We start from the raw sequence: 57,671 nt of genomic DNA, 5'->3' as shown, positions 1-57,671 counted from the left end.
TGGCGCTCCCCGCGTCGGGGCGACTCACGCCCAGCAGGCATTCCAGCGTCGTGGTCTTCCCCGCTCCGTTCGCACCCAGCAGCCCGAACGTCTCGCCGATGGCCACGTCGAAGCCGATCCCGTCCACCGCAGGCACGCCTCCGTACGTTTTCACCAGATCACGTACGTGTACAACGTCGTTCATACGTCCTCCTATCTTTCGGTCGCCGAAGATACTAGAAGACGCGCCAACTCTGGTGGCAAAGTGGAGGGTTTGTTCAGGCGAGTTTTTTCATGCGCTCGAGCAGCTCGATCATCTCGAAGGCGTTGCGCTCCGCCGCATCGAGCGACGTCAGCAAACGATCGCATACCGACAGGATGTCATCGTCGGGATCGGGATGGTCCAGCACGTGTCCGATGTCGGCGGTCGCATCGCGGTCAAGCGCGTCGAGCAGCCGCAGGATGGCGGCCAGCGAATAGTTCGCGGCACGCAGCGCGCGGATGATGGCCAGGCGGTCGAGGTCGGCGGCGCTGTACACGCGATAGCCGTTCTGCTTGCGCTTGACCTGCAACAGGCCGTTCATCTCCCAATTGCGCAGCGCATCGATGGTGGTGTCCAGCTGGTCAGCCGCCTCCTTGCGCGTCAGCATAAGCCGTTCGGCGCGTGCGGAACCGTCAGAGCGCGAGAGCAGATCGCGCACGTGGCGCAGGGCATCCTCGGCGGCACAACGCTCGCGCCGCAGGTGGTCGATACGCTGCCGAGCCAGCGAGATCGCCTCGTCGTAGCGCTGGCTCGCCATCGTTTCGACGATGGCGAGCACCTCCCGGCGCAGACCGTTCTGCACCAGCTCGACGTTGAGCGCAGCGCGCACGAGCCGCACCTGCAGCAGATGCAGGTCCGTGAACACGCGATAGCCGTTCGCAAGGCGCTCGGGCGCGGTGATGAACCCGATGCGCTCGTAGAGGCGCACCGTGTTCGGGTGGATGCCGACGGCGCTCGCGATGCGCGAGGTGGTGTAAGTGCGAGGCTGGTCCATGCGCCGAGTATAGCCGACGAGCGCCGCTCGCGGACGCTCGAAATCGGGGATTCCGGCTCGCGCACCTCGCACGGTATACTGAACGAACCGCGTTTTCGCGCTCGTTTCGAGGAGGCACCCATGACGCACCAGCCCGCCCACCGCATCACCCGCCGATCATTCTGCACGCTGTCCGCGGTGGCGCTTGCCTCGCTCGCACTGCCCACCCGAAGCGCGTTCGCTGACGAAGCGATGCCGGCCGCCGCAGACGCGCCCATCGTCATAGTGCACACGAACGACGTGCATTGCGCCGTGGACGACAACCTGGGATACGCGAAGCTCGTCGACTACGTCGAAACCATGCGCTCGACCTACGGAGCGGACAGCGTAACGCTGGTGGACGCAGGCGACGCCGTGCAGGGCAAGGCCATGGGCACGCTGACCGACGGCGAGTACCTCGTCGACATCATGAACGAGTGCGGCTACGACTTCGCCATACCCGGAAACCACGAGTTCGACTACGGGATGACCCAGTTCAACACGCTAGTCGCCCGCGCGAACGCGAAGTATCTGTCCTGCAACTTCACCGACCTGCGCACGGGCAACCTCATGTTCGACGCGTACGCCATGCGCGAATACGACACGGGCGCCGACACTAAAAAGGTCGCGTTCCTGGGCATCTGCACGCCCGAGTCGCTGACGAAGTCCTCCCCCGCCCACTTCCAGGAAGGCGGAACCTACCGTTACGGCTTTTGCGAGGACGACTCCGGCGCGAAGCTGTACGACGCCGTGCAGCGCGCCGTCGACCAAGCGCGCGCCGACGGTGCCGACTACGTGGTGGCGCTGGCGCACCTGGGCCAAGGCGGCGTGACCCCGCGCTGGACCAGCGCGGCCGTGGCGGCGAACACGAGCGGCATCGACGTGATCATCGACGGCCATTCGCACGAGCTGTACGTTCAGACCCCGCTCAACAAGAACGGCCAACCGGTGCTGGTCACGCAGACGGGCACCCAGCTGGTGGGCATCGGCCAGGTGGTCATCAACCCCGCGACCGGAACCATCGCCGCCTACGCGTCGGACGGCACCGAAACCGTCACCGCATCCACGACGAACGGCACCGCCAGCATCATCAAGGCTTGGGACGGCGTCGATGCCGACACGGCCGCCTACATCGCAGGGCTGCAAGCGGATCTCGCGAAGATCACCGGGCGCGTCATCGGGCGCTCGGACGTGCGCTTGGTCGCCCTCGAGGACGACGACTACACCTGGGCCGTTCGCGCGCACGAGACGAACCTCGGCGACTTCGTGGCCGATGCGTACCTCGCGCTGGCATGGCATGGCGGCATCATGGCCGATATCGGACTCGTGAACGGCGGCGGCATCCGCGCGAACATCGAGCCGGGCGACGTGACGTACGGCAACCTCATCGACGTGCAACCGTTCAACAACCAGCTGGCCTACGTGGACACCCTCGGCCAGAACATCCTCGACGCCCTCGAAGTGGGCGCGTCGAAGCTGCCCGAGCCCAGCGGAGGATTGCAGCATGCGGCGGGCCTCACGTACACCGTGCGCACGGACATTCCGTCGTCGGTGCAGATGCCGGGCGGCAAATTCGGCGGCGTGGCGGGCGAGTACCGCGTCCGCAACGTGCTGGTGAACGGCGAGCCCCTCGACGTGAACCGGCGCTACAAGCTGGTGTCGCACACGTTCCTGCTGGTGGACGGTGGCGACGGCCTCACCATGTTCATGAACGACGAAGCCGTGCTGCTCGATTTGGACAACAAGGCGCTCATCGAGTACATCCAGTACGATTTGAAGGGAACGATCGGCGGCGAATACGCCGATCCGGACGGCCAAGGGCGCATCGTGATCAAGGGCGGGTCCGACCCCGAGCCTACGCCGCTACCCACGCCCGAGCCGACCGACGAGCCCGTCGAGGAGCCCGCCGCCCCCGGCGGCAAGCCGCTGGCGAGCACCGGCGATCCCTTCGGCGTCGCAGTCGTTGGAGCCGCCGCGGTCGCCACAGTCGCAGGAGCCGTTGCCGTAAGCGCCGGCGCAAGCGCGCGCCGCTAGCCGCTCAGGATGACAGACGGGAGCGAAGCGACCCGTCTATGCGTCCGCAGGACGCATAATGCGCGCCCCGGTTGGCGTAGTAAGACAGCGAGGGCCGCTGCGGTGCCTCGCATTCGTGGGATCGCGGAGGCGAAGCGCGCCCCGCAGGAAGTCCCCGTAGGGGATACTGTGGTACGCGAGCTTCCGGGATCGCGCGAAGACGGGGTGCCGCAGCGGACCGCAGCGTCGAGCTGTTCCGGCGGCTGGCAAGCCGCCGGAACCAAGTTACGCCATCAGCTTGGTCACCGCGTTCGCATACGCTACCGGATCCTCGATGGGCAGGCCCTCAACCAGCAGCGCCTGGTTGTACAGCAGCTCGGCGTACAGCTTCACCTTGTCGGCGTCGCCGGCTTCCTGCGCGGCGCGCAGCACGTCGAACACCGCGTGCTTCGCGTTCACTTCCAGCACGCGCTCGGACTTAATGCCCTCGCCGCCGTCGGGCATCTGTGCCATGATGCGCTCCATCTCCAGCGACACCGGACCGGCCGCGGTGATGCAAGCGGGAGCATCGGTCAGGCGTGACGACACCGCCACCTTCATCACCGAGTCGCCCAGCGCGTCCTTCATAGCGGCGAACAGGGCCTCGTTGTCCTTCGTCGTCTCCTCGGCTTCCTTCTTCTCCTCTTCGGAGGCCAGGTCGAGGTCGCCCGACGCCACGTTCTTCAGCTCGAACGGCTCCGGCGCATCCTCGCCGTCGGCCGCGGGCGCACCGTACGTCATCATCGACTGGAAGCAGAACTCGTCCACGTCCTTCGTGCACAGCAGCACGTCGTAGCCCTTCCCCAGCACCGTCTTCACGATGGGCATCTTGGCCAGGCGCTCGACGCTCTCGCCGGCGGCGTAATAGATGGCCTTCTGGTCGGCCGGCGCGGCCTCCAGGTACTCGTCCAGCGTGACCAGCTTCTCCTGCTTGGCCGAGTAGAACAGCAGCAGGTCGGCCAGCTGGTCCTTCAGCATGCCGTAGCTGTTGTAGATGCCGAACTCCAGGCCGCGACCGAAGTTCTCGAAGAACTTCTCGTACTCCTCGCGATCGTTGTCGCGCATCTTCTTCAGCTCGGACGTGATCTTCTTCTCGATCTTCTTCGCGATGGCGCGCAGCTGGCTGTTGTGCTGCAGCGTCTCGCGGCTGATGTTCAGCTGCAGGTCCTGGCTGTCCACCACGCCGCGCACGAAGTTGAAGTGGTCGGGCAGCAGCTCCTCGCACTTCTCCATGATCAGGACGTTGGAGCTGTACAGCGCCAGGCCCTTCTTGAAGTCCTTGCTGTACAGGTCGTACGGCGCGCGGCCGGGGATGAACAGCAGCGCGTCGTAGCTGAGCGCGCCCTCGGCGTGGATGCTGAACGTGCGCGCCGGGTCGGTGAAGTCGTGGAAGTCGGTCTTGTAGAACTCGTTGTACTCCTCGTCGGTGACCTCGGACTTGCTGCGCTTCCAGATGGGGATCATCGAGTTGATGGTCTCGACCTCGGTGTAATCCTCGTACTCGGGTTTGTAGTCGTCGCCGGCGTCCTCGGGCTTGGGCAGCTCGCGCGTCTTCGACACTTCCATCTGCACGGGGTAGCGCACGTAGTTGCTGTAGCGCTTGATGAGGTTCCGCAAGCCGAACTCGCTGAGGAACGTGTCGTAGTTGTCGTCGTCGGTGTTGTCCTTCAGCGTGAGGATGACGTCGGTGCCGTGGCCCTCGCGCTGGGCCTCCTCGATGGTGTAGCCCTCCACGCCGTCGCTTTCCCAGGCCCAGGCCTCGTCGCTGCCGTACGCCTTCGACACGACGCGCACCTTCGACGCCACCATGAACGCGGAGTAGAAGCCCACGCCGAACTGGCCGATGATGTCCACGTCGTCGCCCTGGGCGTCGGCGTTGTCGGCCTTGAACTCCATGCTGTCGGAGTGCGCGATGGTGCCCAGATTGCGGTCGAGCTCGTCCTTCGTCATGCCCAGGCCGCTGTCCGACACGGTGACGGTGCGCGCGTCCTTGTCGAACGCCACGCGGATGCCCAGCTCGTCCTTGCTCAGCTGGATGTCCTTGTCGGTGAGGCTGCGGAAGTACAGCTTGTCCACCGCGTCCGACGCGTTCGAGATGAGCTCGCGCAGGAAGATCTCGCGGTTCGTGTAGATGGAGTTGATCATGAGGTCGAGCAGCTTCTTGCTCTCGGTTTTGAACTTGCGCATAGTTGGCGTCGCTCTCCTTTTCGTACCTGCCGGTCTGCCCGTTTAGCAGTCTCGGACTTCGAGTGCTAAACGGGATTTTAGTACGACGCGGTACGATGTCAAGCGGAACGCACCCCGATTGCAGAACACGCGCACAGGCGACCGGCAACGCGCCGCCGGATGCCGCACGCGGCAGCGGCCGACATGCACGGGTGCCGGATGCCGTACGCGGCAGCGGCCGCCGCATGTGCGCCGGCCGAGCACGCGACCCCGGCCGCCGCGCGCGGGCCGACGCGCGCACCCCCGGCTCCCGTTCTACAGCAGATCGTCCTCGGCGTGGCACAGATTACACGCTATGCACGATTCTTCGACACTGCCATTTCTTTCGACCTGGGCTTTCTCTCTTTTCTTCCGATAACAAGCCTCAATAATCGTGCATACCGCGCAATCTCTGCCAACCGGCTTCCCATCTTGCTATCGACCACGTATCATGAGCCAATGGAGCCAACCCTATGTCATACATCCGCACTTGAATACTGGAGATCGGTTCGCATCGGCCAGCGAAGTTTTCGCGCCATCGAAGATACCCGACCGCTTCTCGACGAACCTCCCCGAAAAGGATCGCTTGCCGAACCGGGGCCATGGTGGCTCGAACGTCCTTTGCACGTGCTCGTACCGCACAACTCCGTTCGTCGAGCTTCGAACGAGGCCGTCAGTCATGTGGAAGGCGGAACGTTGCCGCCACGCTCGACCCTCGACTCTATGAACGGCTTCCGCGTATGCTCCCCGGAGTTGTGTTTCGTGCAAATGGCCACGTTATGGAATCTTCCGAAGCTTATCGAACTGGGCTTCGAGCTATGCGGAGCCTACGACCTCTCCGACAACTCCTACCGAACGTGCGCGCCGCTGACCAGCGTCGAAAAGCTTACCGCGTATGCAAACAGCCTCGACAAGACGCACGGCAAAAGGAAGGCGATCAAGGCGCTTCGCTATGTGGCGAACGGATCGGCCTCATCGCGCGAGACGATCCTGACGATGCTTCTCACGCTGCCGTACCGAATGGGAGGTTACGGCCTGAAGCAGCCGCTGCTCAACCATCGCATCGACTTGGGCAGGCGGGAACGGCGCATTGCCGGCAAGAACTACCTCGTGTGCGATTTGTACTGGCCTGAAGCGAAACTCGACGTCGAATACGACGGCGGAAACCACGAGGATCCAGAGCAGATGCTGAAGGACTCGATGAGACGAGATGCCCTGGTGTCGATGGGAATCACCGTGCTGACCGTCACGAAATGGCAACTCGAAAACGGCGGAAGCATGAACGCGATCGCGCACACCGTTGCCGAACACACCGGAAAGCGCCTTCGCTACGTCGATCCCGATTTCACGCGCGCCAACCGACAGCTTCGCCGCGATCTGCTCGGGTTCTGAATGCGATCGAAAGCCGGCAGCGAACCCGCTTCATCCTTGGCAGTCGAAGCGAGGTCGTCCGCTGCTAAACCGGGATCGACATGCACCGCCGCACGCCGCTTCCCCTGTCGGGCGGCTGGCGATCGGGCGGGACGAGCGCCTGGCCGATGGCCGAGGAGGGCTTCCGAGCCGCCGGCGAGCTTTCGCGGGACGGGCCGATCCGGGCTATGCCAATCCTGGTTTAACGGCGGACCGAGCCGTAGCTGGCAGAGATTGCACGCTATGCACGATTTTTTCATCGTTAGTTTTTTACGACCTGGGCTTTCTTCCCGACCGCATTAAAAATGCGGCTTAGAATCGTGCATAGCGTGCAATCTCTGCCAGCCGGCGCCCTGCGAAGCCGACCGGCATCCTGCAGCACCCCGCGAAACCGGCCGGCAGTCTGCAGCACCCTGCAGCGCCCTGCGAAGCCGGCCGGCGCCCTGCAGCACCCTGCAGCGCCCTGCGAAGCCGGCCGGCGCCCTGCAGCGCCCTACGAAGCCAGACGTCTCCCCTACACTCCCTGCAGGCAGGTGTCCATCGCGTAGCGCAGCACGTCGGAGCGGTTGACGGTGCCCACGATCGCGCCGTCGCGCACCACTGGCACCTTCTTCAAACGGCGCGTGGCCAGCAGGTTGCACACCTCTTCCAGCGACGATCCGGCCTCGATTGCCACCAGCTTGTCGGTGGCAATCGCGCTCACCGGAAGCTCGATGAGCTCGCGCAGGCGCTCGTCGAACGTCTGGCTGTTGGCAGCTTCTACCAGCGAATACGATCCCGTGATCAGCGGATGCTTGTCGGCGAGGTAGCGCATCACATCGCCGTCGGACACGAAGCCCGCCGGATGCCCCTGCTCGTCCACCAGCGGCAACCCGCCGACCCTCAAATCCACGAACGCGCGCATCGCCTCGCGCACCGGCGTGGCGGCCGGCAGCGTGTAGGGGTCGGCCTCCATGATGGACGCCAGCACCGACTGCACCGGAGACTGCGCCGCGCGTTCCACGGCCTGCACGGCCGCACGCTTCCGCGCCGCGCGAGCATACGCCAGCGACAAAGCGAACCCAACGACGCCGATGGCCGCGGCCACCACCATCGCAAGCGCGAACCCGTCCGCGGTCGCCTGCGCCGCAGAAGCGCCCCCGGCCGCAGCGCCCGCTTGCCCCGACGACATGATGCCGATATACAACGATGGCCCGATGCATGCAGCGATCTGCACGAACGTGGTCATGAGCGCCACGCCGAACGGGTTCTGCTGAGGCGGCAGCGCCCGCAGGCCTGCCGTCTGCGAGGGCGAGAAGATGAAGCCCACCGCCACGTACATCACCAGCATGGCCGCGAACACCGCCGGCACGGACAGCTGCGGCGCAACCGCCACCAACGCGATGAAGCCGATGGCAATGCCGCCGAAGCCCAGAGGCAGCAAAGGCCATTCGCCTCGTTTGTCCATGATGCGGCCACCCAGCAGCGTGGCGCCCGCGTTCGCCAGCACGGGAACGAGGATCACCAGACCAGCGGCGAAGGCGGTCATGCCCGCCGCGCCTTCGAAGTACAGCGGCAACAGCACGCTCATCGAGAACATGCTCATCATCGCGATGGTCACCAGAATGAGCGCCGGCCAGAACGCGCGATTCTTCATCGGCGCCAAATCGATGAGCGGATGCGCGCATCGCAGCTGGCGCACCACGAACACTGCAACCATGGCCGCCGCCAGCACGAGGGCGGCAGCAGCCAGAACACCGTCGGTGGTCAGCTGCGTCAAACCGAACGACAACACGGTCAGCGCCACGGCGGAAAGGAGCACCGACAGCACGTCGAGATGCGCTTCGTGCGTTTCGAGGTTCTTCATGTAGAAGAAGCCGAGCACGGCCAGCACCGCCATCGCCACGATGGGCACGACGAAAATGCTGTGCCATCCGAACGCCGTCACCAGCGCGCCGCACACCACCGGGGCGAACGCGGGGCCGAACGTGATCATGCAGCCGCCGACGGACAGGTACGTGCCCAGCTTGTTCTTCGGCGTGACCACGAGGATGGTGTTCATCATAAGCGGGATGAAGATGCCCGTGCCCACCGCCTGCACGAGGCGCGCGACCAGCAGCAGCTCGAAGCTGGGAGCGACGAGCCCCATCGCGGAGCCGACGATGCTCAAGCCGGCCGCGCCGAAGAACAGCGTGCGCACATGGAAGCGCCGATAGAGAAACGCCATGCACGTGACCACGACGGTGGCCACGATCATATAGCCGGTGACCAGCCACTGAGCCGTCACGGAGTCGACGCCGTACTCCGCCATGATGGACACGAGCGCCATGTTGACGAGGTTCTCGTTGAACCCCGCAATGAACGCGCTGCCGTACAAGACGGACAGCAGCAGCACAAGAGGTTTCCCTTGCATAAAGGAATCGTCCTTTCGTCTTCGGTTGTCTTGATTGGCCCCATCGAACCTACCAGCGCAGAAGGCGCCTTTCGGGGAAACGAGACACGCCGGGCGCGCTGGAGCGCGCCGTGGCATCTTCGATTCTAGCGAATCTCAAGCATTCTCGTAAGTGTTGTTTTCATGATCGCGCAAGCAAGCGAGCCGAAGCGGCTGCAGACAAAGAGCCGGCAGCACCCGTCACTCGGCCAGCTCGCAGCGAACGCTCTTCATCCCAGACCAGTATCGCGAGCAGGAGCGCTTGCCGCCCATCTTGACCGAGAACAACGCCGAATCCGCTTTCTGATACAGGTCGTCGAACGAGAAGCCCTCCTGCGGAACCAGCACGTAACCGGCCGACGCTGAGAACAGGAACGTTCGACCGTCCTCAACGCGTTCGACCTCCATGGCACGCAGCGCAGAGGCGATCCTATCCTCCAGCGCTCCCTCGTCCACGTCCTCGCACCACACCAGGAACTCGTCCCCACCCATACGGCAGACGACGTCGCCAGGGAACGACTCCTTCAGAGCCTCGGCCACATGCACGATAACCTGATCGCCGTACGCGTGCCCGAACACGTCGTTGGCCAGCTTGAAGGAGTCCAGATCCAACATGATCAGCGCACACGAAGCATCGCCCAGCTCGCCCGCCTCGACCGCGCGTAGGCGCTCCTCTATCTTCGGGATGGCCGCCTGGCGGTTATGCAACCCGGTCAACGCATCGGTCTTCGCCATCTTGAGCAGCTGGAAGCTCTGTTCTCGCAGCTGCCGCAACGCCTCGGAGTTCGCTTTGTTCTGCAAGGATTCGTTTCTGCGATCGGTCATGTCAAGGTAGTATCCCACCGCGCGGACGGGTCGATCCCGCTCATCGCGCACCGTCTCGCACGCGACCTCTATCCACACAGGCGCCCCGTCCTCGAACGTGAACGGAATCTCGAACACCGAGCGCTGTCGATCGCGAGCAGTGCGCACGCCCCGAAACGAGTCCCTGAACGCCTGCTGGTAGTCGGGCGGCACGAAGCGGAACCGCATAGTCTCGGGGTCGAACCCGTCCACGACCAGCATGTCGTCCTCGAAGCGGCTCAGACCTGCGAATATACGCTCCATAAGCTCGCTGCGCGAGAGCACCAAGCGATTGCTGTTGATGTCCCAGTCCCAGCTTTGGACGCCGGCTTGATCCAGAACCCCCTCCAGCTTTCGCTTGGTGAGCCACAGCTCCTGTTGCTGGTTCTTCATGGTAGTCACATCGGTGACCAGGCACAACGCTATACGTTCAGAGGACTCGAGGCCCACGCGGCGTGCCTCGACGTGCATCCAGACGTTCTCGTGCCCGGGAAAGCGCGGTCGATCCACAATCGCCAAGCTCTCGCCTCGATCGATCTTGTCGACGATCTCGTCGACCAGGCGCCCGCCCCCGTCTCCGCTCGGAAGGTACAGCTGGCCGCGAATGATATCCTCGTACTGCTCGGGCGAGAGCCCGTACTTCTTCGACGCACCGCACGCCACCACGTTCACGCGGACGTCCTCTTTGTCGGACCATGACAGCAGCACGATGTCGCTCGAGGTGTGCTCGATCAGCATGCTCATCATGTCGCGCAGTTCCACGGTTTCCGTCACGTCCACTACGACGCCCTGCAGAAACGAGGTGTCATCGTATTCCAAGAAACGGCTCTGGTCGATCACCCAGCGCCAGCCGTCCTTGGCTCTCATGCGGTACTCCAACGGATCCGACCCCGCAGTGCCCTCCCTGAGCGCGGTCACGCCTTTGGCCACGCTGTCGCGGTCGTCGGGGTGCACCATGAGCATGTACTTGTCGTCGAACAGCTCCTTTATCTCTTCGCGCGTGTAGCCGAACATGTCCAGAAAGCGGTCGCTCATGTACAGGAAATCGCACCCGGGAGCGTCGAGGCAGCGATGATAGCCGCCGGGCATATCTTCATTCAGGAATGCAAGCTCTTCGTTTTGGCTGATCAACAATTTGTTTCGCTCGGCAAGCTGCTGTTGCACCGCCATGACTTCGGTGATGTCGGTGCAAGCGCTCACGATGGCAAGCCTGCCGTCTTCCGCTTCGACCACCCGGCCTTTGTCGAGCGTCCAGAACCACGTCCCGTCCTTGCGAGCCATGCGGTACGTGGTAGTGTACTCGAGCCCCACGTAATACTCGGGCCCGATGTCGAGCGCAACCGAGGCCAGATCGTCCGGATGTATGGTGTTTCCCACGCGCCAATCGATGCCCGCAGCCAGTTCCTCGTACGTGTCGTAACCCAGAAGCTCCACCATAGCAGCGTTGGCGAAGTACAGCGGGAACTCCGGCTCGCAGTATCCTCCGATCATTCCCCCAGGCGAAAGCTCTGCAGAAAGCGCCAGGGCGGTTCGCCGGTTCTCTTCCCCCAATGCTACGAGCAGCGGATCGCGCGGGGAAGCATCCGTGGCAGCCGATAACGCTCGACGAGAGGACTCCAGCTGACGCGCCTGCTGCCGCTCGCGAGTCACGTCCCTCAGCGAACCCAGATACAGGTAGTGGCCTTCGTGCTCGCGCAGGAACAGCAGATGGACGAGCAGGTGAGCGGTCGACCCGTCCGGGCGCATACGACGCACTACGACGACCGCGCCATTCGGGACGTTCTCGCGAGCTTGCTCGAACGCTTCCATGACCTCGTCCCAATCCGACTCGAACGCTCGACGCGCGAACGTGGAACGCAGCTCGTGCAGGTCAACGGCGTTAACCCCGTTCAGCTGACAGTACTGCTCGTTGGCGCTCAGAAGCTCCACTTCGCCGTCGTACAGATCGTACAGCACCAAGGGACCCAGGATATCGTCGAGCATGGCATCGCTAAGCACCCTGCTCTCTATCAGGTCGCGAATACGGAACCTCTCGATGGAGTCCGCATGGATGCCGCGGAAATCAACCTTCGTCCGATTCGCAATCAAAGGCTCGAACTCCGCCTTCGGCATGGGCTTGTAGAAAAAGTATCCTTGCCCGTACAGGCACCCCATCTTCACCAGCAATTGCCGTTGGGATTCGGTTTCCACCCCCTCCGCGATCACGCGGATGTCCAGCAAGTTCGCCATACCGATGATGGCTTCCAGAATGCTACGGGCTTTGCGGCTTTGCGCGTCTATCGCGTCCAGCAGCTTCATGTCCAGTTTCAAGACGTCGACGTTCACGTCCTTCAGCATGCCAAGCGACGAATACCCGCTGCCAAAATCGTCCATATGAACGGAGATGCCCAGGTCATGGAAACCCTCGACGATGTCCACGATCAGCTCGCAATCCTCGACGTACGCGCTTTCGGTGATTTCGACGGCGAGCAGACGAGGGGGGATATCATACTTTTCGAGCAATCCCTCGAACGTGCCCAAAACATCGAGCGCATACAAGTCGCGGCGCGACACGTTCACGGAAATGGGCACGGGCGCCTGGCCGGCGTCCATCCACGCGCGCAGAGCGCGGAACACTTCCTCCCAAATATGCAGATCGAGCGCGGTTATCAGCCCATTTCGCTCCAGCATGGGGATAAACTGGATCGGCGGGATGAGCCCGCGCTCAGGGTGCATCCAGCGAACCAGAGCCTCGAGGCCCACGATCTTGCCCGTGTCGAGGTTGCATTTCGGCTGAGCGTAGAACGTGATCTCGCCCTTCTCCAAAGCCTGCTGCACTTCGAGCAAAAGCGAATGGTCGTCCTTGATCTCTCTGAGCATACCATCGTCGTACCATCGGAAACGCTGAGCGTAATTCCCCTTGACCGAGGCCAAAGCCAGCAACGCGCGATCGTACATGATGCCGACGGGCAGGGACCGATCGTCAATGCGGAACAGCCCGAACGCGGGAAGAAAGCCCATGCCTTTGCCGTGATGAAGCGCGCTTTGGGTAATGCGGGCTCGCAGAGTCTCGATCATGCCCTCGTCGCAAGGCAGCAGCATGCAGAAGTCGTCGCCGCTCAGATAGCCTGAAACGCCGCCGCTCTCGACTGCAGCCTCGCCGAGCAGCCTCCCCACCTCTTCCAGAAACAAATCTCCGGCCTCTTCGCCGTACCATTCGTTGAACAGCTTGAAATGTTCGATGTCAACGGCCATCAGGCAATACGAGCGCTCCGGATATGCTTGGATCGCAGTGGAGACCGCCGAGAAAAACGCTTCGCGCGTATACAGGCCCGTCAGGGCATCGAACGGCTTCGGATCGGCCGCGCCCAAATCAGGCCGATCGATGACACGGCTCAGGAAAATGTGGCACGCGCCCGAGCCAGGCCAGTCTATGTCGCTCACCTCTGTCTCTATCCAGCTCCGGATGCGCTGGTTGTAGACCCGGCCCTTGCTGGCATGGTCAAGCATCAGCGGGCAATCCGGGCAAGAGGCGGGCTCGCCGCGCAAGGCCTGATAGCAAAGCATGCCCGTTTTCAAATGGGGAAACGCAACCTCCATCTTCTTGTTGAAGTAGACGACGCGGCATTCGCTGTCTATCACGTAGGCAAGGGTTTCGACTTCACCGAACATCGCCTCCATGAGCATACCACTTTCATCCGGGAAGATCGCACGGGCAAGCACCGACGACAATTCCTAGCCGTTAGGGAAAAGTAACTTCAATTGTACGACAAGTTTACGTATAGATAACAGTTTCGTCAGAGAATATCTCAACGAACGACTGCGCCATCAGACAACGCGTCCTACAGCCGCGCACCCGTCCTCGCGAACGCCTCGTCGGTCAGCGTCGACCCTTCCACGCCGCACACCGCTCCGGCCACGCGGTTCGCCAACGCCAGCGCGTCTTCCCATGAGCGTCCAGCCGCGCGCGCTGCGGTCAGCGCGCCCAGATGCGCATCGCCCGCGCCGACGGTGTCCACCACATCCACAAGCCCGGCAGAAACCACCGCATGCCGCCCATCGACGAACAGATGCGCGCCGTCCTTGCCCGCCGTGATCACCACCGCGTTGCCGCACTTCTCGGCGATGGCGGCGCCCGCCTCTTCAACCGTGGCGCGCCCGGTATACGCAAGCGCCTCTTGGTCGTTCAGATGCCATACCGGATGCAACGCGTTGATGCGGGCCGTCTTCTGCGCGCCTACGCCGCAGACGCGCGGGCCGGGCGCATAATACAGCTCTATAGAGGGATGATCCTCGAAGAACGAGATGATGGCGTCGCCGCCCGGCCCTTCCACCTCGTAGCCGCTCGCGAACCCGCAACCGAAGCGCGCGGCCTCGACACGGTCGAACCATGCGCGCACGAAATGACGCTCGATGCCCGGCAGCGTGACCATCGTGCGCTCGCCGCCCGGCTCCACGAAGCACATGCAGCCGCCGCTGTCGCGATCATCGAACCGCGGCGCCTCGAGCCCGCGCTCGCGCAGCTCGCGTTCCACGAACCCTGCGAAGATGCCGCACCCCACCGGCGCGAACAGCTCGTACGGAGCACCCAGCTGCCGCAGCACGTTCGCCGCGTTGAACGCGCAACCGCCCACGACGGCGCGCGACTCCTCCACCACGATCCCCTCGCCCGATCGGGGCAGGCGCGGAACCTGGCACAACATGTCCACCATGATGGCTCCGACGGCCAGCACGGCCTTTCCTTCGCCCATCGTCATCTCCTTCTCATTCGGCTTGCGCACCATCATCGCCCGAAAAACACGGAAATCGAAGCTGAGGCGTGTTTTTCGGGCGATGATGCGTTGCGGGGAACGAAAACGCGAACGGCCGCGGCAAATACGCCGCGGCCGTCCCTTCAATCAACGAATGCGTCCTTACACTTCCAGGTTCTTGAACGCCTCGGGCACTTCCTTGTATCCCTTGGATTTCACCGCGCCGATGATCAGGCCGATGACCAGCCAGGTGATGCCCACGGCATACGTGGCCCACTCGAAGCCGGTGAACACGTAGCCCAAAATGGCTATGCCGATGAACGGGCAGATGAGGTACATCAGGATGTCCTTGAACGACGCGCGCTTCTTCTCCTTCACGAAGAAGAACCAGAACACGGCGAAGTTCAGCAGGATGAACGACGACAGGGCGCCGAAGTTCACGAAGCCCGCCAGCGTGCCCATGTAGTCCTGCAGCGGAAGCGCCAGGCACAGCGTGATCGCGCCCAAGAAGATGGAGGCGAACCACGGCGTCTGGAACTTCGGATGCACCTTGCCGAACACGCGCGGGATCACGCCGTCGCGGCCCATGCTGTACAGCAGGCGCGAGGATGCCATCTGCGCGTTGATGATGTTGGCGATGCCCACCGCGACGATGTTGACCAGCAACATGATCTTGTAGAACACCGGCCCGCCCACCAGGTAGACGGAATCGAAGAAGCCCATGTCGGGATCGGTGGCCGCCCAATCGGGCTGCACGATGGCGGCGATGTAGGTCTGCGCCACGAACACGACGATGATGATGGACAGTGCGATGATGATGCCCTTGCCGATGTTCTTCTCAGGCTCGTGCGTTTCCTCGGCCAGCGTGGACATGCCGTCGAAGCCCAGGAAGGAAAGCGCCGCGATGGAGATGCCCGCCGCCACGAAGTGCGCGTCCACCTGACCCGGCTGGTAGATCGGGTCGAGGACGAAGCCGCCCGCGCCGCCGCCGCCCAACACGAAGTTGGTGCCAAGAGCGATGAACGCGACCACGGCCACGATCTCGACGATGAAGATGACCCAGTCAACGCCGCGGCTCATCTGAATGCCGCGAATGTTGACGAACGTGTTGAACGCGATGAACGCCACAGCCCACAGCCATGCCGGGCTACCCGGCACCAGCGCCACGCCCCAGTTCATCACCATGACGATGAGCAAGGAGGGAACCAGCACGTAGTCGAGCAGGATCAGCCAGCCCGCCATGAAGCCCACGTGCGGGTTGATGCCGCGCTGCACGTAGGAGTACACCGAACCCGCGATGGGAAACCGCTTGCTCATGCGCATGTAGCTCATAGCCGTGAACAGAATGGCCACGAAGCCGATGATGTACACCAGCGGCGTCATGCCGTGGCTGTTCTGCTGGATGGTGCCGAAAATGGACTGCGGCGCGATAATCACCATGAACAGGACGCCGTACAATACCACGTCCCATAGTCCCATACCTCTTCGCAGTTCCTGCTTGTAGCCGAACTGCTCGATGTTCTCTCCGGACGCCTTCGCCGGAGAACCGTCTTGCTGAGCCATCGTGTGTCCCCTTGTTCGAACCTATACCGTCTGCATCGCTATGCTGCTTTATCGCAGCAAAGCGATCTAGCGATATTATCGCGCGTCGAGGACGAGAGCGCCATCATTAGTTCGAGGAGGGCAACACTTTTTTCCCGACCTTTCCGGTTCGGCAAAACAAAAAGCCGGCAACGACGGCCGAAGCCGCGTCGCCGGCCCTTCACGGCAAGCCCTTAGCCTTCGTACGATTCTTTGAGAGCCTTGAACGCGGGCATGCTGCGCTCGATGACCTCGCGCGAGACGCAGTAGCTCACGCGCACCCAGCCGCCGACGCCGAAGCTGTCGGATGGAACCAGTAGCAGCTCATGAGCCTTCGCGCGATCGCTGAACGCCTGCGCGTCGTCCTCGAGCGCGCGCACCCACAGGTAGAACGCGCCCTGCGGTTCCACGAACTCGTATCCCAACTCGCCGAGGCCCGTCGTCAGCAGCTCGCGGTTGGCCGCGTAGGCCGCCACGTCGGAAGGCTCATCGATGCAGCGCGCGATAACGCGCTGGAACAGCACCGGCGCGCAGATGAAGCCCAGCGCGCGGCCCGCGCCGGCCACCGCCGTGGACACTTCGCGCGCGTCGTCCATCAGGTCGGACACGTACAGATACCCGATGCGCTCGCCCGGCAGCGACAGCGACTTCGAGTACGAGTAGCACACGATGGTGCGCGGCCACACGCACGGCACGTAGGGAACCTCGGCGCCGTACGTGATCTCGCGGTACGGCTCGTCGCTGATAACGTACAGCTTGCGGCCGAGCTCTTCTTCCTTGCGGGCAAGCAGCGCGGCGAACGCCTCCAGGTTCTCGCGCGAGTACACGGCGCCCACCGGGTTGTTCGGCGAGTTGAGGATGATGGCGGCCGTCTTCGGCCCGATGGCCTGCGCAAGCGCGTCGATATCCAGCTGGAAGTCGGGCACATGCGCCGGCACCTCCACGCACGCGCATCCCGCCGTGCCGATCCACACCTTGTACTCGGGAAAGAACGGGGCGATGATGATGACCTCGTCGCCAGGCTCGGTGACGGCCGAGATGGAGATGGCCAAGCCTGCGGCGGCACCTGCCGTGAGGTACACCTGCTCGGGCTGGGCGGGCACGTCGTAGCGACGGCGAATATGGTCGGCCACGGCCTGGCGCACGCGCGGATCGCCCGCTGCCGGCGTGTAGCCGTGCAAAGCGCTGGGCTCCTCGTCCATGAGCTCGAGCACCGCCTGCTTCACGGCATCGGGCGCGGGAACGCTAGGGTTGCCGATGCTGAAGTCGAACACGTTCTCGGCGCCGATTTCCGCCTTGCGCACCATGCCGTACGCGAACAACTCGCGAATCGCGCTCGGCTCGGCTCCCAAGCCGTACATTCTCTCGTTCACCATATGCACCACGTCCTCGTCTTGTCGCCCGGCTCCGCCGTTGATTTCGATGAGGAACAGGGTAGCACAACCGCTCGCGCTCGTGGATCGCCCGCAGGGAAACGGCAATTGATGACGATTTGGTGACATATCCCCTTCGGAAAAAGAAACCTCGGATAATGAACAACGTTCATATTTGACCATACGGACCAGGGAGGATCCTTATGAAGAAACTGATCAACACCGCGCTCGTATACCTTATCGCCGGCGCGGCGGCAGGCGTGTTCTTCCGCGAGTTCACGAACTTCGCGCAGTTCACCGGGCAGACCACGCTGGGACTTATGCACCCGCACCTGCTGGTGCTCGGGTTCGCGGTATTCCTGATCGCCACGCTGTTCGCTTTGCAGGACGACTTCACCGGCGACAAGCTGTTCAAGCCGTTCTACATCGTGTACAACGTTGGCCTGGTCGTCACCGTGTGCATGATGCTGGTGCGCGGCGTCGTGGAAGTCACCGGAGCACCGCTTGCGATGCCCGATGCCGCCATCTCGGGCATCGCCGGCATCGGCCACATCCTCATCGGCGTGGGCCTCGTGCTGCTCACCGTGATGTTCAAGCGCGTGGTGAACCGCAAGCTGGCAACGCGCGCCTAAGAGCGCGCCCCCTGCGACCGTCACGAAGCCCTCCGACACCCGGAGGGCTTCGTCGTTTTTGGATGAGGCAGGGGGAACGGGGCTGACGGCTCATTACGGGAGGAACCGGCCCGAATCGAACGCAGCCGGAGCTTGACGGCTCCACCGGGTCGGACGCCCAGCCGGCTTTTGGTTCGGTACGGCCGGGACCCGACGGATCGCCGACCACCCCCTGGCTCCAACGGGTCGCCGTCGACCGCCCGTCCCCTGTCTCATTCTCCGCCCGCTTGGCAACAGTTTTCCATTACCGATAGGATCATGGACAAAAACCGCCTCGATTCAGTAATCTTTTCCGAGGATAGATCGAAGGGCAAGCCTCTCACCTGGCATTATAAAAAACGCCGTTCCGGGCTTGCGGAATTTGGGGTCAAAAACTACTGAATGGAGGCACTTTTTGTCCATGATGGTTTTGCTTATTGAATTTCAGGAGCGCGCTGCGAAGGCAGGCGGGATCGCCGCAAGCAACCGCAACAAGAACGGGACAGAAGATCGGCGAGAAAATGGTTGATGAACCTCGGTTAAACGCACGTCGCTCTTTTAACCGGCCTCTTCCAGCTTGCGCATAAGTTCGGCGCGGTTGTGGACATCGCACTTCTCGTAAATATGGCGCACATGGGTTTTCACCGTTGCCGGCGAGATGACGAACTTCTCCTGGATGTACTTCGAGCCGTGCCCCGTCACCCACAGAGCGAACACCTCCTTCTCGCGCGGCGATAGCTGATACGCTTTCGCCAGCGCTTCGATGCGCGCCCCAACGTCCGTGGCGACAGGAACAAGGCTCGCATCCGCCGGCTCAACCGCAGAGCCCGCAGCCCCCGAGCCAGACGAAACCGACTCGTCGGCATGCGAACGCCCGTCCCCACCGGAAAGTCGCTCCAACTCGGCCGGCGTCGGGCTCTCAAATGCGAACGTGGTATCGCGGTCGGCGAACGCGAAACCCGTCGACGCCACCAACACGAACACGGCCACAACCGCAAACAGCAGCATATCGTCGATCAACGCGAACGCAGCCACCTCGCCGACTACTATTCCCACATGCACGGCCAAACGGCCCACCGCGAACACCAGCAGCGCAGCAAAATGGGTCGTGCGCGCGATCTCGACCAGCAGCGCCCAGGTGAGCACTTCGAACAACACCGAGCTGAGCGATGCCATGAAGAACACCATCGTCATGTTGTCGTGCCCCACCAGCGCGATCAACACGAACGCCAACGCCCATACCGACATGGCAATACGGTACAGCACGCCAAGGTTGAGGCTCGTGCGCGACACCAAAGCGCCGTACACGAAGAACACGAACGCTGCCAGCGCAATGGTGCCCGCCATAAGCGCAGGATTCGAGAACACGCTCGGCGCAACCGAGCCGAAATATACCCGCAACCCGCCATACGCGAACAACGCCGCGATCAGCCCCGCCAGCACGCGCCACGACAACGCCGTACGAACCAGATCGCGTATCTCGCCCCGCGCGCGACGGCGCGTTTCGGCATCCGGCACGCGCTCGGCCTTCCAATCACGCAGGCTGGCCGTTGCGGCAACCGCCGCAGCCAAGGGCAACAGCGACACCGCCACCGGTGCCAGCGTCGGACCAAGCAGCATGATCGCCCCGTGCAGCAAGGCCGCACCCAGAAACGTCATGGATGTGAACAGCACAGCGCGCCGGGCATCGAGATCGCGGTATATCACGCCCCATGCCAAGACGATGGGCGTGCAGGCGAATCCCGTGGCAAACGCACCCACGCCCATGACCGCAGGCAAAGCAGAAAACGCGGGAAGCGCGTACAGGCAGGTTCCGACAAGCGCCGTCACGCCGCACGCCAGCAGCACAGACCGAACGCGCCCGGCCGCCCACCCCATCACCGAGCGCCAATTTAACGCGCACGCCGCAAACATCACCATGGCGGTGGCCGACGACACGATGTGCACCATCGAGATAGCCCGTCCGTCTCCTCCCACGATATCAAGAGAATTGAACGACAAGAACACCCAGGCGTAGTAGAAACTCAGACCGACGTAGCGCAAAGTGAACCCGCGATCCGTCGACGAGAACGTAGCCTTCACCGACCCTCCTCCCTCCAGGCGACCACTTGCCCCTCGCACGTCCATGAAAACTTCCGTCATTGTACCGGACTTTTTCACCCGGAGCGCGAACGCACGCCAGCATCAACCCTTTGGGACGATATCAACCCACCTCCTTCGGAATCAACCCTTTGGGTCGGCGGCAAACCACGCGCTGCGACGTATCGTCATGCCAGCGTCACATGAGGGATGACGCGAGAACACTTCGAACAGGGAGGACGACATGACCATGTCACGCAATGAACGAGGGCTGTCCCGCCGCGCGTTTCTAGGCTTGGGCGCCACAGCCGCCATGGCCGCCGGAGCCGCAGGGCTGGCCGGCTGCTCGCCGCAAGCCAGCAGCGACGCGGCAAGCGCAGGCGCATCGGACGCCGGCGCCGCCGGCGGACCGAGCTTCCTGACCGGGCCGAGTCCCATTGCCGAAAGCGACATCAAAGAGACCGTCGAAGCCGACATCGTCATCGTGGGCGCCGGACTCTCCGGCATCAGCGCGGCTCGCGCAGCCGTGGAAAGCGGCGCGAAGAACATCGTCGTCGTGGAGAAGGCCACCACGTGGCAGTACCGCTCGAACCAGGTGGGCTGCATCGGCGGCAAAATCCAAGAGGACCTGGGCATCCACATCGACAAGAACGCCGCAGTCGGCCAGATCATGAAAGAGTGCGGCTACCGCCCCAACCAGCGCATCCTGAACCTGTGGGCCGACAACTCCGGCGAGGCGTTCGATTGGTTCCTGGCCGCCAGCGAGGGTCAGTACGTGGTGGAGGCGGAATCCGACACCTACGACGGCAAGTCCATGAGCGTCCGCAAAATGCACTGGCCGCATCCCGCCGAGGCCAACATCGCCGACGATTTCTACCCCATCTTCGACGACTGCCAGATCTGCCTGCCCGACAACGGCCCCTACATCCAGAACATGGTGGACATTTGCGAAAAGGCCGGCGTGCAGTTCCTGTACTCCACGTTCGCCCGCCAGCTGGTGCGCCCGGACAACGCAGGGCGCGTGGAAGGCGTCATCGTCGAAGACGAGAACGGCGATTACAAGAAGATCACCGCTAGCAAGGCCGTGCTTCTGGCTACGGGCGACTACGCCTCGAACGCCGAGATGATGAGCTACTACGTGCCGTGGTCCGACCGCTTCATGAGCATTTTCCCGAACGTCGACGCCAAGGGCGAGAAGACGAACACGGGCGACGGCCAGCAGATGGGCATGTGGATCGGCGCGAAGATGGAGGATGGCCCGCACGCTCCCATGACGCACCACTTGGGCGGGCCTCTGGGCATGGATGCGTTCCTGCTGGTGGACATCAACGGCGAGCGCTTCATGAACGAGGACGTGGGAGGCCAGCCGTTCCAGAACCAGCTTTCGCGCCTGCCGAAGAAGACGGCCTGGCAGATCTTCGACAGCAAGTGGAAAGACCAGATCAAGTACATGGACACCGGCCACGGCAACGTGAACTGGTACGTGGAGTCGGGCGCCGACGTGCCCAACGGCTCGTACGGCAAAAACGCCTACATCTCCGACGAGGATAACGAAGACGGCAACACGCCGGGCTTCCTGAGCTACTTCGAGGGCGAGAAGGCCTTGGGCGTGACGGCGAACTCCATCGCCGAGCTGGCCAAGCTCATGGAGGTTGACGAAGCCGCGCTCACCGCCACCATCGAGCGCTATAACGAGCTGGCGGCCGCCGGCAACGACGAGGACTTCGGCAAGCGCGCCGACCGTCTGTTCCCCGTAGAGGAAGGTCCGTTCTACGCCTACCCGCTCACCGACACGGTGATCCTCGTGAACATGGGCGGCCTGCAAACCGACGTGGACTTCAACGTGATGGACACCGAGGACGAGGTCATCGAGGGCCTGTACGCCGTGGGCAACGCCCAAGGCGGCCGCTTCCTCGTCGACTACCCGCTGCCCGCCCCTGGCATCAGCCACGGCATGGCGCTGACGCACGGCATGCTGGTCGGCCGCATCCTGGCGCAGCTGTAAACCGAACAACCCCGTCCACACTCGCCGACCTCCCCTCCCCCTTGGCGAGCTGGAAAACGAGAACCGCCCGACCGGCTCCAACCGATCGGGCGGTTCCCTCTTCTCGCAGGAAACGGGAGCGCGGCAGGGGGAACGGGGCTGACAGCCCATTACGGTAGGAACCGGCCCGAATCGGACGCAGCCGGAGCTTGACGGTTTCGCCGGATCGAACGCGGCCGGAGCGCAACGGCTCCGCCGGATCGGACGCCCCGCCGGCTTTTGGTTCGGTACGGCCGAGACCCGACGGATCGCCGACCGGCCGCCCCCCCCCCGCCTCCGACGAGTCACCGTCGCCCGCCCGCCCCCTGGCTCCAACGAGTCACCGGCCGCCCCCCCTGTCCCCAACGGGTCGCCGACCGACCGCCCGTCCCCTGCCTCATGCTCCTTCCGCTTGGCGACAGTTTTCCATTACCGATAGCGTCATGGACAAAAATCGCCTCGGTTCAGTAATCTTTCCTGAGGATAGATTGAAGGACAAGCCTTTCACCTGGCATTATGAAAAACGCCGTTCCGGGCTTGCGGAATTCGGGATCAAAAACTACTGAATGGAAGCACTTTTTGTCCATGATGGTTTTGCTTATTGAATTTCAGGAACGCGCTGCGAAGGCAGGCGAGACCGCCGCAAGCAACCGCAACAAGAACGGAACAGAAGATCGGCGAGAAAAAATGGCTGCTGCCTCATCCTGCTTTCAAAAACAGCCATCAACCCCGCCCCCTGCCTCATTATGTGCCGATTGGTAGATTTTGGCAGATTCTGGTAGATCCTCGGTAGATTTTGGACGATTGCAAAGCTTCACGCAGCGCTGCCGCAATAGCGCCGCGCAAGACCAAGGCCGCTCGGGGAGGGAGGCGAGCGGCCTTGGGCGGTACGGTACAGGAGGCCTCGCGCGGCGCAGCCGCGCGAGGGTGCCGGGCGGCAACGCCGCCCGGCACCCTGCGGCGCGCGCGGTGCGCGCCGCAGGGCTTCGCGCTACTTGCCTTCTGCCGCCTTGCGACCGGCCAGGCGACCGAACGACATGGCCATCGAGTGGCTGGCGCCGGCCACCGTCACGGGATAGTCCACCAGGAAGCGGCCGCCCATGGTGTTCCCCGCCACGAACAGGCCGGGCACCGGGTTCTTCTCGGCATCGAGCGCGCGGCAGTCGACGTCGCAATCGATGCCGCCGATCAGCACCAACATGCCCGAGTCGCCGAACGGCACCGCGTAGAACGGCGGGTTCTCCACGGGGAACAGGCGCGTGGACACCTTGGAGAAGTCCGCGTCCTTGCCCGCGTGCGCCAGCTCGTTGTAGCGCTCCACCGTCTCCACCAGCGCGTCAGCCGGGATGTTCACGGCCTTCGCCAACTCATCGATGGAATCGGCCGGGATGATGGAGCCTTGCTCGATCTCGCCCTGGAAGTACGTGTCGGAGGCGTAGCCCGCAGCGAAGTGGTTGATGGCGTGCTCGTACTCGGCTTCCTGCTCGGGCGGGATGTAGTGCGTCACGCCGCCGAAGCACTGGGGCATCGCCGACAGCTGCTCTTTCCACTTGCTGTCGAAGATCTGGTACGACACGCCGCCCTTCTGACGCTTGATGGCGTTCTGCAGCTCCTGCGCTCCCACGTCCTCGTTGGCGAAGCGCTTGCCGTCCTGGTTCACCATGAGGAACGGGTCGATGCCGACGGAGTTCGTTCCCAGGCTGTGCGTCATCGGAGCGTAGGGGCCGTCCTCCATGACCGCGCCGGCCCACATGGCCATCTTGTGGCCGTCGCCCGTGTTCACCGGCTTTCCGCTCTTGTCCATGGTGCTGAAGAAGCAGCCGTACTTCGTGGCCTGGGGAGCGTAGTACGTCAGCATCTCGGTGTCGCTGGACATGTCGCCGCACGACAGCACGACGCCCTTCTTCGCGTTGACGCGCACGATGTTGCCGTCTTCGTCGGACGCGTACACGCCCACCACCTTGTCGCCTTCCTTGATGAGCTGCTCGCCCTTCAGGTTGAAACGCGCCTCGGCACCGGCCTTCTGCGCGGCCTCCAGCGTGCCGTGCATGGCCCAGCCGTGGTCGGGCAGCAGGTGCACCATGCCGGGGAAGCACGGGTAGTTCTCCTCGCGCCAATTGTAGTTCTCGTTCACCGGGAAGCGCTCAGGGAACACGTAGGGCTTCTCGGGGTCGGTGGGCACGTCGTGGTCGCTGGTCAGCAGCTCGTGCTCGGCAGTGCCGATGTACCAGTCCAAGTCCGGGCCGGAGTTCGCGATCCAATAGTTCAGCAGCTGCGCATTGGGGCGGTTGCCCATGACCTTCATCAGCTCGTTGACCACTTCCTGCGTCTCAGGCTGCTCGATGCCCAGCTGCTTGTGGATCTCGCTGCCGAACGTGCCGAACTCGCCCGAGCGGTAGCCCACGTCGGAACCTTTATCGAAGCCGAACGTCTTCGCGCCCGACTCCGCGGCTTCGCGCAGCGCGCACACGCCCGCCAGGCCGAGGCCCACCACGCACACATCGACGTCGACGGTTTCGGTTACCTTCGACTCGTCGACGGGCGCCGGCGGGTTCATGAACGACGGCACGAACTCGGTGGGGTTGCCGCCCGTCGCTGCGCCGCCCGAACCTGCCGCGCCGCCCTCGGCCGCGCCTGCGTCTGCGCCCGCATCGCTTTTCGCAGCCGGCGCGCATCCCGCGAGGCCGGCCGCCCCGGCCACCGCAGCTGTCGCGCCCAAGCCGAGAAACGTGCGACGGGTGAGTTTCTGCTCTCTCATAATGATCCCCTTCCCTCTTCCTTTGACGAAATGGACGACCGCCGAAAGGCCGCCAACCACGCCTCCAGCATACGAAGCGGCAGGCAAACGGGCATCACCCAGAGCCGCCAAGACCCGGTTTTCTGTCACCCGAAACGGCCAAAATGAGCAGCGCGGCGCTTCGCGACGGGTATCATGTAGGGCAGGGCGCGGCATCCGCACGGGAAGCGGATGGCTCGGGGCATGGAGGGGAGATCGAACATGGCTACGCGCGCAGCATGCTACGCAGGATATGCGTTTCTCCTGCTTGCCAATATCCTCAGCTACCATGCGACCACCGCGTTCGCCAGCGTGCCCTCATTCGACGACGGCACATACATGCCGGTGCTCGGCGCTACGCACGCAGCAGCGTTCGCAGCCGTCGCCCTGCGGTACCGCAACGTCGCGCACGAGCCCCTTGGCTCGAAGGCGGCCGGTTTCGCCGCCGTAGCGCTGTGCATAGGATTCGCGCTGGTGCCGGGATCATGCAGCGCAGGCGTGCAGCCCGGGTTCGTGGCGGGCACGGTGCTCATCGGCGTCGGCCAGGCGGTGCTCAGCTTGCTGTGGCTGTCGGCGCTGCCGATGTTTTCCTACCGCACCAGCTACCTGTTCCTGCTGGGCAGCCATGCGGCCGCCACCGCGCTGTGCGCGATCGTGCTGCAATACCCGCAGGAATGGTACATCCCCATCACCCTGGCATCGCTGCTGGCGGCATGCGCCTGCGCCACCCGGCTGCGCGTCGCACGGCCCATCGAGCGCACCTTCTCCAGCCAGATAGCCGACGTCGCGCCGCTTGTGGGCAAAGGCGTGCTCGCCGTAGGATTGTTCGCCCTGCTCAGCGGGTTCGTCACCAGCCTATCGGGGCAACCCGACATCGATCCCGATCTCATGCAGTACCTCGTGCTGGGGATTTCCGCCTGCGTGCTGGTCATCATGTCGGTGCCCGCGCTGCTGTTTCGCCAGCCGTTCAAGCTGGAAGGCAGCTACCGCGTGGCGCTGCCGCTTTCCGCGCTGGGCCTGCTGGTGCTGCCAGGGCTGACGGAAGCCGTCCCTCCCGCTATTGCCGGCACACTGGCCACCACGGGCTACATGATGTGCGGCATCGTGCTGGCCTGCACCATCGCCGAAGTGGGAAAGGCTGCGCGCATACCCGTCATGCCGCTGTACGCTGCAAGCGACACGGTTTCGCTGCTGTGCCTGCTGGCGGGAACGGAAGCGGGTGCGCTGACCCGCGTGTACCTTCCGGGGACGAACGCCGGGTTCGCCCTCATCGGGTTGGGAACGCTGTACCTGGTCATGCTGGGTGCTTCCTGGCTCCTTGGCCGCGAGCGCATCCCGCGCCGCAGCGATCCGCAGCCTTCACCGCCGCCCGAGCAAGACGCGCGACCGTCCGGCGGCGCCGCCTCGGAACCCGCCGACGCAACCCGGCTTGCCTCCGCGCCGATCCAGATCGTCGCCGCGCCCGAACCCGATCTCGTCGCCGCCGCCTACGGGCTGAGCGATCTGGAAACCACCGTCTTCAAACAGCTTCTAGAGGGTCGCACCATCGCGCGCATCGCGCAGGATCTCTACCTCTCGCCGAGCGCCGTGAAATACCATACGCAGAAGATCTACCGAGCCTTCGACGTGCATACCCGTGCGGAACTGGCGGCCTTCATGCGCCAGCCTCGCTTGGCCGACGTCGCGCCCGCGCACTCCACGGACGCATTGTCGCCCGAAAACCGCGCTTTTGCACCCGAAACCGAGGCTTTCGGGCGACAATGCGCCGTCGGAGACGACCAACCGGCATCAGCGCCCCTCGCGGTCACCCGCGCGAACCCGTGCGAGCGCTTAGCCCTCCAACACGGCCTGACCGACCGCGAGCGTCAAACGCTCGAGCTGCTGGCCCTCGGGGAAACGGTGGCCGCCATCGCGCGCGCTCTCGACGTCTCGGAGAACACCGTGAAGACGTATACGAAGCGCGTGTACCGAAAGCTCGACGTCCACTCCAAGCAGGACATCATCGACCTGTGCCGCGAGGGGTAGCCGACAGCGCACGATGCCCGTCGTCAAGCCCTACCCCCCCTCGGCGGGCTGAAACGAGAATCGCCCGACCGGCTCCAACCGATCGAGCGATTCGCTTCTTCTCGCAGAAAACGGAGCGAGCCATCGGCCCCGTTCACCTGTCTCATTCTGCCTCGTTCCCTACTGCTTCACCACCAGCACGTCGCAGCGGAGGTTGCGGATGAGGAACGTGGACACGCTGCCCACGAACACGTACTTGATGTTCGACAGCCCGCGCTCGCCGCACACCACGAGGTTCGGCTCGAACGGCTCGATCAGCTCGTGCTCCAGCGTGTCGGCGATGCGCCCCGCATGCACAGACACCTCCACGGAAGGAATGTCCGGGTTCTGGCGCGCCGCAGCCAACACGTCGGCCAGGTCGGCTTCGATGCGCTTTTTGCCCTCGGCGCACAGCGCTTCGAAATCGACGCCCGAAGCCTCGTAGGGAACCGAATCGATCACGTGGCCGAACATGAGCTTCGCGTGGTTGTCCGCAGCGAGCGTCACCGCGCGCTGCGCGACCGCTTCCTGCGTCGACGCGCCGTCGAGCGCGGCGAAGATACGAGCGTATTCCTGCGCCATGGTCGTTCCTTTCCCTCGATTGCATCTGGGGTCATTGTACCCCAAGCAGCACCTCCGCGCGCCGCCGAACGCTACGACGTAACCAGCAAGATGACGCCGACGCACAACAACAGCACGTACGTGAGCTTGAGGAACCTTTCCTGGCTGATCTTCTTCTGCAGCTTGCTGCCCAGAAACGTGGCCAGCACGGCCAACGGCACGCAGAACACGATGATCTGGACGACGTCGCCCGTGAAGTGCCCCTGCTGAAACGCGATGCCTGCGTAAATAAGGTTGAGCACGGTCCACACGGCGGAAAGCGTGATGCGGAACTGCTGCTGATCGCGCAGCTTCTGCACCGCGTAGATGACCAGCAGCGCGCCGCCCGACACGAACATGCCTTGGATCAGGCCGGCCAGAGCGAGAATGATCCACAGCGCCCATTCCGGCATGAACTTCTGCTGGGGCACCGCCAGGTTCTTGATACCGATGATCACAATGATCACGCCGTAGATCTTCAACAGGATATGCAGGGGCACCAGGGTATCCAGCCAAATGCCCAGCACCATGAACACGATCATCACGCCCAGGATCTTGCCAAGCTCGCGCCAATTCACGCTCTTGATGTTGAGCGCCGTCAGCAAGCCGCAGGCGAAAAAGCCCATCGCGTTGAGGATGGACACCGTAGATTCCAGGCCCAGCAGCGTCGTGCCCACCGGCATGGCGAAGATGTTCCCTGCGAATCCCGTGATGGCCTGGACCGTGTATGCGAAAAAGAACGCGGCCAGGAAAAGCGCTTTTTCCATATATGCTACAATCCTTATCTATGTGACCAGCCTACAAGTGTAGCACGGGGCGCACATCATAAGACGACGCACACGCCAGAGGACGGAATTGCATGGCGGGATTCACCATCACCATCGCAGGAGACTCGGCGCTCAACTTGGAATTCGCCCATGCGATATCCGCGGAGACGAGCGCCAAGATCCGCATGGCCGCAGACAACCTTACCGCAGATCCCATTCGGGGCATCACCGAGCTGGTGCCCACGTTCTGCTCGCTTATGGTGTATTACAACCCCCTGGTCATCACGTTCGACGAGCTGTCCACGAAGCTGCGCTCCAAGCTGCGCGACGTGGGCGAGGCCGACCTCAGCATCCGCAAGATCGTGCCCATCCCCGTGTGCTACGGGGGCGAGTTCGGCCCCGACCTGGCGAACGTGGCGCAACTGGCAGGCCTTTCCGAAGACGAAGTGATCGCCATCCACACCGAGCGCGACTACCTCATCGACATGCTGGGCTTCCTTCCCGGCTTCGCCTACCTGGGCGGCCTCGACGAGCGCCTGCACACGCCGCGCCTGGCCGTGCCGCGCACGCGCATCGAGCCGGGCAGCGTCGGGATAGGCGGCGCGCAGACGGGCATCTACCCGCTGGCCTCCCCCGGCGGCTGGCAGATCATCGGGCGCACGCCGCTCAAACCCTACGATCCCGATCGTGAGGAACCCATCCTGTACGCAGCGGGCGAGTACCTGCGCTTCGTGCCCATCACGCCCGACGAGTACACCGCCATCGAAGCGCAGCTGGCCGCGGGCACGTATTCGTACGGCATCTTCGTGGAAGGCGAGTAGCATGGGTCTGGTCGTCAAAAAACCCGGTGTGATCACCACCATCCAGGACGTGGGGCGCTTCGGCTATCAGGGCAGCGGCTTCTCCACGAACGGCGTGATGGATCATCGCGCGTTCGCCATCGCGAACCTCCTGGTGGAGAACGACCCCGGCGCACCCGTGCTGGAATTCGCGCTGGCGGGACCCACGGTGCGCTTCACCACGAACACCTGCTTCGCCATCACGGGCGGCGACTTCGCGCCGACGCTGGACGGCGAACCCGTGCCCATGTACGCGGCCGTCATGGTGCGGCGCGGCTCCATCCTGCGCTTCAAGGCGTCGCGCACCGGCTGCTACGGTTACTTGGCCATCGCGGGCAACAGCGTGCGCGTGCCCGAAGTGATGGGCAGTCGCTCGACGAACCTCAAGTGCGAGTTCGGCGGATGGAAGGGTCGCACGCTCATCGTCGGCGACTACCTGCCGTTTTCCACGAAGAGCGTGGACTTTCTGCCCAACCTAGGGTCGCACCGCATCGACGGCGACAACGAGTTCTACGGCTTCGACCGCGACGAAATCACCGTGCGCGTGGTGCCCGGGCCTCAGCAGGACATGTTCACCGACAAAGGCCTGGCCACGTTCTACGGGCAGGCGTACACCACCACCACGAAATGCGACCGCATGGGGTACCGCCTGGACGGACCGGAAATCGAGACGAAGCACGGGTCCGACATCATCTCCGACGGCGTGGCGTTCGGCGCCGTGCAGGTGCCGTCGCACGGACGGCCCATCATCATGCTGGCCGACCGGCAAACCACCGGCGGTTACGCGAAAATCGGCACCATCGCCAGCGTGGACATCCCGAAGCTGGTGCAACGCCCGCCGGGCGGCAAGATCCGCTTCGAGTCCATCGGCGTGCAGGAGGCCCAAGCGCTGCTGCGCGAAGAGGCGCACCTGTTCGAAATGCTGGCGTTGAAAGTGAGGCGGCCCAGCGCCGACGGCATATCGCCCCGGCGCACGGCGCGGCGCCTGACCCCCATCCTGGAGGAACAGGCACGCAAGTCGCAGGCCGACATGTTGTGGATCGACCGAGCCGATCGCTCCCAGCGCGTCGGCAACCGCAACGCCCTGGGAACCGTCCCGCCAAAGAAACAACCGCCCGACGCAACCGACACCACCGAACGCGCAACGACGTAGACGAAGAAGAAGTAGGTAGGGGTTCGCCGAAGCCGGCCGTCACAGAACCCCGTCACAAACGTAGGAGAACCGCCATGGATACGAAAGCCATCGAAGAACTCATCGCCATCATGGACAAGGCCGAGCTCACGGCCTTGCGCGTGGATGACGGCGAAACGAAAATCGAATTGGAGCGCAACCACGGCCCGCTCTCGTCTACCGCGCTGCCGCTCATGGCCGATCGCGTGAGCGCGCTGTTGGCCGGCAAGACCGAAAGCCACGAGGCAGCCGCCGTCGAGGACGCCGACGAAAGCTCCATCCTCGTGCGCAGCCCCATGGTGGGCATGTTCTACATCTCGCCCAGCCCCGACGAAGATCCCTTCGTGAAGGTGGGCCAGGAAGTGCTGTCCGGCCAGACGCTGGCCATCGTCGAGGCCATGAAGATGATGAACGAGATCACCACGCCCGCCCCCGGCATCGTCGTGGAGGTGCTGGCAGCCAACGGCACGCAGGTCGAATACGACCAGCCGCTGTTCCGCGTGGCCACCGCCGCCGGCGAAACGCACTAGGGCGGCGCGCGCCATGTTCGACAAGATACTCATCGCCAACCGCGGCGAGATCGCCGTCCGCATCATCCGCGCCTGCCGCGCCATGGACATCAAGACGGTGGCCGTGTACTCCACGGCCGACAAGCATTCGCTGCACGTGTACCTGGCCGACGAGAGCGTGTGCATCGGCCCGCCCGCCGCGCGCGACTCGTACCTGAACATCGCCGCCATCCTGTCCGCCGCGAAGGGCACCGGCGCGCAGGCCATCCATCCCGGCTACGGCTTCCTGTCGGAGAACTCGACGTTCGCGAAGCTGTGCCGCGAGAACGACATCGTGTTCATCGGCCCCGCGCCCGAGGTCCTGGACCGCATGGGCAACAAGAGCCAGGCCCGCAAGACCATGATGGAGGCGGGCGTGCCCGTGGTTCCCGGCACGAAGGAGCCCGTGCACCATCCGGAGGAAGCGCTGGCGATGGCACGCGAGATCGGCTGGCCCATCATGATCAAGGCGTCGTCGGGCGGTGGCGGCAAGGGCATGCGCATCAGCCACGACGAGCACGACTTCTCCGAGCAGTTCTCCATCGCCCAGCGCGAGAGCGTGGGCGCGTTCGGCGACAACACCATGTACCTGGAGCGCTGCGTGCTGAACCCGCGCCACGTGGAGGTGCAGATCATCGCCGATACGTACGGCACCGTGGTGGCCCTGGGCGAGCGCGATTGCTCGGTGCAGCGCAACCACCAGAAGATGATCGAGGAAAGCCCCTCGCCCGTGATGACGGGGCGCGTGCGCGACGAGATGCTGGAAGCCGCCGTGCGCGCGGCGCAGGCCGTGGGCTACACGTCGGCGGGCACCATCGAGTTTCTGCTGGACGATAAGCTGAACTACTACTTCATGGAGATGAACACGCGCATCCAGGTGGAACACCCCGTCACCGAGATGGTCACGGGCACCGATCTCGTGGAAGAGATGATCCGCGTGGCGGCGGGCGACCCGTTGACGTTCACGCAGGACGACATCACGTACCGCGGCCACGCCATCGAGTGCCGCGTGAACGCCGAGCAGCCCGAGCGCGGGTTCCTGCCGTCGCCCGGCACCATCTCGCAGATGCACCTGCCCGGTGGCAACGGCGTGCGCGTGGACACCGCAGCCTACGATGGCTACGAGATCACGCCGTATTACGACTCCATGATCGCCAAGGTGATCGTGCATGGACGCGACCGCACCGAGGCTATCGCGAAGATGCGCACCGCGCTGGAGGAGATGGTGGTGGTGGGCGTGAAGACGAACCTCGACTTTCAGTACGCCATCATGGAGAACGAGACGTTCGCCGCCGGCCTCGCCGACACCAGCTTCATCGAGCGGTTCATGAAGGGCGAAGTGTAGGGGTTTCTGGCGGATCCGCTCGGGGCATGCCCAGTCGCTCAGACAGTCCTGGCTCGCACAAACAGCCCACTGGGCTGTTTGGCTCGCTGCGGCGACGCGAAGCTAGATCGCTTGGTGGGCATGCCCCGAGCGGATCCTTCGTACGTCTTACGTCGCCCTTCATGGACCGGCGGGGGGCTTGCGGGCGGCGAGGGCGGCGTCGGACGTAGGCTCGAAAAGCCCTTTTTGTGCGGGTTGCGAGGTTCGCCGTTTTGAGAGAGAAAGAGATGGGCTACCTGGTTGTCATCCTGAGCGGAGCCCGAGCCCCGCAGGTTGTCATCCTGAGCGGAGCGCCGCCAGGCGCGGAGTCGAAGGATCCCGTGCGGCGCCAGCAAAAGGCGCCGCCGTCCTCAACCCCCTCGAACCCGCGATCGGCCACCCGGTTCGGCAACGGAAAAGCATCGGCCGCACCCCGCCTTGGCAGAGATCGCACGCTATGCACGATTTTTTCGGATAACCAGCCCGTCATCTCGGAGAAATCGCTGGTCGGCTTCTGCGATTCGCGCGCAAAATCGTGCATAGCGTGCGATCTCTGCCAAGGCACGGAACACGTGACTCGGACACGCCATGACGGTCGTAAAGACGCTGCGCGAAAGCAGCTCTCGACGTGCCATAATAAGGGCGACACCGAGGAAAGGGGTTCTCTTATGATGGATGCTCAAGTTCCCGTCAAGCCCGAGGGCGTGGCTGACGACGTTTGGGCGCAGATGCTTTCCGCTTCTCCGGTTGAGGCGCGGCATCTCATTCGCTCGGGGGAGTTCACGGCGCCGACGAGCGGGCTGTGTCCCGGGTACGCGCAGGCGAACCTCATCGTGCTGCCGAAGGAGCAGGCCTACGACTTCCTGCTGTTCGCGCAGCGCAATCCCAAGCCGTGCCCGCTGCTGGAAGTGACCGAGGTGGGCGCACGCGAGGCTGCCATCTGCGCAACCGACTGCGACATCGCCACCGACTTCCCGCGCTACCGCATCTACGAGCACGGCAAGCTGGTGGCCGAAGTGGAGAATGTCGAGGACTACTGGCGCGACGACCTCGTATCGTTCGTCATCGGCTGCTCGTTCTCGTTCGAGTCCGAGCTCATCGAGGCCGGCATCGAGATCCGCCACAACACCATGGGCTGCAACGTGCCCATGTACCTGACGGGCGTGCCGTGCACCCCGGCGGGCTCCATGAGCGGCAACATGGTGATGTCGATGCGCCCCATCCCCTACGACCAGGTAGTGAAGGCGGTGCAGATCTCCGGTGCCATCCCGAAGGTGCACGGCGCGCCCATCCATATCGGAAACCCGGACGCCATCGGCGTGCGCGACATCATGCATCCCGAGTTCGGCGACCCTGTGGAAATCCGCGACGGCGAAGTTCCCGTGTTTTGGGCCTGCGGCGTCACGCCTCAGTCCATCGTCATGAACAGCAAGCCGCCGTTCGCCATCACCCACGCCCCCGGCTGCATGCTCATCACCGACACCAAGAACATCAACCTGAAAGAATAGACAACGTTCATGCCCCGAACGAGTGTTTCACGTGAAACACTCGCGCCCAACGCCCCGCGCTCTTCACCTGGCGCGGGGCGTTGCTTTACAATAGGCTGAAACCACGCAGGAAAGAAGGCTGCCTATGCACCGCATCGACTTGAACAGCGACCTGGGCGAGAGCTTCGGGCGCTACACGCTGGGGCTCGACGACCAGATCATCCCGCTTGTGTCCAGCGCGAACATCGCGTGCGGGCAGCATGCGGGCGACCCGGTGGTCATGCGCAAGACGGTGGGCATGGCGAAGGACGCCGGCATCGCCATCGGCGCGCACCCGGGCTATCCCGATCTGCAGGGCTTCGGGCGCCGCGACATGCACCTGTCGCCCGACGAGGCGTACTCGTACATGCTGTACCAGATCGGCGCGCTGCAGGCGTTCTGCTCGGCACAGGGCGTGCAGCTCGCGCACGTGAAACCGCACGGCCAACTGTACAACCACGCCGCCGTCGATCCCGAGTTGGCAGCCGCGCTGGCGCAGGCCGTCCGCGACGTGGACCCCAAGCTAGTGCTGGTGGGCCTGGCCAACAGCGCGCTTGTGGACGAAGGCCGCAAGCTGGGGCTGGTCACGGCCGAGGAGTTCTTCGCCGACCGCAACTACACCGACGAGGGCCGCCTGGTCAGCCGCAACGACCCCGCCGCGCTCATCCGCGACGAAGAACACGCCATCGAGCGCGTCAAGAACGCCATCCGCGAAGGCGCCGTGCTGTCCGTCACGGGCAAGCTGGTGGATCTCCATCCCGACACGCTGTGCGTGCACGGCGACTCCCCCACCGCGCTGGCCTTCGTCAGCCGCATCCGCCAGGAGCTGGAACAAGACGACATCGCCATCAAAGCAGTGGGGGCTGAATAAAGGGGCACGCCCTTCGAAGCGGGAACCCCGTTTCCGATATCCGCATGCGTCCATATGGGTCCCTATATGCCCCTATGTGTCCGTATGTGTCCGTATGTGTCCGTATGTGTCCGTATGTGTCCGTAAGTCTCTGCATTAAATCGATGGTTCCGCGCACGGGAGGGAGGGATGCGCGGGACCGAGCGAATGAGGGGGCCTGCCGGCAAACGGCGGCCTCGGGATAGTCGATTGCGGCGGCATCGCGCCGCAAGGCGCTACTTGGCAGCCAACGCCTTGCCGATCATGCGGGCGAAGGTCACCGAACGGCCGCAGCAGTTGCCCGTGGACATGTTCGGGTACGTGTGCGCATGGTACGAGCCCGAGTCGTCTCGCAGTCCGAATCCCAGATGACCACCGTGTGGTGCGGCTGCGTGAGCGCCGCGTTCAGGATGTAGTCGTACGGGCCGGACTCGTTGGCGAAGCGCTCGCCGTTGAGGTTCACCTTGAGCCACGGGTTCGAGCCCATCCAGAACAGCGAGCCGGTGGTCTGCGCGCCACAGAACTCGTCGGGTTTCACGGCAACGCGATCGAACACCATGGCCGTGTGCACCTCGTCCATGCGCGCGCCCGCCCACAAACACGACTTGATGCCGTCGTGAAAACCCACGTCAGCCACATCTACGCGAAGCTGGACGTCCATTCGCACCAAGAGCTGATCGACCTGGTGGAACGCCAAGGATAGCGCCAAGCGCGCGGAGGCCGCCGCATGCGCGACGGCCTCCCTTCATGCCGGAACGGTTGCGAAGCCTACTGCGCCTACTCCGCGTCGGACGCCTCTGCCGCCTCCATCGCTTCGTCGATGCAGCGCAGCGCGTTGAGGCAGCGCGGGTAGCCGATGTAGGGCACGCACTGCGACACCACCTTGATGAGGAACGTGCGGTCGTTGCCCACGCGCAGGTTCGCCCGCACATGGCTGACCGCCTGCGGCTCGCACCCGCCCTGCGCGATGAGCAGGCAGAACGTGATCATCTCGCGTTGCGCGTCATCGAGCCCCGTGCGCGTGTAGTAATCGCCGAAGCAGTTCTCGGCCAGCCAGCGGTTGATATGGCGCGTTTCCTCGGAACCCGACTGGTAGAAGTCGGCCATATCCTCGCCGAACAGGTCCACCTGCTTCCGTACGCCCGCCTCCAAACGCGTGCCCTCCGTCGTGGTGGCCTGGCCCTCAAGCGGCAGCGACACCAGGCGGTGCTCCAGCAGCTCGTTCACCGCGTACAGAAACGGCAACATGCGGCCCATGCCCACGTACGGCGTGGACTGGTACACCAACTCCTTCATTTCCACCGGCGTGACGCCCACGTTGAAGGCGCCCTTCGCCATGGCCTTGAACAGGTCGATGGCCTGCGCGCCGATGAGCGCGGCCAGGATGGCCATCATCCGCGTGCGGTCGTCCAGATCGTCGCTGGCCGGCACTTCGCCGAAGGCGAAGTTGTCCATGCGTTCGACGAACTCGGGATCGGTGCACGCAAGCGGCGAATCGAACCCGGGGAACAAACGGTTGCGGTAAGCCTGCGCGCGCTCTCTGTTTTCAGTAGTCATATCCGTCTCCTTCTCACGTGCTTGTTGTCTCGAGGCCATAGTACCTTCTGAAACCGCTTCCGTGAAAAATGTCACAGAAAATGATACATTTGAAACTTCGGAAGACGACGGCGAAGCTCCGCGACGCTTTGCCGCGTCGGCCGGCCGGCGAAGCTCCGCAGCGCCTTGTCACGCCGGTCCGTCAGCGAAAACAACCCGTGTAGCAAAATCCGACCTCCTGCGGCAATAATCGATCGGTTTGGTAATCCTGGAAGGACCCGAACCGCCGTTTCGACGGCCGGCCGATATCGTCTTCGCACGTTTGCCCAGTTCGGAAAGTTAGCGCACGAAGAAAGCGGTAAAAGAGGATTACCAAACCGCTTTATTTTTACCCCGCGGAACCGATTTTAGGCTCATCGACCTTGTGGGAACGAAACGGCCCAGCGCCCAGCAGCATGCGCTGCTCCGCACCTCGCCCGCGCGCTCCGACAGCGCTCTTCGCGCTCGCCCCCACCCCACATCCCTCGAAAACACGCGTGCCCGCCGAAACCGGCGGGCACGCGAACGCACTCGATAGAAGCAGGACCAACCGCGGTTAGGCGCCGACCAGCGTCTGCAGCGACGCGAGGAAGCTGGACATGTTGCGCCAGCACATGAACAGCGTGATCACGATGATCACCACGCCCGCGCAGTTCGCGAAGATGTGGTTTCGCCACTTGCCCAGGTCCTTGCCGTTCGCGCAGTACAGCACGAAGAACGCCATGATGGGCAGCAGGATGGCGTTCGCCGCCTGAGCCACAAGGATCAGCTCGGTGGGGCTCTTGCCCAGCGCCACAGCCATCACGCAGCCGCACACCAGCACGATGATCCAGATGAGCTTGAAACGCAGATCCTTCGTCGTCTTCTTCCAGCCCAGCACGCCGTTCACGGCATAAGCGGCCGAGAACGAAGCGGTGATGGCGCTGGAGAAGCCGGCGCACAGCAGACCGAGGCCGATCATCCACGTGGCCCACGAGCCAAGAAGCGGCTGCAGCGCCAGCGCCATGTCCTTGCCGTTCGTCACCACGGTGTCGGTGCCGTAAATGTTGGCGGCGGCGCAGATGAGGATGGCCATGGAGATGATGCCGCCCAGACCGATGCTCAGCACCGTGTCGAAGCGGGCGTCGGACACCTGCTCGGGATCCTTGAAACGCTCGGAGGCGCCGGAGGCGTGCAGGAACAGGTTGTACGGCACGATGGTGGTACCGATGAGGCCCACCGCCGTGAGGATGCCCTTCGATCCCTCTTCGGGCAGCGTCGGCACGAACAGCCCCGTGGCAATGGCGCCCCAATCAGGGCTGGAGGCGATGGCCGTGACGAAGAACACCACGCCCATGAACACGACGATGGCCGTGAGGATAACCTCGACCACCTTATACGAGCCAATCCACATGGCGACGAACGCCAGAATACCCAGAACGATGACGATAGGGATCATCGGCACGTCGGGAAGCACAGCCTGGATGCCCAGGATGCCGCCCGTGATGTTGCCCGTCTCGTACGCGATGTTGCCCACGAAGATGGCGATGAGAACAATCACGATCGCAATCCACATAAGCGCCTTGTTGGGAATACGATCGCGGATGTTTTCACCCAGACCCTTGCCCGAAACGATGCCGACGCGCGACGCCATCTCCTGGAAGATGATGGTGGCCACCGTGGCGAACAGCAGCGCCCACAGCATGGTGTAGCCGTAGCTCGCGCCTGAAACCGTGCAGGTGGTGACGGTGCCTGGCCCGATGAAGCCTGCGGCGACCAGTGCGCCGGGCCCGACGTTCTTGAATTTCTGAACGATAGAGCTGCTCATACCCTCTCCTTTCGAATCTCTCTCGGACGGACGATTTCCTCTCGTCCTCCCATGATCCCCATTGCGCGTTTCGTCCTCGTTGCGAACGCGCTTGCTTCCATTGCCGACACGCAGGTGCGTCGAACAGATGGATGTACTTTAGCAGAATAAAGGCCGCGCGTATATGCCGAGGTTACGGAGCGGGCGCCGCTTTCGGCGACCGCAAAGCACCGTCGGCAAGGCCGCACCGGTTGCGGCCGTCGCGCTTGGCGGCGTACAGGGCTTCGTCGGCGCGGCCGTAGAGATCGTCGAACGTATCACCTGCATGCGCCAGCACAACGCCGACGCTGATCGTGGCGCGGCAGTCCGTTCCCGGATACTCATGGCGCTCTACCGCTCGCCGCAGCCGGTCGCACTTCCCCAGCACGACGTCCGTCGAGCCGACGCGGTCGAGGTACACCATGAACTCGTCGCCGCCCAAACGCCCCACCACGTCGCCGATGCGGAAGTTCTCTCGCAGGATGCGGGCGATATCGGCCAGCACGAGATCGCCCACGAGATGACCGTGCGTATCGTTCACGTCCTTGAAGCAATCGACGTCCACGACCAGCAAGGCGCCACGCTCGCCTCCCGCAAGCGCATCCAGCTGCTGCCCGATGCGCAGACGAGTAGTCTCGGAATTCAGCAAGCCCGTGAGGCTATCGCGTTCGGCGCGCGCCACGAGCTGGTCTTTCTCCCGCCGTTCTTCGTCGATGACCTCGATTTTGCCCACCGTATGCGCCACGCGCCCCGACGCGTCCTCCACCGGATCCACCGTCACGCGCAACCAATGCTCGATGCCGTCCGTATCGGGCATCCGCACTTCTTCGACGCGATGCTCTTTGCCGCCGAGGAGTTCGGCGAACGAACGCTTGCGCTCCTCGTCAAACACCGCCGGGGCGTCGCACTCGAAGGCGAACGGCTCGCTGAGCCCTTGTTGGCCTTTCCCAGGCATCGAGATGATCAGCCTTTTCGTGCGGCAATCGAACTCGAAGAAGCTGTCGTCGCACAGCGCGTACAACCGCAGGCGCTTCTTGAGGTCGAACGCGGTCTTCGCGTTGCTTCGCGCGCGCAACCCGAGAATTATCAGCACGAACAGAACCACGATCAAGCACGTTGCCGACGCCACCGCAAGCGCGATGGCCGGATTCGCATGCACGAGCTCGCCCAGATCAACCGGCCGCTCGCGCAATACGTTGCCGTTGATGACCGCCTGGCGCTCGACCTCGGTGAGCGACCCTACCGCGCGATCCACGATGCCCAGCAGCGTCGTGTCGTCCGAACGCACCACCCCCAGGCTCACGCGGCGCGGCTCGTACGTCTGGGGCGCAATGCGCACGTCGCGAAATTCCGGCGTGTTCAGGAAATACTGCGTCATGTACTCGTCCACGTACGTGTAATCCGCCTCGCCCTTGAACACCGCGCGCAAACAAGAGGCAATTGAGGGAAACTGTATCGCATCGCCCAAAAAACCGCCATCGTAGCTGCTAGAGGAGGAAATCGCCAGCCGCTTGCCCGAAATGGCGCCATCGGCAACGCTCTTGTTCGCCACGAGCACGTACGAAGCGCTCACATACGGCTGCGTCAGCGCGAGGTTTCGCTCGTTGGCCGTGGAATAGTCGCGATCGATGCCCGCGACCATGTCGATAGAGCCCGCCGCCTGCAAAGTGTCGAGAGCCTCCACCGTCTCGGCGGCAACGTATTCGAATCTCAGTCCCGTCTTCTGCGCCACGGTCTCAAGTATATCCACCGCAATGCCCTTGACCTGGCCGTCTTCTTGATATTGGTACGGCGGTTGATCGCTCAGCACGCCCACCCGCACCGGAGCAGCGCCTTCGACGAACGACTTCTCGACATCCGTTAGCAAGAACACGGGAGACGCAACGGAGAAATGCCTATCGCGCAAGCGCGCCCTGAAAAGAGGATCCACCTGGTCGATGCGGTCGAGCGCGTCGTCGAGCTCGCCGGCCAATGCACGATTATCGAGCGCTACGGCGAAATACAAAGGATGAGTTGTCATATGAACGACAGTGCGCAACCCCGTAGTATCCGACATATCGGCTGCAAGCTCCACATCGACCCGACCGTTCAGCACGGCGTCGCGCGCCTCGCCGGCATCGGCGAATCCCACCGTTTCGTAAGGGATTTCGTTCTGCGCGCAGAACGCTTCGAGGTCGCTCGCGAGAGGAGAGCCTTCGATCACCGCCACACGCAGCGGGTGATCGGAAGTCGCCTCGTCAAGAGGGTCATCGGACACTTCGGCAGCGGTTCTGAGCACCACGTTCAAGGCAGCAAAGCTGTCGCGCGTGAAGGCGAGCGACTCTCGACCCTCCTGCGTCGCCATCAAGCCGACGGCAACATCGGCATCACCCGCACCCAACAAGTCTCGCAGGGTCTTATAGGCAGCCGGACCCGAGCCTTCCACCGGAACGAACTCGTACGACCATCCCGTATACTGCGCCAAACGTTCGAAATACTCGTAGGTGTACCCCACAAACGCCCCCGACTCGTCTGCCGGCGACATCGGCTCCTGCTGCACGTACGCGACGCGAATGACGCGAGCAGAATCGGAAGGCGCTTCGTCGGCGTACGCCCGTGCAGGATCGAAAACGGAAGGAAGAGCGCCGAAAACCAGCAGCAGAAGAAAGGTCGCGAGCGAAAACACGGCAAGAACGGCCCGCCAAGGGCCGCATTCAGATCGCGTTTCCTCTTCTTGCCCCAATCCCCCGCTCGCTTCCCCTCGTAAATGCTGTCATTATACTCCCCTTGACTCGATCCTGTCTCACATTCCCTCCTCACCCGAGCGTTCGATGAGGTCGATCACCTCGTCGCGCGAGTGCACGTCAAGCTTCTGGTAGATGGACTTGATGTGGTACTTCACCGTGTTCTCCGATACTACCAGCTTCTCGGAAATCGCGCGCGCGGTGCGCCCTTGCCCCAGATGCACGAGGATCTCCGACTCGCGCGGCGTAAGCCCGTGCGCCTCCGCCACATGCGCGCAGCGCGCCTCCAGCGCGTCGCCCTGCTGCTCGGCGGCGGGCGCCCCTTCCTCGGCCACGGCGTCGAAGCCGCGCAGGGTCTTGTCTTTGAACAGAAACAGCGACACCATCGCCAGCAGATAGATGGCAACCAGCGCCACCGCCGTCAGCGCGATGTCGCCCTGCCCTAGCGTATGCGCATTCAACATGCCAACGAGGGCGCCGGCCATCTGCGCGGCGTTCGTGCACACAAGCGTGCACGAGAACAGCAACGCTGCCGGCAGTTTCGTGTCGTGCACCGTATGCGCCACCATGCACCACAGGATGATCCCGGCCACCAGCGTTCCCAACTGGGCGCACGCGTTCGCCAAGCCACCTGCGCCGTTCCAGATGAGCGGCAGCAGCAAAAAGCCCGCCGCCGACAGCGGAAGCGCCATACGGTACACCGACCCCAAACCAGGCTGGCTCTTCACCAGCAAGGCGGGCAACAACAGGGCAGCGATCACGGCAGCCTGCGTGATAAGCGCCGTGAACTGGAACGTCCCCAGCGGGATGGCCTCGGACATCGAAAGCTGCAGCATGAGACCGCTCATGAACGCCAGGATTGACGTGCCAAGCACCGGACGCCACAGCACCGACAACGCGCCCTTGAACACCGGCGCGGAGAACTCCTCGTCGATGGGCTCGCGCGCGGCGAGGCACTGGCGGCAGAACGCCACGGAAGCGAAGAACAGCAGCGCGCCCGCCGGCAGCATGAGCGCCGCTGGCAGCAGCGTGACAACGAAGTACACGATCAGGCTGAGCCCGCTACTCAAGAGCACGAACAGGTACACGCGCCGCAAATCGAACGTACCCGAGAAACGCGCCCACAACAGGTTGATCAGCGCATCGCCCGCACCGAAGCACAAACCGCCCGCCACCAGCCACGGAACCAGCTCGTTCAGCGGCACGAACTCTGCGAACCGAAAAGCCATGCGCGTGACGATGAACCCTGTCGCGGCAACGCCCGCGCACACAAGGACGACCGCCGTCGAGAACCCGCGCCCCGACCGGCGCGCCAACGCGATCATCGCCGCGTACACCACCATGCGCGCCGCGATCACCGCCACCAGGAACAGCGACTGCACGATGGCGCCCGACTCTCCCAACGAGGTGAGCACCGTCGGAGATTCGAACGACATGTAGCCGAACGTCAAATACAACGCATACCCGCTCATGAACACGACGTCGCGCGCTCTCATGCCCGTGAACAGATCCTTCAAACAGCTCATCGGCCCCTACCCTCCGTCTGCTTCCTCGCCAGTATATCCCATCGAAAAGGATTCGTCCCCGGCTCATGGTTCGAGCCCCAACACAGCCCCCGCCACGGCAAACGCGTACGCATACACCGTTCCATCAGGCATCCTATCCGATACCCTACCCGTATCAGGTGGGCTTCTCACCGGCCTAAACGCAAAAAACCACCCGCCCGCAGGTGTGGCGGGCAGGCTCGCGGGCGCGTATGGTTGGCAGCGCAGGGGAGGATTCCATACCGGAAATCCTCGCGATGAAGCGGGCAGCGGAAAACCAACCCGCTTCTCATCGAAAGGAGAGAGGGACATGAAAGAAACCAGACTGAGTCGTCGCGCATTCCTGGGCTTGGGAGCCACCGCAGCCGTCGCCGCTGGAGCCGCCGGCTTGGCCGGCTGCGCTCCGCAGCAGAGCGCCGGCACCGCATCCGCCGAGGGCGACGGCAGCCCGAACGGCGGCAGCGCGTCGAGCGTCTCCCCCACCAAATACACCCCCGACTTCCTCACGCCCCCGCCGGTCCCCACCGACGTCAAGGAGGAGAAGGACTGCGACGTGCTGGTCATCGGCATGGGCATCGCCGGCACCGCCGCGGCGAAGGAAGCCGCCGAAGCCGGCAAGAAGGTCATCGTGCTGGAAAAGCAGCCGGAAGACAGCTACTCGGTCATCTCCATGGCCGGCGACTTCGGCGTCGTGGGATCCCAAATCCAGAAGGACCTGGGCATCGAGTGGGCTCCGAAAGAGGACATCTTCAACGAGTTCGTCAAGGAGACGGGCGGTCGCTGCGACACCTGGATGATGAACTACTGGTACGACCACTCGGGCGAGGATTTCGACTGGTTCATCGAGGGCGCCGACTACGAAGTGCTGGAATCCACCGCGGCCAACCGCAAGACGGACAAGCCGAACTTCATCCGCCCGAAGTGCTTCCCGCCGCTGGAAACCTACAACTACAAGGAAGAAGTCTACCCCTACTTCCACGGCACCATCACCACGAACCCGAACATGCAGTGGGCGTGCGAAGCAGCGTTCAACGCAGCCGTGGCCGGCGGCGCCGAGCTGATCTACAATGCCGAGGGCGAGCAGCTGATCGTGGAGAACGACAAGGTTGTGGGCGCGTACGCGAAGACGCCCGACGGCTATCTTAAGGTGAACGCCAAGGCCGTGGTGCTGTGCTGCGGCGACTACGGCGCGAACCCCGAGATGCGCCACTACTACGCGCCGTGGACCGAGGAGTTCATGGGCGGCGTCGATGACGGCCGCGGCCAGCTCATGGGCATCTGGGCCGGCGGCTGGATGGAGCTGGGCCCCCACGCGCCGATGACCCACCACATGGGCGGATCGCTTGGCGTCGACAGCTTCCTGCAGCTGAACATGGAGGGCAAGCGCTTCATGAACGAGGACGTGCCCGGCCAGAACATCGCCGCCGAGCACACGCGCCAGCCCGTCGCGAAGGACCCCGAGCTGGCGAAGGCCGGCGTGAAGGCGTGGCAGATCTTCGACAGCAAGTGGCCCGAGCAGATCATCCACATGCCCGACGGTCACGGCTACACCACCTACTTCGTGCCGGATGACCAGGCCGCCGAGTACGAGACCGTGCTCTCGGGCTTCGGCTTGGGCTACACGACGCAGGCCATGGTGGACGAGCGCACCGACGTCATCGCGAACTCCCTGGAGGAGCTGGCCGAGAAGACCGGTCTGCCCCTGGAAACGATGAAGGCCGAGATCGAGCGCTACAATGAGCTGTGCCACAAGGGCATCGACGAGGACTTCGGCAAGATGTCAAAGCGCATGTTCCCGGTGGAGAACCCGCCGTACTACGCGTGCAAGTTCGGCAACGCGGGCATGCTGGTCATGTTCGGCGGCCTGGAGTGCGACCACGAGCTGCGCGTCACCAAGGACGGCACGAACGATCCCATCCCCGGCCTGTACGTGGCGGGCAACACGATGGGCCGCCGCCTGCTGGTGGATTACCCCGTCGTGGTGGCCGGCATCAGTCTGGGCAGCGCGCTCACCTTCGGCCGCCTGGCCGGCAAGAACGCCGCCGCGGCAGTGTAGGCAACCCCTACGCGAGGCGTTTCCCTCCTCCCTTCCAGACGCCTCGAGAAGAAGCGCCCTCCCCTTCCCGGGAGGGCGCTTCTGTGTCTGCAGAAAGGCGGGTGTGTCAAGGGGACGGGTCATTTGACACACCCGCCTTACCGCTACTGTGTCGTGTCAGTGTGTCAAATGACCCGTCCCCTTGACAAAATGCCCCGTCCCCTTGACACAGTCACACGTCCATACTGCTATGACATCTTCCAGAAGTCCTGAACCAATGCTTGGCGGTTCGCTTGACCGGTTTTCTGAAGGATGTTGTGCACGTGCACTTTCACGGTGCTCAGTGCCAGATGCATGGACGACGCGATGTTCTGGTTGTCGTTGCCCAGCAGCACGTAGCGCAGCACCTCGCATTCGCGCTCGGACAGCTGGTGGCGCTTGCCGTACATCATGAGGTTGTCGTCTATGAGCTCTTCCTGTCGCCCTCCGCCGCGCATGGGCGGTCGGTCGAAGCGCAGCGACAAAACCCGGAACGCGTCGCGGCACGCGAAGAACGCGCAGCACAGCATCAGCGCGTTCTCGGCGAAGTTGCGCTCGGGAGCGTACGCGCGCGGCCCGATGAAGATAGGATCGGGCAGCAGGAACACCAACGCGTCCTCCACCACCACGGACAGCCCCAAAAACCACAGCGCCCCGTACAGACCCAAATGACGTCGAAGGCGGGCACGCTCGGCGGCGTCCTTCGACCTCAAGTACCATGCCCCGGCGAAAGCCAGCATCCAGAACAGGTACAACGCTCTCGGACTGTAGAACGCGAAACTTCGCAAGCCGCCTTCGGGCACGATCAGAAGCACCGCGACGCTGGCCGCAACGAACACGACCGCCGGAATCACTTTGAGCGCCTTGCGCGTCTCGCCCACGTAATCGCACACCAGCAACCAAAACGACGTGAGGAACCCGCAACCGGCCAACACCATCAGCAGCGACATGATCAGCGCATACGCAGGCCCAACTCCGGCATCGGCACCGGTGAAGAAATCTCGTTGAAACACCCATGCCACATCGAAGAAATAGAACAGAAAACCAAAGGAGGCGTACAGCATCGTTCGCTTCCTTGAAACAAGGTAAGCAGACAAACACGTGGCCGATGTCAGAATGGATCCTAACAGCACGAAAAGCGTGTAATGGAAGAGCACGAAACCCACGGAGCGGCACCTCTCTCAAACGCGAAGCGACTGCCTAAACCTTCCTCCCATGATACACGAAACAACCGCTCTGGGAATCGGGCGCGACGCCCTCTACTTTCGGCCTGCGAGCGCTGCATTTTGCGATCAAGGCTGCGACCAGCAGTTTAGTAGAGGTTTATCGACCCGTTTCCCGACGGTAAACCTTCTTTGTTTGCCGGTAAACCTCGTTTACATCTTTTCTTCACTATCGGGTTGGAGCATGGTGGTGTCAACGCGCCGAACGGCATAAAGGACCGCACGGCGACTTGGCGAAGATCGGTTCCCTGCGGAACCGACGTAAAGGAAGAAGGAGGGTTGCACATGTCAGGAGTGAACGTCAAGAGCGAGATCAAGCCCTTGAAGAAAGTCCTGCTGCACCGCCCGGGAAAAGAGCTTCTGAACCTGACGCCGAACACGCTCGAAGAGCTGCTGTTCGACGACATCCCGTTCTTGAAGGTCGCCCAGGAGGAGCATGACGCGTTCGCGCAGGCTCTGCGCGACAACGGCGTCGAAGTGTTTTACCTGGAAGACCTCATGGCTGAGGTTCTCGAGGCCAACCCCGAGCTGCGCGAGCAGTTCCTCAAGCAGTGGATCGAAGAGGCCGGCATCCGCACGGACCGCTACCAGAAGATCATCTTCGACTACATGCAGGAGAACTATCCCGACGCCAAGGACTTCGTGCTGAAGACGATGGAGGGCATCAACCTCACCGAGCTGCACACCGACAAGTCCAACTCGCTGGTGGACCTGGTTTCCGAGTCTTCCAAGATGGTCATCAAGCCCATGCCGAACCTGTACTTCACCCGCGACCCGTTCGCGATGATCGGCAACGGCGTGTCCATCAACCGCATGTACTCCGAGACCCGCAACCGCGAGACCATCTACGGCGAGTACATCTTCGCGCATCATCCCATGCTGAAGGGCACCCCCGAGTACTACAGCCGCTACAACACGTTCCACATCGAGGGCGGCGACATCCTCAACATCAACGACAAGGTGCTGGCCATCGGCATTTCCCAGCGCACCGAGCCCGATGCCATCGATGCCATCGCGAAGAACATCTTCAACGATCCGACGAGCCCCATCGAGACCATCCTGGCGTTCAACATCCCGAACTCCCGCGCCTTCATGCACCTCGACACCGTGTTCACGCAGATCGACACGGACAAGTTCACCATCCATCCCGGCATCATGGGCCCGCTGACCGTCTTCGAGATCACCGCTGCGGGCGAGGGAATCAAGGTCAAGGAAGTGAACGGCACGCTGGAGAGCATCCTGGAGACCTACGTCGGTCATCCCGTCGAGCTCATCCCCTGTGGCGGCGGCGACCGCATCGCGGCCGAGCGCGAGCAGTGGAACGACGGCTCGAACACGCTGTGCATCGCCCCGGGCAAGATCGTGGTGTACGAGCGCAACGACGTCACGAACAAGGTGCTGCGCGACAAGGGCCTCGACCTCATCATCGTCCCGTCCGCCGAGCTGTCCCGCGGCCGTGGCGGCCCGCGCTGCATGAGCATGCCCATCGAGCGCGAGGACTAAGCTTTTCCATCGCCAACAGCGGTTGCGCGCGATTCGCTCCGCGCAACCGCCTCCTTTCCCCAGGCGCCCCCTGTGCTGAATCCGGTCCCAAATGGCGAACGAGAACCGGGTTCAGCACAGGGGGCGTTCTAAGTTTTTCAGCAGCAGGCGGGCAACGGCGCGGGGCGATTCGGGATTCTGGCCGGTGATGATCCTTCCGTCCTGAATGGCGTGCTCGGCGAACGGGCGTTTCTTGCGAAACACGGCTCCATGCGCTTTCGCCACCTGCTCGTTCCAGAATGGGATAACAGCGCTTTTACCGCTGAGGCGCTCCTCCATCGCGGTAAAACCCGTGATGCTCTTTCCCTCGATCAGGTATCTGGAACCTTCCTTCACGTACAGCAGCCCGGCGATGCCATGGCACACCGTGGCGAGGTAGCCGCCGTTGCCGTACACCTCCAAGCAGAGCCGTTCAAGACCCTCGCTGCTGGGAAAATCCCACATCACGCCATGACCGCCCGTGTAATACAGAGCGACGTACTCGCCAGGATCCACATCGTCGGGATGCATCGAATGCGCAAGAGCTCTCTCCTGGAAGTCACGCGTGCGGTACAGCGCGAACGCAGCGCGATCGACGTACGCAGGCTTCATGCTGCGCGGGTCGAGCGGCACGTAGCCGCCCTTGGGGCTGACGAAATCCACCGCATATCCGCGCTGAATCGCCTCGTCCATGAACTCCGCAGCCTCCCCCAACCATAGCCCCGTGGCGACATTCCTCTCCCCGTACGCAGCAGTGTTGGTCAGGACAATCAGAATCTTCTTCACAGCGCGCTCCTCATCGACACCGTCACTGCGTCCGAGCATACGACGGGCGCTGCTCGAAGATCGCGTTCGCCGTCATCCGTAAGTGCCGCGTCGCCAAACGGCATCCAGGATGCCATGATGCATCGCCCCTGTTCAAATAGCATGTAAAGAACTTTTGACAGAGTATGCCGGAGATGGAACGCCCTGCGTCAAGGCCATTTGATGGTACACTTTGCCGCGTCATGGCAACCTATGATCAACGAAGGGAAACGCATGGAGCTCGGCAGTCAGATCAAACGTCATCGGACGGAACGAGGGCTCTCGCAAGACGACCTCGCCGCGAAGATCTACGTTTCGCGCCAGACCGTCTCAAGCTGGGAGAACGACAAAACCTACCCCGATGTGGAAAGCCTGCTGCTGCTCAGCGTCCTCTTCGACGTTACAGTCGACGAACTGATCAAAGGAGACGTGGAAGCCATGAAGGAAGCAATCTCGAACGACTACAAGAAGATGATGGCCTTGACCTGGGCAGGTTTCGGCATCGTTATTCTGGGAGTCGCGGCCGCCATCACAGGCATCAGCTGGTGGGGCTGGGACGCCGTGCCGTCCGGCATTATCGGCCTGTTGATATGGGGCTTCGGAATGGTGCTACTCGCTCGCGTGGAGCGCATCAAGAAAGAGCACGATCTGGTAACCTATCACGAGATTCTCGCATACTCGAAGGGCGAGCCCGTCGATCGCAGCAATCCGCGCAGCCAGCGTGCCCGTCGGCATCCCGTGCTCAGGGGCGTGATCCTCACACTAGTTTCCGCCATCGTCGGTGCCCTCGCCGGATACTTTGTCTACAAGTTCGGCATCTTCGGATAGCGAGCGCGCAAACGATTTGCACAAGCCATCGACATGCTTTGTCGATGGCTTTTATATATGACTATTTTAATAATGGACAAAAAGCGCCACTTTTCTTTATGTTTCTATGAGAATATATGAAGCGACAACTCTTTCACCAGGCGTTTTCTAAAACACGATGTGCGGCCTATCCGATTTCCCGGCAAAACCTACGGAAAAGTGCCCACTTTTGTCCATGACTTTATCAATCATATTTACAGGCGCCTGCACTATACAGGTAAGGGGCCCGAAGTTCAGGCCCCTTACCTGCTTTTCTACCACCAGCCGTTACTGGTTGCTCTTCGCCTTCGTCTGGACCTTCTCGCCCTTGTCGACGGCGGAGCGGCCGCCATGGTTGAAGCCGGTCTGGATGACGCCCTGGGTGTTGCCGGTGACGAACTTCGCCTTGTTCAGCGTGTCCATCTCCTTCTTCATGTCCTCCACCAGCTTGATGCACAGCTGCATGGAGAAGTCGGCGCGCGCCACGACGCGCTGGACGGTGGTGTCCTGCATGTCGGCGGGCATCGGGTACGCCGGCACCAGCCAGCCGCTCATGCGCAGACGGTCGGACAGGTCGTACAGCGACCACTCCACGTCGGCGTCGTCCTTCAAGCCCCAGCACACGATGGGAATGTGCGACGCGTCCTCGTAGATCTCGAAGATGCCCATCTCCTTGAGCTCGGCGGCCAGGTAGCGCGCCACGTCGAGCGTGCGCTCCTGGATCTCCTTGAAGCCCTCGAAGCCGTTGCGCATCAGCACGTAATACTGACCCACGATCTGCGACGCGGAGCGCGAGAAGTTGATGGCCATGGTGGCTTCCTCGCCGCCCAGGTAGCTCACCCAGAAGATCAGGTCCTCGGGCAGCGCCTCCTTGCTGCGCCACACCACCCAGCCGATGCCGGGGTACACGAGACCGTACTTGTGGCCGGAGCAGTTGATGGACCACACGTTCTTCAGCTGGAAGTCCCACACCAGGTCGGGCTCCACGAACGGGGCGAACATGCCGCCCGACGCGCCGTCCACGTGAATGCGGATGGGCAGCTTCGGATGCTCCTGGTTGTACGCCTCCACCAGCTCGTCGAGCTTCTGCACGTCGTCGAACTTGCCGGTGTACGTGATGCCGAGGATGGCCGTGATGCCGATGGTGTGGTCGTCCACGTAGTCCATGACCGTGTCCATGTTCAGCGACAGGTGGTCCTTCTCAAGCGGCACAAGGCGCATCTCGATGTCCCAATAGCGGCAGAACTTCTCCCAGCATACCTGGTAGCCCGCGGAAATCACCAGGTTCGGACGCTGCTCGGTGTAGATGTCGATGCCCGCGTCCTTCGCCAGCTTCTTCCAGCGGAACAGCATGCCCAAACCGCCCAGCATGCACGCCTCGGACGAGCCGACGGTGGACGTGCCCATGGGCTCCTCGTCGGGGTTCGCGTGCCACAGGTCGCCGATCATGGCGACGCAGCGGTTCTCGAGGTCGGCCGTCATGGGGTACTCGTCCTTGTCGATGGCGTTCTTCTCCATCGTCTCGGCCATGATCTTCGTGGCCATGGGCTCCATGTACGTCTGGCAGAACGTGGTGAGGTTCTGCGTGGCGTTGCCCTCGATGGACAGGTACTCCTTGATCATCTCGTACGTGATGCGCGGCTCGACCGGCTGGGCGTTCATCTTGAGACGCGGCATGGCCACGTCGGACGCCTCGGAGCCGAAGATGGGCGTCGAGTACTTGGTGCCCTCGTCCATGCTGTCGAGGATCTTGCTGGTAGATGTCTGTTCCTTCATGAAAACCTCCTGTTTCGAAGTTTGATACCTGGTTGTTCGCTGCGCGCTAGCGGGCCGGCTTGTCGGTGTCGATGCCCGTCTCGCGCTGCGGATCGGGCGTATCGGGGTCGGCCTGGGGAACGCCCTGCCCGACCACGCCCTCCGTCACGCTGGAGCGCAAGCTGGGGTCGCCTTCCACCGTGCGGTCGATCAGATCGTCGCGCACGTCGGCGGCATCGGCCGCAGGCCTTTCGGCGCCGGAGCTGGAAGCCGCATGCCGCGAAGCGGAATCCTCGTCCGAGACGTCGCACGGAACCGGCATAGGGTTCTGCGGCGTGGGCACGCCGCAGGCCGGAGGCTGGGACATCTCGTGCGCACGGCCTTCGTCCACGGTAGGCGTGCGCAGCGGGACGGGGGCACCGTGCGGATCCTTCGCGTCCACAGGAATGGGTCCCGGCGGGCGGCTGGTCACGCCGACCACCACGCTGGAAATGCCCTGCGCCACGCGCTCGCTCAGACCGCCGCCAGCAACCGCGCCGCTTGCTCCGGCCGATCGCGGCGTGCCCGAAGCGTCACGCGGGCCGCCCATCGCGTCGCGGGCCTTCGTGCGCTTGTTGATGGGGCCCGAGGTGCCCGCATCGGTGCGGACATGAGCGCCCTGTTCGGGAGCCGCGGGACGCGCGGGCATGGCAGCGCCCGAAGGCGCGGCAACCGTCGCCCCTACCGGCACGACAGGCTTCGGCTCCCAACGATGACGCAACGCGTATATGATGAAGGGGATAGCCACCGATATCGCGAACGCCACGCCCAGCGTCGCCTGGTACACCGCGTTCGACTGCGCGTCCAGGTTCGACGACGGGAAGAACGAGATGATCAACGTCGCCACGGTCATGATGAGGCCGACGCCCGCCACGATGGCCTTGAACGGCGTGCCGCCGGGCAGCTGGAACGAGCGCTGCAGGTTCTTCTTCTTGAAGATCAGATAGAAGTACCCGAGGAAGAACAGCACGTATCCCACCAGGTAGATGACCACGGTCAGACCGATGGCCGTCAGGTAGCCCACCGACGAGCTGGATCCGCCGGACAGCGCGATGGATCCGCACAGCACCGCGTCCCACACCGTGACGATGACGGCTTGGATGACCACCGTCTTCACCGACACGCCGTGCTTGTTAACCTTCTTGAACGACGGGGGCAGGATGCCGTCGTGCGCCGTATCAAGCAGCGCGCGCGACGGGCCCACGATCCACGCCGAGATCTCGGCAAGCACGCCCAGCGCCAGCAACAGCGCCACCACGAACACGATCCAGCTCATAGACGGGCCGATGTGCTGCACGAAGATGGCGCGGAACGCCTCGATCACGCCGAACGACAGGTTGCCGTCCAGAACCGACGCCGGAAGCGTCGTGGCCACGGCCAAGCCGCCCAGCGCGTCCAGCGCGATGGTGAGGATTGCCAGCACGATCATGGCAAGCGGGTAGTTGCGGTTCGGGTTCTTCAGCTCGTTCACATGCGAAGCGGAAGCCTCCACGCCCATGTACGCCAGGATGAACGACGCGAAGATGACCAGCGTGTCCACCTTGCCGAAGTCGGGCACGAACGTGGCCGCGTCCATCTTGATCTGCGAGACGCCGCCCGTGGCGAAGTAGATCACCAAGCCCACCAGCAGCACTAGCACGGGCACGATGATGCCGCCCACGAAGCCCACCTTCGAGATGCGCGCCGTGTACTTCGTGCCGCCCAGCTGCGTGAGCGTGAGCAGCCACACGATGGCCGCCACGCCGAAGAACATCACCAGCGGGTTGTTGTACAGCGCGTCCCACCTGAACACGTAGGCCAGCGCCGCCAGGATGAAGAACGCCATGGTGACGAACCCAACCGTGATCTGGAACCACTGGAAGAACAGCGCGGCGAAACCCCACCGTCTGCCCAGCGTATTGCCCACCCAGGCGAAAATGCCGCCCGATTCCCATCCTTTCACCGTGGCCATTTCCGCAGCGCACAGCGCCACGGGCAAGAACCACAGGATGCCGCCGATGATCAGGAAGAACACCAGCTGGAATCCCGACGACGCAAACGACGGGTACTCGTATACCGTCATCACCATGGAAGCCGTGATGGCGAAGAATCCGAAGAACGTCAACGTGCGTTTGAACGACGGCCGGCTCACCGAGCCCACCGGGCCCGCGTCAGCCGAAGACGCCTCCGGTGCGCGACGAGTATCGCTCATGCTGCCTCAACCCCTTTCCTCACCTAGGACGCGATGTCGCGCCGCTCGCGAACACAGCGGCGCGACATCGCAATCGATGCGTTTCTTGCATCCGTTCTACCATTCAGGCTGGAAAGAAGAACGGCGACGGGAGGGCGTTCACCCTCCCGTCGCCGAAACGTGAGTTGCTGGATTACTGAGGCGCGCTACAAGCGTTAAGCTTCAGATGCCTTGATGTAGACTTCGACGGCATCGCGCAGGATATCGGACGCGAACTTGCGCACGTCGTACCCCTCGGAAATGGCGGCCACTGCCGCGCCGTCTACCACGGTGCCCACCATACGTGGCGGCATATCGATCTTTGCGCGTGCAAGGATGCGCTCGATGGCGGCATCGAGCGAAACGCGGCCCTTCTGGTAAGCCTCGGTGACCACGTCCGATTCGGCCGCGGCAATCAGCTGCCCGTAGTGAGCCGAAGGCACCACCGATTCATCGGGCAAGCAGGCGCGAATGAGCAGGTCGATTACATGACGACGACACTCTTCAGGCTCAAGGCCTTCGGCAGCCGATGCCGCTTTCTCTGCACGCTCGGCCCACAGCTGAATATTGTAGCGACCGGCCTCGTGCAGCAACTGCGTCACCGAGTCGAAGTAATATCCGACCGATGACGAGGCCGCACCGGCCCACTTCGCCACCTTGCGATACGTCACGGCTTTCGGCCCCTGCTCGCGCAACAACGCCGCCGCGGCCAGCACGAGCGACGTGCGCGTGATCTGAGCTTTCAAACACTTCGGCGTCTGCGATGTTTCAGCCATTCGTCCTCCATTGTACGGGCGGCGCGAGCACGCCGTCTCATGAGCGAACGCCGTCCGGACCAGCAGGTCTGGACGGCGCCCGTTTGTATCAGCACTATCGTCGTGCAGACCGCAGGGCCTTACACTTCGGACAGATCCTTACCCGTATGTTCGTGCGATAGTATCATCGCCACCAGCGCGACACAAGACACGCCGACCATGTACCAGGCAGGCGCGAGACCGGAGCCGGTAGCGGCGATCAGAGCAGTCGAGATGAACGAGGCGGAACCGCCGAACAGGGCGTTCGCCAAGTTGAACGACAGGGCGAAGCCGGTGTAGCGCACCGCCGTCGGGAACGTCTCGGTCAGATAGCTGGACAGCGTACCGTCGTTGATGGTAAGCGCCAGGCACAGCACCAGCTCGACGGCCAGCACCGTGAAGAATTGCGCAGTGTTCAACAGCATGAACGCCGGCACCGTCAGCACGATGAACGACACACAGGCGATGATGAGCATCTTCTTGCGCCCGAACTTATCGGACAGATGCCCCATGCCGAAGATGAACGCCACGTACGCGACCAGGCATATAGTGGTGATCAGCGACGATTCGTTCGCCGGCATCATGACCACCGTCTCCAGGTAGACCGGCAAGTACGTGAGAACCACGTAGAAGCCCACCGCGTTCAGCATGGCGGCACCGAAGGAGATGATGAGCTCCTTCGTGTGATGACGGAACAGGTCGCGGATAGGATGATTCGAGTCGTCGGTCTTGGAGATAGCAGCCTGCATCTCCTGATACGTCGGCGAATCCTCCAGCTTGGTACGAATGTAGTGAGCGACGAGACCCAGCGGTCCTGCCAACAGGAACGGGATGCGCCAGCCCCACTCGTTCACGGCTGCGTCAGGCAGGATCGTGTACATGACCGTGGCGAACGTAGAGCCCACCAACAGGCCCACGGCCGTCGAAGCAGGCACGAGCGAGCAGTACACGCCGCGCTTGTCCGAGGGAGCGTACTCAGCCAGGAACGTAGCAGCGCCGGCATACTCGCCGGAAGCCGAGAAACCCTGGATCATGCGGAGCAGCAGCAGCAAGATGGGGGCGGCGAGGCCGATGGCCAGGTAGCCCGGCAGCAAGCCGATGCAGAAGGTAGCGCCGGTCATCAGGAAGATGGACGTGGACAGGGCCCACTTGCGGCCCTTCTTGTCGCCCATGCTGCCCCAGAAGATGGCGCCGATGGGGCGCAGCAGGAACGAAAGCGCGAACACCGCGAACGTCTGCATGAGCGCAAGCGCCGGGTCGTCGCCAGGGAAGAACACGTTGGCGATGACCACTGCGAAGTACGAATAGGTTGCGTAGTCGAACCATTCGATGAAGTTCCCAAGGAACGATGAAACGGCTACTTTTCTGATAGTGGAACGTTGGTCGTTAGATCCCATGGTAATCCCCTAAGAAATTAGCAGCTTCGTTAGAAGTACACGCAAGCTGTCGGCGTATCTGGTGCTCCAAAAGAAGCCCCTTTCGATAGTCGGAAAACGCCTTAACCTGAGGTTATCATACCGCAAAAACGGCAATACGAGGTAAACCTGTAACCTTTTATATGCGTTTGAACCGTCGAGAGCCCTGCCCCGAAAAGGCGTGGAGCCCGTTTTGCAGCAAACGGGCTCCACCTAAAATGCCTCGTGAAACGCATAATTTTGGACGTGCTGCGTTCTCGCTGACAGGCCGTAGGGCAACCCGAAGGTTCAACCGCAAAAGACGATCAGTACTCGTCGAGCATATCCACCTGGGCCTTGCTGGCGCGCATGATGAAGCTGTGCTTGGCCTTCTGACCGCCCTGCGCCAGCTTGCGCAGGATGAAGCGCTTGAGGCGCGGGTAGTCGCTCATGCCGTACCAGGCGAACGCGGTGCCGCCCGTGTAGGCCTCCACGATGCTGTGGACGGGCAGGCCGGCGTCGCGCTTCGCGTCGAGGGCCAGGTACTCCTGGATCTCGGCCGCGCACACGTCGCGGATGACCTCGGCGCTGATCTCCAGGTCGCGCGCCAGCTGCCTGAGCTGGTAGGCAACCTCCGCGTCGTCGGCGTGCGGGAAGTACGTCACGTCGTAGGTCACCGCGGACAGCCCGGACGCCTTGGCGAAGCCCAGCAGCTTCTCCAGCGACAGCATCTGCACGTGGTCCTCCGTGCGCTCGGCGATGTCGAGCTCGGCCGGGAAGCCCTGGACGCCGCTCTTCTCGAACACGGCGAGCAGCTCCTCCTCGTTCAACGGCGCTTCGAACTCGATTTCAGTGGCAACATGGGTCAGGTTGCTCGTGATCTTCATGAATCACACCCCTTCCTTTCCGGTTATGGATTACCGCTTCTCAGCGGAAAGGCGTGCGCCCGAGAACCAGGCGCACGCCGCCAAACCTACTGCAGGTGCTCCTTGACTTCTTCCTCTTCCAAGCGAGCGGCAAGATTCTCGCAAATCTCCTCTTCTTTTCTCATCTTGCGAGCGGAAAGCATGCCCTTGATAGAGGGGATAGCGCCGCCGCCGATGATGAGAATGCCACCGAGAATCGTGTTAACCGTCAGGGCCTCGCCGAACACGACCAGACCCACGAAGATGGCCACGGGAACTTCCCAGTACGCAATGGTGCCGTAGTCAGCAGCCGGCAGGTTGCGGCCAGCCACCAGCAAGAAGCCCAGAGCCACAGGACCGCAGATGACCCACAAAAGCAGGGCACCGATCCAGTTGAATGCGGTGAAGTGGATGTTGAGAGCCCAGTTCTCCATGCCGGGGTTTGCACCGAGCGAGTTCAGGACGACGGTGATAACACCAGCGCCCAGGACGGCGAAGATGAAGTTCCACACACCACGAGCCGTGGTGTCGGCGTCCTTACGGTAGCCGTTGAAGAACATCGAAGCGCCGTAGAAGAAGCCGGAAGCCAGGCCGAAGGCGTCGCCGAGACCCTTCTGCGGGAACTCAGGCGTAGACGGAACCAGGTTGAAGTCTACGAAGAAGCCAGACTCGTTGAAACCCATCAGGTTGTTGCCGAACAACATGCCGATGAACACCGCAACCAGGCATACCCACTGTAAAGCAGACATGGGTTCCTTGCGGAAGATGCGCGCGAGCACTACGCAAACGACAGGACCGATGTAGATGAACAGAACAGCGTTCGAGATGGTGGTCAACAGCGTAGACGTCACGTAGCACGCCAGCGACATGCCGATCATCAAGCCGCCCAACGCGATGGCCGGCGTCAGCTTGAGTTTCTTGAACGTCTCTACCTTGCCCGTAGCGAACATGATGACGACGAAGAACAGCACGCCCATGCTCATGCGGCCCACGGCCATCAAAGCACCGATGGAGTCGCCAGCGTTCAGACCCAGCGCCCCGTCGAACATGTCCGTACGAGTTGCCCAGCGGCTGAACAGGGGCACCAAGCCCATGCCCGTCGCCGAGATCAGCATGGCAATGGTGCCAAGACCGATCTTCATCTCGTAGCCGGTCGAGCCGTCATCGGCTGTCGCGGTCTTGATTTCCTTGTTAGCGTTGTCTGCCATTGGTCCTCCTTAAACCAGTAGCAAAAAAGAGTATGCCCCACCTAACCCCCTGTCAGAGGGGTTTTCTTGTCATGCAAGATCGAATGCGAAACGATTGGAGTCTTACCTTTGATCCTACATGACCGATCTGTTTGTGCGTGATAATTGGATTATGAAAAGGAAAAGGGGATCCGGAATGCCTTGCAAACCGAATCCCCTTTCTTTTTACGAAGTGACGATGCCTGTCTGTGACAAGTAGGTCAAGCTACGCGACTAGTCGTTCCACATCTCCGGGCGAACCAGGGTCGGGTCGGCGACGCGGTTCGGGAAGTAGTCGAGGC

General features: G+C 63.0%; 39 protein-coding genes (1 of these 39 running past the window's edge). 14 read left to right on the top strand and 25 right to left on the bottom strand.

The features are described 5' to 3' along the window. Together GT590_RS13325 and GT590_RS13320 are read right to left on the bottom strand one after the other, a co-directional pair. A protein-coding gene (locus GT590_RS13325) for an ABC transporter ATP-binding protein (RefSeq protein ID WP_114550853.1) crosses the window boundary here: on the bottom strand, nt 1-184 show its 5' end (the start). It extends 608 nt beyond the left edge of the window; 184 of the gene's 792 nt are visible here — the first part of the coding sequence; the start codon lies at nt 182-184; its stop codon lies off the left edge, out of view. Nucleotides 185-257: 73 nt separating this feature from the next. Next, nucleotides 258-1,016 (bottom strand): MerR family transcriptional regulator, encoded by a 759-nt coding sequence (locus GT590_RS13320; protein ID WP_015759873.1) that lies wholly within the window; start codon nt 1,014-1,016, stop codon nt 258-260. Nucleotides 1,017-1,136: 120 nt separating this feature from the next. On the opposite strand from GT590_RS13320, the gene GT590_RS13315 reads away from it, so the two are divergent. Then, nucleotides 1,137-3,068 carry a bifunctional UDP-sugar hydrolase/5'-nucleotidase gene (locus GT590_RS13315; protein WP_161171163.1) on the top strand — a complete coding sequence of 644 codons (1,932 nt, stop codon included), beginning with the start codon at nt 1,137-1,139 and terminating at the stop codon, nt 3,066-3,068. A 264-nt stretch (nt 3,069-3,332) separates the two neighbouring features. Here the strand turns inward: GT590_RS13315 and htpG are convergent, their stop codons facing one another. Next, nucleotides 3,333-5,273, bottom strand: a complete 1,941-nt coding sequence (htpG, locus tag GT590_RS13310; RefSeq protein ID WP_015759871.1) for a molecular chaperone HtpG — start codon at nt 5,271-5,273, stop codon at nt 3,333-3,335. 198 nt (nt 5,274-5,471) lie between these two features. Here htpG and GT590_RS13305 point away from each other — a divergent pair, with 198 nt between their 5' ends. Beyond that, complete coding sequence (locus GT590_RS13305; RefSeq protein WP_157666241.1) at nt 5,472-6,683, top strand: endonuclease domain-containing protein; 1,212 nt, start codon at nt 5,472-5,474, stop codon at nt 6,681-6,683. A gap of 532 nt (nt 6,684-7,215) precedes the next feature. Here the strand turns inward: GT590_RS13305 and GT590_RS13300 are convergent. The 5 genes from GT590_RS13300 to GT590_RS13280 all read right to left on the bottom strand — a co-directional run bounded on the left by GT590_RS13300 (nt 7,216) and on the right by GT590_RS13280 (nt 17,641). After that, a complete protein-coding gene (locus GT590_RS13300; RefSeq protein ID WP_009305769.1) occupies nt 7,216-9,093 on the bottom strand; it encodes an MFS transporter in 1,878 nt (625 codons plus the stop codon). A gap of 219 nt (nt 9,094-9,312) precedes the next feature. Then, entirely contained in the window at nt 9,313-13,605 is a 4,293-nt protein-coding gene (locus GT590_RS13295) for an EAL domain-containing protein (protein ID WP_229077436.1), read from the bottom strand. Nucleotides 13,606-13,775: 170 nt separating this feature from the next. Beyond that, a complete protein-coding gene (locus GT590_RS13290; protein WP_161171162.1) occupies nt 13,776-14,684 on the bottom strand; it encodes a PfkB family carbohydrate kinase in 909 nt (302 codons plus the stop codon). Between the two features lie 162 nt (nt 14,685-14,846). Continuing rightward, on the bottom strand, nt 14,847-16,247 hold the full coding sequence (locus tag GT590_RS13285; RefSeq protein WP_114519781.1) for an APC family permease: 1,401 nt from the start codon (nt 16,245-16,247) through the stop codon (nt 14,847-14,849). Between the two features lie 212 nt (nt 16,248-16,459). Further along, nucleotides 16,460-17,641, bottom strand: coding sequence for a pyridoxal phosphate-dependent aminotransferase (locus GT590_RS13280; protein WP_021410368.1), 1,182 nt, complete (start codon nt 17,639-17,641; stop codon nt 16,460-16,462). A 200-nt stretch (nt 17,642-17,841) separates the two neighbouring features. On the opposite strand from GT590_RS13280, the gene GT590_RS13275 reads away from it, so the two are divergent. Then, a complete protein-coding gene (locus GT590_RS13275; protein WP_009305763.1) occupies nt 17,842-18,270 on the top strand; it encodes a DUF2871 domain-containing protein in 429 nt (142 codons plus the stop codon). Between the two features lie 576 nt (nt 18,271-18,846). Here the strand turns inward: GT590_RS13275 and GT590_RS13270 are convergent. After that, nucleotides 18,847-20,430: a helix-turn-helix transcriptional regulator gene (locus GT590_RS13270; RefSeq protein WP_240133138.1), complete on the bottom strand. Its 1,584-nt coding sequence runs from the start codon at nt 20,428-20,430 to the stop codon at nt 18,847-18,849. A gap of 187 nt (nt 20,431-20,617) precedes the next feature. Between GT590_RS13270 and GT590_RS13265 the strand changes: the two genes are divergently transcribed. Continuing rightward, nucleotides 20,618-22,372: an FAD-dependent oxidoreductase gene (locus tag GT590_RS13265; protein WP_240129871.1), complete on the top strand. Its 1,755-nt coding sequence runs from the start codon at nt 20,618-20,620 to the stop codon at nt 22,370-22,372. A gap of 1,009 nt (nt 22,373-23,381) precedes the next feature. Here GT590_RS13265 and GT590_RS13260 read toward each other — a convergent pair. Further along, nucleotides 23,382-25,148: an FAD-dependent oxidoreductase gene (locus tag GT590_RS13260; protein WP_161171161.1), complete on the bottom strand. Its 1,767-nt coding sequence runs from the start codon at nt 25,146-25,148 to the stop codon at nt 23,382-23,384. 240 nt (nt 25,149-25,388) lie between these two features. Here GT590_RS13260 and GT590_RS13255 point away from each other — a divergent pair, with 240 nt between their 5' ends. Next, nucleotides 25,389-27,191 carry a LuxR C-terminal-related transcriptional regulator gene (locus tag GT590_RS13255; RefSeq protein WP_161171160.1) on the top strand — a complete coding sequence of 601 codons (1,803 nt, stop codon included), beginning with the start codon at nt 25,389-25,391 and terminating at the stop codon, nt 27,189-27,191. 159 nt (nt 27,192-27,350) lie between these two features. Here the strand turns inward: GT590_RS13255 and GT590_RS13250 are convergent, their stop codons facing one another. Together GT590_RS13250 and GT590_RS13245 are read right to left on the bottom strand one after the other, a co-directional pair. Beyond that, nucleotides 27,351-27,791 (bottom strand): universal stress protein, encoded by a 441-nt coding sequence (locus tag GT590_RS13250; RefSeq protein ID WP_009305757.1) that lies wholly within the window; start codon nt 27,789-27,791, stop codon nt 27,351-27,353. 71 nt (nt 27,792-27,862) lie between these two features. Next, the gene (locus GT590_RS13245; protein WP_009305754.1) at nt 27,863-28,576 is read right to left on the bottom strand and encodes a sulfite exporter TauE/SafE family protein; all 714 of its coding nucleotides are present in this window, start codon (nt 28,574-28,576) and stop codon (nt 27,863-27,865) included. A gap of 92 nt (nt 28,577-28,668) precedes the next feature. Between GT590_RS13245 and pxpB the strand changes: the two genes are divergently transcribed. From pxpB to GT590_RS13215, 6 genes are all read left to right on the top strand, one after another. After that, nucleotides 28,669-29,397 carry a 5-oxoprolinase subunit PxpB gene (pxpB, locus tag GT590_RS13240; RefSeq protein ID WP_009305753.1) on the top strand — a complete coding sequence of 243 codons (729 nt, stop codon included), beginning with the start codon at nt 28,669-28,671 and terminating at the stop codon, nt 29,395-29,397. A 1-nt stretch (nt 29,398) separates the two neighbouring features. Next, entirely contained in the window at nt 29,399-30,568 is a 1,170-nt protein-coding gene (locus GT590_RS13235; RefSeq protein WP_009305751.1) for a biotin-dependent carboxyltransferase family protein, read from the top strand. Between the two features lie 74 nt (nt 30,569-30,642). Next, a complete protein-coding gene (gene accB / locus GT590_RS13230; RefSeq protein ID WP_009608973.1) occupies nt 30,643-31,116 on the top strand; it encodes an acetyl-CoA carboxylase biotin carboxyl carrier protein in 474 nt (157 codons plus the stop codon). Between the two features lie 13 nt (nt 31,117-31,129). Beyond that, on the top strand, nt 31,130-32,479 hold the full coding sequence (accC, locus tag GT590_RS13225; protein WP_009608966.1) for an acetyl-CoA carboxylase biotin carboxylase subunit: 1,350 nt from the start codon (nt 31,130-31,132) through the stop codon (nt 32,477-32,479). 686 nt (nt 32,480-33,165) lie between these two features. Continuing rightward, nucleotides 33,166-34,005 (top strand): putative hydro-lyase, encoded by an 840-nt coding sequence (locus GT590_RS13220; RefSeq protein WP_161171159.1) that lies wholly within the window; start codon nt 33,166-33,168, stop codon nt 34,003-34,005. Nucleotides 34,006-34,129: 124 nt separating this feature from the next. Beyond that, nucleotides 34,130-34,894, top strand: coding sequence for a LamB/YcsF family protein (locus tag GT590_RS13215; protein WP_161171158.1), 765 nt, complete (start codon nt 34,130-34,132; stop codon nt 34,892-34,894). Nucleotides 34,895-35,189: 295 nt separating this feature from the next. On the opposite strand, the gene GT590_RS13210 is transcribed toward GT590_RS13215, so the two are convergent. The 5 genes from GT590_RS13210 to GT590_RS13185 all read right to left on the bottom strand — a co-directional run bounded on the left by GT590_RS13210 (nt 35,190) and on the right by GT590_RS13185 (nt 42,561). Next, on the bottom strand, nt 35,190-35,540 hold the full coding sequence (locus GT590_RS13210; protein ID WP_227791369.1) for a hypothetical protein: 351 nt from the start codon (nt 35,538-35,540) through the stop codon (nt 35,190-35,192). 149 nt (nt 35,541-35,689) lie between these two features. Beyond that, on the bottom strand, nt 35,690-36,469 hold the full coding sequence (locus GT590_RS13200; RefSeq protein ID WP_021409883.1) for a carboxymuconolactone decarboxylase family protein: 780 nt from the start codon (nt 36,467-36,469) through the stop codon (nt 35,690-35,692). Between the two features lie 574 nt (nt 36,470-37,043). Next, nucleotides 37,044-38,294 carry an Nramp family divalent metal transporter gene (locus GT590_RS13195; protein ID WP_009305739.1) on the bottom strand — a complete coding sequence of 417 codons (1,251 nt, stop codon included), beginning with the start codon at nt 38,292-38,294 and terminating at the stop codon, nt 37,044-37,046. A gap of 172 nt (nt 38,295-38,466) precedes the next feature. Next, nucleotides 38,467-40,977: a transporter substrate-binding domain-containing protein gene (locus GT590_RS13190; RefSeq protein WP_057385038.1), complete on the bottom strand. Its 2,511-nt coding sequence runs from the start codon at nt 40,975-40,977 to the stop codon at nt 38,467-38,469. A 117-nt stretch (nt 40,978-41,094) separates the two neighbouring features. Next, nucleotides 41,095-42,561, bottom strand: coding sequence for a helix-turn-helix transcriptional regulator (locus GT590_RS13185; RefSeq protein ID WP_021409880.1), 1,467 nt, complete (start codon nt 42,559-42,561; stop codon nt 41,095-41,097). A 328-nt stretch (nt 42,562-42,889) separates the two neighbouring features. Between GT590_RS13185 and GT590_RS13180 the strand changes: the two genes are divergently transcribed. Next, complete coding sequence (locus GT590_RS13180) at nt 42,890-44,635, top strand: FAD-dependent oxidoreductase (protein ID WP_009305736.1); 1,746 nt, start codon at nt 42,890-42,892, stop codon at nt 44,633-44,635. 227 nt (nt 44,636-44,862) lie between these two features. Here GT590_RS13180 and GT590_RS13175 read toward each other — a convergent pair whose 3' ends face one another. Next, the gene (locus GT590_RS13175) at nt 44,863-45,717 is read right to left on the bottom strand and encodes a helix-turn-helix transcriptional regulator (RefSeq protein ID WP_021409887.1); all 855 of its coding nucleotides are present in this window, start codon (nt 45,715-45,717) and stop codon (nt 44,863-44,865) included. 444 nt (nt 45,718-46,161) lie between these two features. On the opposite strand from GT590_RS13175, the gene arcA reads away from it, so the two are divergent. Continuing rightward, nucleotides 46,162-47,379: an arginine deiminase gene (arcA, locus tag GT590_RS13170; protein WP_009305734.1), complete on the top strand. Its 1,218-nt coding sequence runs from the start codon at nt 46,162-46,164 to the stop codon at nt 47,377-47,379. A gap of 111 nt (nt 47,380-47,490) precedes the next feature. On the opposite strand, the gene GT590_RS13165 is transcribed toward arcA, so the two are convergent. Next, nucleotides 47,491-48,183, bottom strand: a complete 693-nt coding sequence (locus GT590_RS13165; RefSeq protein ID WP_175282522.1) for a type 1 glutamine amidotransferase domain-containing protein — start codon at nt 48,181-48,183, stop codon at nt 47,491-47,493. Nucleotides 48,184-48,435: 252 nt separating this feature from the next. Between GT590_RS13165 and GT590_RS13160 the strand changes: the two genes are divergently transcribed. Then, nucleotides 48,436-49,029 (top strand): helix-turn-helix transcriptional regulator, encoded by a 594-nt coding sequence (locus GT590_RS13160; RefSeq protein ID WP_021409885.1) that lies wholly within the window; start codon nt 48,436-48,438, stop codon nt 49,027-49,029. 306 nt (nt 49,030-49,335) lie between these two features. Here the strand turns inward: GT590_RS13160 and GT590_RS13155 are convergent, their stop codons facing one another. The 6 genes from GT590_RS13155 to GT590_RS13130 all read right to left on the bottom strand — a co-directional run bounded on the left by GT590_RS13155 (nt 49,336) and on the right by GT590_RS13130 (nt 57,351). After that, nucleotides 49,336-50,823: a glutamate decarboxylase gene (locus tag GT590_RS13155; protein WP_009305731.1), complete on the bottom strand. Its 1,488-nt coding sequence runs from the start codon at nt 50,821-50,823 to the stop codon at nt 49,336-49,338. A gap of 46 nt (nt 50,824-50,869) precedes the next feature. Continuing rightward, a complete protein-coding gene (locus GT590_RS13150) occupies nt 50,870-53,032 on the bottom strand; it encodes an amino acid permease (RefSeq protein WP_161171157.1) in 2,163 nt (720 codons plus the stop codon). A 194-nt stretch (nt 53,033-53,226) separates the two neighbouring features. Further along, entirely contained in the window at nt 53,227-53,826 is a 600-nt protein-coding gene (locus tag GT590_RS13145) for a TetR/AcrR family transcriptional regulator (protein WP_161171156.1), read from the bottom strand. A 119-nt stretch (nt 53,827-53,945) separates the two neighbouring features. After that, nucleotides 53,946-55,241, bottom strand: a complete 1,296-nt coding sequence (locus tag GT590_RS13140; protein WP_009305728.1) for an MFS transporter — start codon at nt 55,239-55,241, stop codon at nt 53,946-53,948. A 323-nt stretch (nt 55,242-55,564) separates the two neighbouring features. Then, nucleotides 55,565-56,125, bottom strand: a complete 561-nt coding sequence (locus GT590_RS13135) for a hypothetical protein (RefSeq protein ID WP_021409027.1) — start codon at nt 56,123-56,125, stop codon at nt 55,565-55,567. 86 nt (nt 56,126-56,211) lie between these two features. Beyond that, a complete protein-coding gene (locus GT590_RS13130) occupies nt 56,212-57,351 on the bottom strand; it encodes a DMT family transporter (RefSeq protein WP_009305726.1) in 1,140 nt (379 codons plus the stop codon). Nucleotides 57,352-57,671: the final 320 nt, after the last annotated feature.

The organism is Eggerthella sp. BIOML-A1, from assembly GCF_009875595.1.
Lineage (GTDB): Bacteria > Actinomycetota > Coriobacteriia > Coriobacteriales > Eggerthellaceae > Eggerthella > Eggerthella lenta.
The sequence above is the reverse complement of the archived record's forward strand: the minus strand, read 5'-3'. Positions and strand labels throughout refer to the sequence as shown.

Coding starts and splice junctions, on each gene's coding strand:
- GT590_RS13320 (WP_015759873.1), bottom strand. CDS start 1,016: ATGGACCAGCCTCGCACTTACACCACCTCGCGCATCGCGAGCGCCGTC.
- GT590_RS13315 (WP_161171163.1), top strand. CDS start 1,137: ATGACGCACCAGCCCGCCCACCGCATCACCCGCCGATCATTCTGCACG.
- htpG (WP_015759871.1), bottom strand. CDS start 5,273: ATGCGCAAGTTCAAAACCGAGAGCAAGAAGCTGCTCGACCTCATGATC.
- GT590_RS13305 (WP_157666241.1), top strand. CDS start 5,472: ATGCCGTACGCGGCAGCGGCCGCCGCATGTGCGCCGGCCGAGCACGCG.
- GT590_RS13300 (WP_009305769.1), bottom strand. CDS start 9,093: ATGCAAGGGAAACCTCTTGTGCTGCTGCTGTCCGTCTTGTACGGCAGC.
- GT590_RS13295 (WP_229077436.1), bottom strand. CDS start 13,605: ATGTTCGGTGAAGTCGAAACCCTTGCCTACGTGATAGACAGCGAATGC.
- GT590_RS13290 (WP_161171162.1), bottom strand. CDS start 14,684: ATGGGCGAAGGAAAGGCCGTGCTGGCCGTCGGAGCCATCATGGTGGAC.
- GT590_RS13285 (WP_114519781.1), bottom strand. CDS start 16,247: ATGGCTCAGCAAGACGGTTCTCCGGCGAAGGCGTCCGGAGAGAACATC.
- GT590_RS13280 (WP_021410368.1), bottom strand. CDS start 17,641: ATGGTGAACGAGAGAATGTACGGCTTGGGAGCCGAGCCGAGCGCGATT.
- GT590_RS13275 (WP_009305763.1), top strand. CDS start 17,842: ATGAAGAAACTGATCAACACCGCGCTCGTATACCTTATCGCCGGCGCG.
- GT590_RS13270 (WP_240133138.1), bottom strand. CDS start 20,430: ATGACGGAAGTTTTCATGGACGTGCGAGGGGCAAGTGGTCGCCTGGAG.
- GT590_RS13265 (WP_240129871.1), top strand. CDS start 20,618: ATGTCACGCAATGAACGAGGGCTGTCCCGCCGCGCGTTTCTAGGCTTG.
- GT590_RS13260 (WP_161171161.1), bottom strand. CDS start 25,148: ATGAGAGAGCAGAAACTCACCCGTCGCACGTTTCTCGGCTTGGGCGCG.
- GT590_RS13255 (WP_161171160.1), top strand. CDS start 25,389: ATGGCTACGCGCGCAGCATGCTACGCAGGATATGCGTTTCTCCTGCTT.
- GT590_RS13250 (WP_009305757.1), bottom strand. CDS start 27,791: ATGGCGCAGGAATACGCTCGTATCTTCGCCGCGCTCGACGGCGCGTCG.
- GT590_RS13245 (WP_009305754.1), bottom strand. CDS start 28,576: ATGGAAAAAGCGCTTTTCCTGGCCGCGTTCTTTTTCGCATACACGGTC.
- pxpB (WP_009305753.1), top strand. CDS start 28,669: ATGGCGGGATTCACCATCACCATCGCAGGAGACTCGGCGCTCAACTTG.
- GT590_RS13235 (WP_009305751.1), top strand. CDS start 29,399: ATGGGTCTGGTCGTCAAAAAACCCGGTGTGATCACCACCATCCAGGAC.
- accB (WP_009608973.1), top strand. CDS start 30,643: ATGGATACGAAAGCCATCGAAGAACTCATCGCCATCATGGACAAGGCC.
- accC (WP_009608966.1), top strand. CDS start 31,130: ATGTTCGACAAGATACTCATCGCCAACCGCGGCGAGATCGCCGTCCGC.
- GT590_RS13220 (WP_161171159.1), top strand. CDS start 33,166: ATGATGGATGCTCAAGTTCCCGTCAAGCCCGAGGGCGTGGCTGACGAC.
- GT590_RS13215 (WP_161171158.1), top strand. CDS start 34,130: ATGCACCGCATCGACTTGAACAGCGACCTGGGCGAGAGCTTCGGGCGC.
- GT590_RS13200 (WP_021409883.1), bottom strand. CDS start 36,469: ATGACTACTGAAAACAGAGAGCGCGCGCAGGCTTACCGCAACCGTTTG.
- GT590_RS13195 (WP_009305739.1), bottom strand. CDS start 38,294: ATGAGCAGCTCTATCGTTCAGAAATTCAAGAACGTCGGGCCCGGCGCA.
- GT590_RS13185 (WP_021409880.1), bottom strand. CDS start 42,561: ATGAGCTGTTTGAAGGATCTGTTCACGGGCATGAGAGCGCGCGACGTC.
- GT590_RS13180 (WP_009305736.1), top strand. CDS start 42,890: ATGAAAGAAACCAGACTGAGTCGTCGCGCATTCCTGGGCTTGGGAGCC.
- GT590_RS13175 (WP_021409887.1), bottom strand. CDS start 45,717: ATGCTGTACGCCTCCTTTGGTTTTCTGTTCTATTTCTTCGATGTGGCA.
- arcA (WP_009305734.1), top strand. CDS start 46,162: ATGTCAGGAGTGAACGTCAAGAGCGAGATCAAGCCCTTGAAGAAAGTC.
- GT590_RS13160 (WP_021409885.1), top strand. CDS start 48,436: ATGGAGCTCGGCAGTCAGATCAAACGTCATCGGACGGAACGAGGGCTC.
- GT590_RS13155 (WP_009305731.1), bottom strand. CDS start 50,823: ATGAAGGAACAGACATCTACCAGCAAGATCCTCGACAGCATGGACGAG.
- GT590_RS13150 (WP_161171157.1), bottom strand. CDS start 53,032: ATGAGCGATACTCGTCGCGCACCGGAGGCGTCTTCGGCTGACGCGGGC.
- GT590_RS13145 (WP_161171156.1), bottom strand. CDS start 53,826: ATGGCTGAAACATCGCAGACGCCGAAGTGTTTGAAAGCTCAGATCACG.
- GT590_RS13140 (WP_009305728.1), bottom strand. CDS start 55,241: ATGGGATCTAACGACCAACGTTCCACTATCAGAAAAGTAGCCGTTTCA.
- GT590_RS13135 (WP_021409027.1), bottom strand. CDS start 56,125: ATGAAGATCACGAGCAACCTGACCCATGTTGCCACTGAAATCGAGTTC.
- GT590_RS13130 (WP_009305726.1), bottom strand. CDS start 57,351: ATGGCAGACAACGCTAACAAGGAAATCAAGACCGCGACAGCCGATGAC.